General features: G+C 41.5%; 49 protein-coding genes and 1 tRNA gene. 25 read left to right on the top strand and 25 right to left on the bottom strand.

The window, feature by feature from the left end; all coding sequences use genetic code 11:
• Nucleotides 1-52 precede the first annotated feature (52 nt).
• The 3 genes from ybfE to CXF86_RS15660 all read right to left on the bottom strand — a co-directional run bounded on the left by ybfE (nt 53) and on the right by CXF86_RS15660 (nt 1,412).
• Nucleotides 53-325: a LexA regulated protein gene (ybfE, locus tag CXF86_RS15670; protein ID WP_101091638.1), complete on the bottom strand. Its 273-nt coding sequence runs from the start codon at nt 323-325 to the stop codon at nt 53-55.
• Nucleotides 326-335: 10 nt separating this feature from the next.
• Nucleotides 336-557: a DUF2788 domain-containing protein gene (locus CXF86_RS15665; protein ID WP_101091639.1), complete on the bottom strand. Its 222-nt coding sequence runs from the start codon at nt 555-557 to the stop codon at nt 336-338.
• Nucleotides 558-653: 96 nt separating this feature from the next.
• The gene (locus CXF86_RS15660; RefSeq protein ID WP_101091640.1) at nt 654-1,412 is read right to left on the bottom strand and encodes an alpha/beta fold hydrolase; all 759 of its coding nucleotides are present in this window, start codon (nt 1,410-1,412) and stop codon (nt 654-656) included.
• 278 nt (nt 1,413-1,690) lie between these two features.
• On the opposite strand from CXF86_RS15660, the gene seqA reads away from it, so the two are divergent.
• Both seqA and pgm read left to right on the top strand, forming a co-directional pair.
• Nucleotides 1,691-2,254: a replication initiation negative regulator SeqA gene (seqA, locus tag CXF86_RS15655; protein WP_101091641.1), complete on the top strand. Its 564-nt coding sequence runs from the start codon at nt 1,691-1,693 to the stop codon at nt 2,252-2,254.
• Nucleotides 2,255-2,286: 32 nt separating this feature from the next.
• Entirely contained in the window at nt 2,287-3,939 is a 1,653-nt protein-coding gene (gene pgm / locus CXF86_RS15650; RefSeq protein WP_102039450.1) for a phosphoglucomutase (alpha-D-glucose-1,6-bisphosphate-dependent), read from the top strand.
• Nucleotides 3,940-4,115: 176 nt separating this feature from the next.
• On the opposite strand, the gene msrA is transcribed toward pgm, so the two are convergent.
• Entirely contained in the window at nt 4,116-4,595 is a 480-nt protein-coding gene (gene msrA, locus CXF86_RS15645; protein ID WP_101091643.1) for a peptide-methionine (S)-S-oxide reductase MsrA, read from the bottom strand.
• A gap of 247 nt (nt 4,596-4,842) precedes the next feature.
• On the opposite strand from msrA, the gene astE reads away from it, so the two are divergent.
• The 7 genes from astE to CXF86_RS15605 all read left to right on the top strand — a co-directional run bounded on the left by astE (nt 4,843) and on the right by CXF86_RS15605 (nt 13,463).
• Nucleotides 4,843-5,880 carry a succinylglutamate desuccinylase gene (astE, locus tag CXF86_RS15640; RefSeq protein ID WP_101091644.1) on the top strand — a complete coding sequence of 346 codons (1,038 nt, stop codon included), beginning with the start codon at nt 4,843-4,845 and terminating at the stop codon, nt 5,878-5,880.
• Nucleotides 5,881-6,062: 182 nt separating this feature from the next.
• Nucleotides 6,063-7,241, top strand: a complete 1,179-nt coding sequence (locus CXF86_RS15635; protein ID WP_101091645.1) for a thiamine pyrophosphate-dependent dehydrogenase E1 component subunit alpha — start codon at nt 6,063-6,065, stop codon at nt 7,239-7,241.
• Nucleotides 7,242-7,244: 3 nt separating this feature from the next.
• Entirely contained in the window at nt 7,245-8,222 is a 978-nt protein-coding gene (locus CXF86_RS15630; protein ID WP_101091646.1) for an alpha-ketoacid dehydrogenase subunit beta, read from the top strand.
• Between the two features lie 9 nt (nt 8,223-8,231).
• The gene (locus CXF86_RS15625; RefSeq protein ID WP_102039449.1) at nt 8,232-9,809 is read left to right on the top strand and encodes a dihydrolipoyllysine-residue acetyltransferase; all 1,578 of its coding nucleotides are present in this window, start codon (nt 8,232-8,234) and stop codon (nt 9,807-9,809) included.
• Nucleotides 9,810-9,946: 137 nt separating this feature from the next.
• Nucleotides 9,947-11,011: a quinolinate synthase NadA gene (gene nadA / locus CXF86_RS15620; protein WP_101091648.1), complete on the top strand. Its 1,065-nt coding sequence runs from the start codon at nt 9,947-9,949 to the stop codon at nt 11,009-11,011.
• Between the two features lie 187 nt (nt 11,012-11,198).
• Entirely contained in the window at nt 11,199-13,193 is a 1,995-nt protein-coding gene (locus CXF86_RS15615) for a methyl-accepting chemotaxis protein (RefSeq protein WP_102039448.1), read from the top strand.
• A gap of 180 nt (nt 13,194-13,373) precedes the next feature.
• Nucleotides 13,374-13,463, top strand: a tRNA-Ser gene (locus tag CXF86_RS15605).
• Nucleotides 13,464-13,537: 74 nt separating this feature from the next.
• Here CXF86_RS15605 and CXF86_RS15600 read toward each other — a convergent pair.
• Nucleotides 13,538-14,170 (bottom strand): sulfotransferase, encoded by a 633-nt coding sequence (locus CXF86_RS15600; protein WP_102039446.1) that lies wholly within the window; start codon nt 14,168-14,170, stop codon nt 13,538-13,540.
• Nucleotides 14,171-14,230: 60 nt separating this feature from the next.
• Nucleotides 14,231-15,688 (bottom strand): cardiolipin synthase, encoded by a 1,458-nt coding sequence (gene cls / locus CXF86_RS15595; protein WP_101091652.1) that lies wholly within the window; start codon nt 15,686-15,688, stop codon nt 14,231-14,233.
• 164 nt (nt 15,689-15,852) lie between these two features.
• Between cls and CXF86_RS15590 the strand changes: the two genes are divergently transcribed.
• The 4 genes from CXF86_RS15590 to CXF86_RS15575 all read left to right on the top strand — a co-directional run bounded on the left by CXF86_RS15590 (nt 15,853) and on the right by CXF86_RS15575 (nt 21,469).
• A complete protein-coding gene (locus tag CXF86_RS15590) occupies nt 15,853-16,710 on the top strand; it encodes an endonuclease/exonuclease/phosphatase family protein (RefSeq protein WP_102039445.1) in 858 nt (285 codons plus the stop codon).
• Between the two features lie 40 nt (nt 16,711-16,750).
• Entirely contained in the window at nt 16,751-18,679 is a 1,929-nt protein-coding gene (locus tag CXF86_RS15585; protein ID WP_102039444.1) for a RecQ family ATP-dependent DNA helicase, read from the top strand.
• A gap of 171 nt (nt 18,680-18,850) precedes the next feature.
• Nucleotides 18,851-20,623, top strand: coding sequence for a DUF885 domain-containing protein (locus CXF86_RS15580; RefSeq protein ID WP_102039443.1), 1,773 nt, complete (start codon nt 18,851-18,853; stop codon nt 20,621-20,623).
• A 165-nt stretch (nt 20,624-20,788) separates the two neighbouring features.
• On the top strand, nt 20,789-21,469 hold the full coding sequence (locus CXF86_RS15575) for a response regulator transcription factor (protein ID WP_102039442.1): 681 nt from the start codon (nt 20,789-20,791) through the stop codon (nt 21,467-21,469).
• A gap of 66 nt (nt 21,470-21,535) precedes the next feature.
• Here CXF86_RS15575 and ald read toward each other — a convergent pair whose 3' ends face one another.
• The gene (gene ald / locus CXF86_RS15570; RefSeq protein ID WP_101091657.1) at nt 21,536-22,651 is read right to left on the bottom strand and encodes an alanine dehydrogenase; all 1,116 of its coding nucleotides are present in this window, start codon (nt 22,649-22,651) and stop codon (nt 21,536-21,538) included.
• A gap of 180 nt (nt 22,652-22,831) precedes the next feature.
• Between ald and lrp the strand changes: the two genes are divergently transcribed.
• From lrp to CXF86_RS15535, 7 genes are all read left to right on the top strand, one after another.
• On the top strand, nt 22,832-23,335 hold the full coding sequence (gene lrp, locus CXF86_RS15565) for a leucine-responsive transcriptional regulator Lrp (protein ID WP_101091658.1): 504 nt from the start codon (nt 22,832-22,834) through the stop codon (nt 23,333-23,335).
• A 193-nt stretch (nt 23,336-23,528) separates the two neighbouring features.
• Nucleotides 23,529-26,039, top strand: coding sequence for a DNA translocase FtsK (locus CXF86_RS15560; protein WP_101091659.1), 2,511 nt, complete (start codon nt 23,529-23,531; stop codon nt 26,037-26,039).
• 92 nt (nt 26,040-26,131) lie between these two features.
• A complete protein-coding gene (lolA, locus tag CXF86_RS15555) occupies nt 26,132-26,758 on the top strand; it encodes an outer membrane lipoprotein periplasmic chaperone LolA (RefSeq protein ID WP_101091660.1) in 627 nt (208 codons plus the stop codon).
• A 9-nt stretch (nt 26,759-26,767) separates the two neighbouring features.
• Nucleotides 26,768-28,099, top strand: coding sequence for a replication-associated recombination protein A (locus CXF86_RS15550; RefSeq protein WP_101091661.1), 1,332 nt, complete (start codon nt 26,768-26,770; stop codon nt 28,097-28,099).
• Entirely contained in the window at nt 28,092-28,466 is a 375-nt protein-coding gene (gene crcB, locus CXF86_RS15545) for a fluoride efflux transporter CrcB (RefSeq protein WP_101091662.1), read from the top strand. Before CXF86_RS15550 ends, crcB begins: the two co-directional genes overlap by 8 nt.
• 18 nt (nt 28,467-28,484) lie before the next feature.
• Nucleotides 28,485-29,771, top strand: a complete 1,287-nt coding sequence (gene serS / locus CXF86_RS15540) for a serine--tRNA ligase (protein WP_101091663.1) — start codon at nt 28,485-28,487, stop codon at nt 29,769-29,771.
• Nucleotides 29,772-30,029: 258 nt separating this feature from the next.
• Nucleotides 30,030-31,223 (top strand): amino acid aminotransferase, encoded by a 1,194-nt coding sequence (locus tag CXF86_RS15535; RefSeq protein ID WP_101091664.1) that lies wholly within the window; start codon nt 30,030-30,032, stop codon nt 31,221-31,223.
• A 54-nt stretch (nt 31,224-31,277) separates the two neighbouring features.
• Here the strand turns inward: CXF86_RS15535 and yvcK are convergent, their stop codons facing one another.
• On the bottom strand, nt 31,278-32,183 hold the full coding sequence (gene yvcK, locus CXF86_RS15530) for a uridine diphosphate-N-acetylglucosamine-binding protein YvcK (protein ID WP_102039441.1): 906 nt from the start codon (nt 32,181-32,183) through the stop codon (nt 31,278-31,280).
• A gap of 158 nt (nt 32,184-32,341) precedes the next feature.
• On the opposite strand from yvcK, the gene CXF86_RS15525 reads away from it, so the two are divergent.
• On the top strand, nt 32,342-33,169 hold the full coding sequence (locus CXF86_RS15525; protein ID WP_101091666.1) for a glucosaminidase domain-containing protein: 828 nt from the start codon (nt 32,342-32,344) through the stop codon (nt 33,167-33,169).
• Nucleotides 33,147-33,767 carry a DUF2987 domain-containing protein gene (locus CXF86_RS15520; RefSeq protein ID WP_101091667.1) on the top strand — a complete coding sequence of 207 codons (621 nt, stop codon included), beginning with the start codon at nt 33,147-33,149 and terminating at the stop codon, nt 33,765-33,767. Before CXF86_RS15525 ends, CXF86_RS15520 begins: the two co-directional genes overlap by 23 nt.
• Nucleotides 33,768-33,830: 63 nt before the next feature.
• Here the strand turns inward: CXF86_RS15520 and ttcA are convergent, their stop codons facing one another.
• From ttcA to ccoN, 11 genes are all read right to left on the bottom strand, one after another.
• On the bottom strand, nt 33,831-34,769 hold the full coding sequence (gene ttcA, locus CXF86_RS15515; protein ID WP_101091668.1) for a tRNA 2-thiocytidine(32) synthetase TtcA: 939 nt from the start codon (nt 34,767-34,769) through the stop codon (nt 33,831-33,833).
• 79 nt (nt 34,770-34,848) lie between these two features.
• Nucleotides 34,849-35,781 (bottom strand): universal stress protein UspE, encoded by a 933-nt coding sequence (uspE, locus tag CXF86_RS15510; RefSeq protein WP_101091691.1) that lies wholly within the window; start codon nt 35,779-35,781, stop codon nt 34,849-34,851.
• Nucleotides 35,782-35,870: 89 nt separating this feature from the next.
• Entirely contained in the window at nt 35,871-36,626 is a 756-nt protein-coding gene (etrA, locus tag CXF86_RS15505) for an electron transport transcriptional regulator EtrA (protein ID WP_101091669.1), read from the bottom strand.
• Between the two features lie 55 nt (nt 36,627-36,681).
• Nucleotides 36,682-37,374: a sulfite exporter TauE/SafE family protein gene (locus CXF86_RS15500; RefSeq protein WP_101091670.1), complete on the bottom strand. Its 693-nt coding sequence runs from the start codon at nt 37,372-37,374 to the stop codon at nt 36,682-36,684.
• On the bottom strand, nt 37,367-37,594 hold the full coding sequence (ccoS, locus tag CXF86_RS15495; RefSeq protein ID WP_101091671.1) for a cbb3-type cytochrome oxidase assembly protein CcoS: 228 nt from the start codon (nt 37,592-37,594) through the stop codon (nt 37,367-37,369). Before ccoS ends, CXF86_RS15500 begins: the two co-directional genes overlap by 8 nt.
• The gene (locus tag CXF86_RS15490; protein WP_102039440.1) at nt 37,591-39,987 is read right to left on the bottom strand and encodes a heavy metal translocating P-type ATPase; all 2,397 of its coding nucleotides are present in this window, start codon (nt 39,985-39,987) and stop codon (nt 37,591-37,593) included. Before CXF86_RS15490 ends, ccoS begins: the two co-directional genes overlap by 4 nt.
• Nucleotides 39,988-40,031: 44 nt before the next feature.
• Nucleotides 40,032-40,511 carry a FixH family protein gene (locus tag CXF86_RS15485; protein WP_101091673.1) on the bottom strand — a complete coding sequence of 160 codons (480 nt, stop codon included), beginning with the start codon at nt 40,509-40,511 and terminating at the stop codon, nt 40,032-40,034.
• Nucleotides 40,512-40,648: 137 nt separating this feature from the next.
• Nucleotides 40,649-41,605, bottom strand: a complete 957-nt coding sequence (ccoP, locus tag CXF86_RS15480) for a cytochrome-c oxidase, cbb3-type subunit III (RefSeq protein WP_101091674.1) — start codon at nt 41,603-41,605, stop codon at nt 40,649-40,651.
• Nucleotides 41,605-41,781: a cbb3-type cytochrome oxidase subunit 3 gene (locus tag CXF86_RS15475; RefSeq protein WP_102039439.1), complete on the bottom strand. Its 177-nt coding sequence runs from the start codon at nt 41,779-41,781 to the stop codon at nt 41,605-41,607. The genes ccoP and CXF86_RS15475 overlap by 1 nt, the downstream gene beginning before the upstream one ends.
• 11 nt (nt 41,782-41,792) lie before the next feature.
• Nucleotides 41,793-42,407 (bottom strand): cytochrome-c oxidase, cbb3-type subunit II, encoded by a 615-nt coding sequence (gene ccoO, locus CXF86_RS15470; RefSeq protein WP_101091676.1) that lies wholly within the window; start codon nt 42,405-42,407, stop codon nt 41,793-41,795.
• A 12-nt stretch (nt 42,408-42,419) separates the two neighbouring features.
• Nucleotides 42,420-43,856 carry a cytochrome-c oxidase, cbb3-type subunit I gene (gene ccoN, locus CXF86_RS15465; RefSeq protein ID WP_101091677.1) on the bottom strand — a complete coding sequence of 479 codons (1,437 nt, stop codon included), beginning with the start codon at nt 43,854-43,856 and terminating at the stop codon, nt 42,420-42,422.
• A 263-nt stretch (nt 43,857-44,119) separates the two neighbouring features.
• On the opposite strand from ccoN, the gene CXF86_RS15460 reads away from it, so the two are divergent.
• From CXF86_RS15460 to CXF86_RS15450, 3 genes are all read left to right on the top strand, one after another.
• Nucleotides 44,120-44,590, top strand: a complete 471-nt coding sequence (locus CXF86_RS15460; protein WP_232775103.1) for a hypothetical protein — start codon at nt 44,120-44,122, stop codon at nt 44,588-44,590.
• Nucleotides 44,591-44,792: 202 nt separating this feature from the next.
• Nucleotides 44,793-45,026 carry a hypothetical protein gene (locus CXF86_RS23090; RefSeq protein WP_101091679.1) on the top strand — a complete coding sequence of 78 codons (234 nt, stop codon included), beginning with the start codon at nt 44,793-44,795 and terminating at the stop codon, nt 45,024-45,026.
• Nucleotides 45,027-45,124: 98 nt separating this feature from the next.
• Nucleotides 45,125-46,417 (top strand): tyrosine-type recombinase/integrase, encoded by a 1,293-nt coding sequence (locus CXF86_RS15450; protein WP_102039438.1) that lies wholly within the window; start codon nt 45,125-45,127, stop codon nt 46,415-46,417.
• Nucleotides 46,418-48,728: 2,311 nt separating this feature from the next.
• On the opposite strand, the gene CXF86_RS15445 is transcribed toward CXF86_RS15450, so the two are convergent.
• The 6 genes from CXF86_RS15445 to CXF86_RS22785 form a co-directional block, all read right to left on the bottom strand.
• Complete coding sequence (locus CXF86_RS15445; protein ID WP_180961085.1) at nt 48,729-50,147, bottom strand: UvrD-helicase domain-containing protein; 1,419 nt, start codon at nt 50,145-50,147, stop codon at nt 48,729-48,731.
• Nucleotides 50,128-51,843: an ATP-dependent nuclease gene (locus CXF86_RS15440; protein WP_102039436.1), complete on the bottom strand. Its 1,716-nt coding sequence runs from the start codon at nt 51,841-51,843 to the stop codon at nt 50,128-50,130. Before CXF86_RS15440 ends, CXF86_RS15445 begins: the two co-directional genes overlap by 20 nt.
• A 521-nt stretch (nt 51,844-52,364) precedes the next feature.
• Nucleotides 52,365-54,620 carry a DUF2971 domain-containing protein gene (locus tag CXF86_RS15435; RefSeq protein WP_102039435.1) on the bottom strand — a complete coding sequence of 752 codons (2,256 nt, stop codon included), beginning with the start codon at nt 54,618-54,620 and terminating at the stop codon, nt 52,365-52,367.
• 533 nt (nt 54,621-55,153) lie between these two features.
• Nucleotides 55,154-56,053, bottom strand: coding sequence for a hypothetical protein (locus CXF86_RS15430; protein ID WP_180961084.1), 900 nt, complete (start codon nt 56,051-56,053; stop codon nt 55,154-55,156).
• 370 nt (nt 56,054-56,423) lie between these two features.
• On the bottom strand, nt 56,424-57,038 hold the full coding sequence (locus CXF86_RS15425; protein ID WP_180961083.1) for a poly-gamma-glutamate hydrolase family protein: 615 nt from the start codon (nt 57,036-57,038) through the stop codon (nt 56,424-56,426).
• A 111-nt stretch (nt 57,039-57,149) separates the two neighbouring features.
• The coding region (locus CXF86_RS22785; protein WP_219622740.1) for a hypothetical protein at nt 57,150-57,671 on the bottom strand (522 nt) is incomplete at its 5' end.

The raw sequence follows: 57,671 nt of genomic DNA, 5'->3' as shown, positions 1-57,671 counted from the left end.
TGTTGTTCCTTTATGTCTAGTTCACTTTAAAGTATGCGTGCTGTAAAAGCGCTCAATTACTGACTTGCTTTTGCAGTATTAATTCAATTAACTGACTGCGGCTAATATTACTGGCCATTGCCTGTTCATTCAAGGCGTCATACAAATCTTGTGACACCTTTAGCTCTATTCGCTTTAAACCGTTAGCTCGGTCACGTTGGATTTGGTTTCTTTTATTAATTTTTAGCTGCTGGTCCCGCGGCAATGGATTGCTACGAGGACGACCACGTCGTTGTTCTGTTGCGAACAGATCAATGGTGGTTCTGTCTGATGTTTCTTTTGCCATTGAGTCCAATTTAACCGATGCCTGAACCTTCCCAGGTCATCTGTATAATCCCTTTTGCGATAAACCCGGCACAGCCGAGAAATAAAACTAACCAAACGATACGTCGACCAAACAGAGGCACTTTACCCTGTTTAAGTACATCGTGAATGGCCATACCAATAAAGAAGAAAATGGCTGCAAAAAACAAGTTTAGGCCTAACGCCTCAATTTGCTCCATATGTTGCATTAACATCTACCATTCCTTCTGGCCAAAAAAAAGTGGCGGGAATATACCATATAAGTGGTAAAGCGGCTAGACGATTTACATCTTATTGGCAGTAAATTTTTATCAATTACTCACGAGGAAATCTTTTACTATACGGTTAAAAATGCTAGTTTTTTGAGCATGTAGCCAATGCCCCGTACCCTCAATTGTTTTTGCTTTTATGGTAGGGAATTGCTCAATTATAGCGCTTCTATGAGCGGATGTGACGTAGTCTGAGTCGCCGCCGCGTATTAATAGGCATGGACCGGTATACTGAGTTGTGAACGTTGGCCAGCCAATGATGTCGTTATAGCTTTGTTTTAACCCTGCTAAATTCATCTTCCATTCAAAGCCATGGTCACTGCGTTTAAGTGACTTAAGTAAAAACTGCGCAGTGCCTTCATCGATATCAAGGCTACGCATATGGGTTAGTGCATCACGCCTATCGTTGATCTCGGTTAATGGCATGGTTTCAAGTGCATTAAAAACCTTATCATGACGACTGTTGTAGGCAACGGGGGCAATATCAGCCACAACAAGCTTGGTCACACATTCTGGATAGAGAAGGGCAGTTGCCATCGCTATTTTACCGCCCATAGAGTGTCCGACTAATATTGCTTCGTTTATGTTGAGCGTGCTGAGTAGCTGTTTCACATCGTCAGCTAACGTTTGATAGGTCATTGAGGAGACATGTTCACTATTGCCATGGTTGACGACATCGACTCGAACGACGGTAAAGCTATCTTCTAACGTTTTCCCGAGTGCTTTTAGATTATCAAGATCGCCAAATAGCCCATGAATGAGAATAACAGCAGGTCCGCTGCCATTGGTCGTATAGTGCATTTTATGCCCGCCTAAAAGATCGAATTGTGCAAGATTGTGCCTGTATCCTATTTAGAATCCAAGTCAGGTCATAAAATTGTCACCTCTTTGACGCATTATTAACCGCTTAGTCGGCTAACAAGCCGCTCTTTCTTATTTGGATCGCAGTTTTCAATTATTGGTGCTTTATCAAGGCTCTAAACCTCGTTACACTGAGGGGATAATTTGGGGCCGTAATGCGCTCATGATCAGTACAAATAACACCGATCCCAGTTTTCTACGTAAGGAAGATAACCGTTATGAAATATATCGAGGTTGATGAAGAGCTTTACCGCCACATTGCCAGCAAAACTGAACATATTGGTGAAAGCGCTTCTGATATTTTACGACGAATATTAGGGCTGCGTGTTGATGCAGTGACTCCAGCTCAACCTCAACCTGAAACGATTAGCCACCCAAGTTTAGAACGTGACGACAAGGTTGTAGAAGTCATCAATAAACCCATCATAGTTGAAAGTAACCTTATTGGTGACTTTATTGGTTTAATCGATGCAGAGCTATTAGCGGCGCAAAAAGGCGCTGTTGGACGGTTCTTGTTTATTTTGGACACTGTGTATCAGACATCAAAAAGCCAGTTTGAACAAGTTCTGTTGATCCAAGGGCGTGACAGGTTGTACTTTGCAACGTCAAAGGACGCGTTATTAAAAGCCAGCAAGTCAGCTAATCCGAAAGAGATTGGCAACAGTGGCTTTTGGGTGACAACCAATAATAACACGGCTAAGAAACGCACTATTTTGTCTGAAGTGCTGACACAGTTTGGAACAGATGATGCGCAAGTTGTCGCTATCATCGATAAAGTATAATAGACATCTACGTTAACTAAAGGAGCTAGTTTTTGGCCATACATGAAAGAGCGGGACAGATTGCTGAACAAAAGGATTTGGTCAATATATCTAAACTGATAAGTTTGTATTATCGGTTAAGCCCTAGTGCCAAAGAGGTGACGCAACAGGTTACTTTTGGCACTTCAGGCCATCGTGGCAGTGCCATTAAGCGTAGTTTTAATGAAGCCCATCTATTAGCGATTTCTCAAGCAGTGGTTGATTACCGTATCGAGGCGGGGATCACGGGCAAGCTTATATTGGGTATTGATACGCATGCGCTATCACAACCTGCTGCCATTTCTGTTATTGAAGTTTTAGTCGCAAATAAAGTGACTGTCGCTATTCACGAAAATGACGGTTTCACGCCTACGCCGGTGGTATCGCACGCTATTGTTTGCGCCAATAGCCAGCAAGATAATAGTGTTGCTCATCTGGTCGATGGTCTTATCGTCACGCCTTCACATAATCCACCTCAAGACGGTGGAATAAAATACAATCCACCGCATGGTGGTCCAGCAGAAGGCGAGATCACCGATTGGATCCAAAATAGATCAAATCAGTATTTAGCGAATGACTTAGTTGGCGTTAAGCGGATTGATTATGCCCAAGCGTTGCTAACGGAGTATGTCAGTGCTGAAGACTTCATTACGCCGTATGTAAACGATCTTGCCAATGTCATCAATATGTCGGCGATTGCGGATGCTAAACTGCATTTAGGCATAGATCCTCTTGGCGGTTCAGGGATCCATTACTGGCAGCCAATAGCAGATAAATATGGCTTAGACATTACGATTGTAAACAACAAGGTCGATCCAAGCTTTAGTTTCATGCCATTGGATAAAGATGGCAAGATCAGAATGGACTGTTCATCTCCATTTGCGATGGCCGGTTTACTTCAACATAAAGACCAATATGATCTTTGTTTTGGTAATGATCCCGACTTTGATCGACACGGCATTGTATGTCCTGGCAGCGGTTTGATGAACCCGAATCATTTTCTTGCAGTGGCAATTGATTACCTTGTGACTCATCGTCCTAATTGGACTGACAAGATGGTGATTGGTAAAACATTAGTCTCAAGCGCTATGATTGATAAAGTCTGTGCCATGCATGATAAACAGATGTCTGAAGTTCCCGTCGGCTTTAAATGGTTTGTTGAAGGTCTTGCCAACAGTTCGTTTGCCTTTGGTGGGGAAGAAAGCGCTGGAGCTGCATTTTTACGACTAGATGGCAGCACTTGGTGTACCGACAAAGATGGCTTTATCTTGTGTTTATTGGCGGCTGAGATATTAGCTGTTACGGGCAAAACACCGCAGCAACGTTATCTCGAATTAGAACGCGAGTTTGGCCAGAGCTTTTACCAACGCATTGATAGCCCCATTAGCTTGGATAACAAAGCTAGATTCGCCAAAATTACTGTCGCTTCAATCTCAGCGACAACGCTAGCTAACGATACTATTACCCAAAAGCTGACACATGCTCCAGGTAATGGGGCCTCGATAGGGGGCATTAAAGTGGTCACCGACAATGGCTGGTTTGCGGCTCGTCCATCGGGTACTGAAGCATTATTTAAGCTTTACGGTGAGAGTTTTGTCAGCCAAGAGCATTTACAACAATTGCTTAAAGATGCTGCCATTATTGTTGAGCAAGCATTAGCGAGCTAAATGTATACGGGTAATAATAAAGAGGGCGCTGTTATGGCGTCTTTTTTATATCTGCGGCTTCAATACTCTGGTTTCTGCGACTGAGGTTATAGAAGAAGCATTAGTGTTAAACTTGCCACTTCCCTTTTAATTCCTAATGAATGACCGATACCCAATGTTATGGGTATAACTTGCATCTAGAAGCTAATGTGACAACTGGGTAGGTCGTTCTTAGCTAAGTAATCTTGATGGTAAGTTTCAGCTTCATGGAACTGTTGCGTAGGGACAATTTCAGTCACTATTTGTTTATCTCCCCACTTGCTACTTTTTATCAGTGCAAGCTTTGCCTTTTCTGCTTGGCTTCTTTGCTGGGTATTATGGAAAAATACGCAGCTTCTATACTGGTTGCCTTTGTCTTCGCCCTGTTGATTTAGCGTGGTCGGATTATGATTTTGCCAAAATATATCTAACAATGTTTCATAACCCACTTTGCTAGGGTCAAACTCAATCTGGACAACTTCAGCATGACCGGTATTACCTGCTTTAACGTCACTATAAGAGGAATACAGGTCATTGCCACCCATGTAGCCACACGTACAGTCGGTTACGCCGTCAACTTGCTTGAAAAAATACTCAACGCCCCAAAAACAACCCGCACCGAATGTAGCATAAGCCATGATGACTCCTTAATATTGTATTGGCCGTTTGGATGGCTAGATGTCCTCATTGTGTTTTATCTTTTCAACCAATGCAAGCATAATTTTATCCAGCTGATTACTTGTTGCACTAAGCCTGTAAATTCGTTGCCTTATTAGTCTCTGATTCATGCTAATATTCCATGCAATATCAGCAAAGGGGATAGGTTTGGTAAGGCATACGAGCTATCACTGAGCGAACTGACAAGTATTAAATAAGGAGTTGTTTGTGTTTCACGAATTGAAGCAGTCCAAGGATTTTCTCGCGTTAACCTTAGCGCATCCACAATATCTTCCAGAGAGTTTTGAATTTGACTTAGGTGAGCACACTCACGTACAAGTTTGGGATACTGGCGTTATTGTGTTTGAACCGATACAAACTAAACACAGTAAGGATATTGTGTTGTCCTGTGCAGTTCACGGCAATGAAACGGCGCCCATTGAGCTTTGTAATGGACTCATTACGCAAATTCTGGCTGAAGAAATAAAGCTGAAACAGCGGGTGATGTTTTTAATCGGTAATCCTGCAGCAATCCACAATGGCACACGCTTTATCGATGAAAATCTAAACCGTCTGTTTAATGGGGCGCATTCACGTGGCGATGGCCTTTGTAATCCAGAGCGGGTCAGAGCGCACAAACTAGAACAATATGTTGATAGATTCTACGCCTCTCAATCAGGTCAAAGACAACGTATTCATTACGATCTACATACAGCTATTCGTGGGTCAAAACACGAAAAGTTTGCCATCTATCCCTACCGTCCTGGCCGTAAGTACAGTCGAGAACAGATTATGTTCCTCGAGTCTTGCGGTATTAACACCATTTTATTCCATCATGAACCGACTACAACCTTCAGTTACTTTTCGTCTGAGAACTATCGAGCCGATGCCTTTACCATTGAATTAGGCAAAGTATTCCCGATGGGGCAAAATGACATGACTCGATTTATCGCCATGAAGGAGATGTTGACACTATTGATGACGGGACGAGATTTACAACTGCCAGCATTCGATCTTAAGCGGTTAAACCTTTATCAAGTGTGTCGTTCTGTTAATAAACACTTTGACGATTTTGAATTTAACTTCACTAACGATGTTGAAAACTTTACAGCATTTCCAAGAGGTTACACCTTAGCCAAAGAAGGTGGTCAGGCGGTTAAAATAGAACATGAGTTTGAATCGATTGTTTTTCCGAATGCAAAAGTGCCGGTCGGCCAACGGACCGTATTGATGTTAAAGACGGCAGATGATAGTAATTTGGACTAAATTCATACTGAATAACTGTGCATGTAAACCAATATATACATGCACAGAGGCGCTTAGTTGTCTTTTGAGTGATGGGAAGTATTGAGAGTTAGTTTACGTTAACGTAATGTTCTTCCCGCGTATTAGAATAGATAGATGCTTCTTTCGTCATTTGGAAGCATCATAAATAACAAGAGCACATTATGAGCAACGCAACAACAAATGCTGAGACAGTCCATCGCGTAAGTTTTTTAGATAAAAACTCCATCGCGATCCCCATCCTTAAAGTATTACAAGCCGATGGCACAGCCTATGAAGGCGCGGTATTACCCGTTATAGACGAAGCCTTGGCTAAAAAAGTCCACGATACATGTGTGTTCACCCGAGTATTAGACGAGCGTATGCTGGGAGCACAGCGTCAAGGGCGTATCAGTTTTTACATGACTTGCACCGGTGAAGAGGCTTCTATCATCGGTAGTACCGCTGCACTCGATGACGGCGATGTTATTTTAGCCCAGTACCGTGAACATGCTGCTTTACGCTACCGTGGATTTACCACTGAACAATTTATGAACCAAATGTTCAGCAACGAGAAAGATTTAGGTAAAGGCCGTCAGATGCCAATCCATTATGGTAGCCAAGCATTAAACTACCAGACCATATCATCGCCACTGGCGACCCAAATTCCACAAGCTACAGGCGTTGCTTATAGCTTGAAAATGCAAAAGAAGCGTAACATTGCTATTTGTTACTTCGGAGAAGGCGCTGCATCAGAAGGTGACTTTCATGCTGGCCTCAACATGGCCGCAGTGCTTAGTTCGCCAGTGATCTTCTTCTGCCGTAATAATGGTTATGCTATTTCGACGCCAACGGAAGAACAGTTTGCAGGTAATGGTATTGCCAGCCGAGGACCTGGGTATGGCATGCATACTATCCGTGTCGATGGTAATGACATGTTGGCAGTATTAGCCGCGACGCAGCAAGCTCGCGCTTACGCACTAGACAATAATGCTCCAGTGTTAATAGAAGCGATGACATATCGTCTCGGTGCTCACTCGTCATCAGATGACCCATCAGGTTATCGCTCAAAAGATGAAGAAGCCAAATGGCAGCAACATGATCCAGTGAAACGATTTAAGTTATGGATGATTAACAAAGGCTGGCTCAACGAAAAACAAGATGCCGATCTTTATGTTAAATATCGTGAAGAAGTGCTAGCTGAACTTAAAGTTGCAGAGAAGATCCCGTTACCGCATTTGGATGACCTTATCCAAGATGTGTATGACAAGCCAACGCCAATATTAGAAAAACAATTGGCCGAGTTAAAGACACATATCAAGAAGTATCCAGAAGCCTATCCAAAAAGCGCAGGGAGAATATAAGCTGTGGCAGAGATGAATATGTTGCAAGCCATTAACGAAGCCCTGAGCTCGGAAATGGAAGCTGATCAAAAAATGATGGTATTTGGTGAAGACGTTGGTCATTTTGGCGGCGTTTTTCGAGCGACTTCGGGCCTGCAAGAAAAATTTGGCCGTGACCGCTGTTTTAATACACCGCTAACAGAGCAAGGTATCGCTGGCTTTGCCAATGGACTCGCCTCTAATGGCATGACGGCCGTAGCTGAAATCCAATTCGCCGATTATATCTTTCCAGCGATAGATCAGATCGTCAACGAAAGCGCTAAATTCCGTTACCGCAGTGGTAATGAGTTTGACGTGGGCGGTCTAACGTTTAGAACGCCTTATGGCGGCGGTATTGCGGGGGGTCACTATCACTCACAGTCACCCGAAGCCTATTTTACTCAAACACCGGGTCTTAAAGTGGTTATCCCGCGTAATCCAGAACAAGCTAAAGGCTTGTTGATTGCGTCAATCCGAGACAAAAATCCGGTCATCTTCTTTGAGCCAAAACGTCTTTACCGTGCATCAGTAGGCGAAGTGAGAGATGGTGACTTTGTTATTGAGTTGGGTAAAGCTGAAGTGATCCGCCAAGGGACTGACATTACATTGTTAGGCTGGGGCGCTCAGATGGAAATTCTTGAAAATGCTGCCGACATGGCAGCAAAGAAAGGCATTTCATGTGAAGTTATCGATCTGCGGACCTTATCTCCTTGGGATGTCGATACTGTTGCTGCATCAGTAAAGAAAACTGGCAGATTACTGATCAACCACGAAGCGCCATTAACGGGTGGTTTTGCCGGTGAAATAGCAGCAACGATACAAGAAGAGTGCTTCTTATACCTAGAATCACCGATTACGCGTGTTTGTGGTTTGGATACACCTTATCCATTAATCCATGAAAAAGAATATATGCCTGATGCATTGAAAACATTTGAAGCCATTAAAGCGTCAGTCAAATTTTAGGAGCCCGCCATGATTAAAGAGTTTATCCTGCCGGATATCGGTGAAGGCGTTGTTGAATGCGAGCTAGTTGAATGGTTAGTGCAAGAGGGCGATGTTGTCACTGAAGATCAGCCAATAGCCGATGTGATGACGGACAAAGCATTAGTGCAAATTCCCGCACCGTACGCTGGCACTATTGCTAAATTGTATTATGCCAAAGGCGAAATTGCCAAAGTACATGCGCCTTTATATGCTGTTGATATTGCAGAGGAAGGCGGATCTCAAGCTGCGCCACTTGCAGCGACCAACATTGAAGCTGTCAGCAATACAGAGAGTCAAAGTGACATCGGTACAGCGAATGTGACTATTGAAGAATTTTTGCTGCCAGATATTGGTGAAGGTATTGTTGAGTGTGAACTGGTTGAATGGCTGGTTAGTGAAGGCGATATCGTGGTTGAAGATCAACCCATTGCTGATGTAATGACAGACAAAGCCTTGGTTCAAATTCCGGCGATGAAAAACGGTAAAATAACAAAGTTACATTACCGAAAAGGGCAACTGGCTCGGGTACATGCCCCGTTATTTGCTATTGAAGTTGCCTCTGAAACGCCAACGGTAGCAACAGCTGTCAATACCGCAGTAGAGCAAGCAACTAACACTGTAGTGGCCGAAAGTGTCGAACCTGCCCCACAAGGTAAAGCATTAGCTAGCCCAGCGGTACGCCGTATGGCTCGCACATTAGACATTGATATCTCCAAAGTGAAGGGCACGGGTAAAAATGGCCGTGTGTTTAAGGAAGATATTGAGCGCCATCAATCTCCTATAGTGTCGCCAAGCAACCAAGTAAACACGGTGACAACGTCGACTACTGCCAGCCCTAATGTAAGTCAAAGTGTGGCTGCTGGTGATCGCATCGAACCTATTAAAGGTGTTCGTGCGGTGATGGCGAGAATGATGACAGAATCCGTGTCGACCATTCCTCACTTTACCTATTGTGAAGAATTCGACCTCACCGCATTAGTTGCACTGCGCGAAAGCATGAAGAAGAAATATTCCACTGATGAGCTTAAGCTCACCATGATGCCTTTCTTCATGAAGTCGATGTCTTTAGCACTGGCGCAGTTCCCTGATATGAACAGCCGCGTCAATGCCGATTGCACCGAGCAAACATTGTTATCGAGCCATAACATAGGGATGGCGGTTGATTCTAAAGTGGGTTTGCTGGTTCCAAATGTTAAAGATGTGCAAGATAAGACTATTTTGGAAATTGCTGCTGACATCACCCGTTTAACGACGGCTTCACGCAGTGGTCGAGTGTCTCCCGCCGATCTTAAAGGTGGCAGTATCACTATCTCAAATATTGGTGCATTGGGCGGGACTGTTGCAACGCCTATCATCAATAAACCTGAAGTGGCGATTGTGGCACTGGGTAAATTACAAGTATTACCAAGATTCAATGCTGCGGGCGAAGTCGAGGCGCGTAAGATAATGCAGGTGAGCTGGTCTGGTGATCACAGAGTCATCGACGGTGGTACGATTGCACGTTTTTGTAACCTGTGGAAACTCTATCTTGAGCAACCACAAGAGATGTTACTCGCAATGCAGTAAACATTTCGTTGATAGCTCAATAGATAAAAAGGTGCTTAATAAAGCACCTTTTTTTATTCCCTTTACGGTAAAGAGTTTTAAATGGGTAAAAAATTCCGTATAATTCCGCGAATCAGTTACTGTCCTTTGGTTGTAGTATGAGCGCGTTCACCCCCAGTATCAAAAGTATTGAGTATCCATTCCCCGCGAAGCCTGTACCTTTATCTGACATAGAAAAGGAACAATCTAAAGAGCGCATTAAACAGCTACTTAAAGAGCGTAACGCCGTTCTTGTTGCTCACTATTATACTGACCCAGAAATTCAAGCATTGGCCGAAGAAACCGGCGGATGTGTTTCAGACTCACTAGAGATGGCACGATTTGGTCGTGATCACCCGGCAAAAACACTGATTGTTGCTGGGGTAAAGTTTATGGGGGAAACCTCTAAAATCCTTAGTCCCGAAAAAACGGTACTAATGCCTACGTTGGAAGCTACATGTTCACTTGATATCGGTTGTCCGATTGAAACATTCAGTGAATTTTGCGATGCACACCCAGACCATACCGTCGTTGTTTATGCCAATACATCTGCAGCGGTCAAAGCGCGTGCTGATTGGGTTGTCACTTCAAGCATTGCATTAGAAATTGTCGAACATTTAGACAGTCAAGATAAGAAAATCATTTGGGGACCGGATCGTCATCTAGGCAGTTACATTGCTAAAGAGACTGGAGCCGAGATGCTGATGTGGCAAGGCGAGTGCATTGTTCACGATGAGTTTAAAGCAAACGCGTTAATAGAATTAAAGAAACTACATCCAAATGCTGCAGTATTGGTTCACCCTGAATCGCCTGCTAGTGTGGTTGAACTTGCTGATGTCGTAGGCTCAACAAGCCAACTGATTAAAGCAGCTCATACAATGGATAACGATATGTTTATTGTTGCCACTGACAGAGGTATTTTTTATAAGATGCAGCAAGCTGCACCGAATAAAATATTAGTGGAAGCCCCTACCGGTGGTAATGGAGGTACGTGTAAAAGTTGTGCCCATTGTCCTTGGATGGCAATGAATGGTTTAAAGGCCATTGAAAACGCACTTGAGAGTGCAGGGCTGCAGCATGAGATTTTCGTTGATGAGACTTTGAGACTCGATGCACTAAAACCTCTCAATAGAATGTTAGATTTTGCTAAAACCTTGAATATGACAGTGAAAGGTAATGCTTAATAAAACGTTGATAACCATCTCATAAATGCTCGAATAATTGATTTGGATCACGTTTTTATCCGCAATGCCGAAAAAGTCTGCAATCGCAGGCTTTTTTTATAACATTTTGTGTAAACGACTGTTTACCTTGAACTAGTTTCGTTTATCCTAAGCCATAAATTGATTTAATTATTAATAAGGCTTACGAATGAAATGGAATTGGATCGGCAACCTTACATTAAAACAAAAATTTGTGATTGTTATCGCGCCTTCTTTACTCGCCTCTATCCTATTTGGCGGGCTGTATGCGAATGATCAGTACAAGTTAACCAAAGAACTCGACCAAGTACTTATTTTGAGTCAACTTGCTGTTGCTAATAGTAGCTTGGTCCACGAAATACAAAAAGAGCGCGGCATGAGCGCCGGCTTCATTGGCTCTAACGGCTCGGCGTTTCAAAGTAAGTTACCGCTACAGCAAAGAGATACCGATAAGCTTATTCACACTTTCCAGTCATTTCTGAGTGATCATCCATTGCCTTCGGCTTTTACAACCGAGATCCGCAATACTAAAAATTTAATCAGTGAGATCCCAGAGATTCGAAAAAAGGTAAAAGGTCTATCGATTAATGTTGCGGATGAGGTGGCATTCTATACTGCTTTAAATAAAGAGCTACTGAGCATCGTGGACTTAACAGCGAAGAAAGGTGCTAACCAACAAATTGCCATTAAGGCCGCTGCATTTGCTGCATATTTGCAAATGAAAGAGCGGGCAGGCATTGAACGCGCGGTACTGAGTTCAACCTTTGGTAATGACACTTTTAAAGCCGGTGCTTATCGTCGTTTCGTGACACTTGTATCGGAGCAGGGCGCGTATCAAGAAAGATTCTTGGCGTTAACTGACCCGCAAACATATTCTGCTTTTCAGCAGTTAAAGAACAATCAAGCCTTTAAAGAGGTTGAAGCGTATCGAGCTATTGGTTTTGTGCAAAATGCTGCAAAATTAGAACAACAGCTGCCGGAGCTCTGGTTTCAAACTGCAACTAACCGGATTGAGCTGTTAAGCCAATTTGAGCACCAGTTATCAAATGAATTAATCACCGTCACTGAAGCAAGGTTAGCCATTGCGACTAAATACCTTTATGTAACATTAGCGATATTGTTATTGGCAGCAAGTATGGTGTTGCTGGTTTCTATTTCTGTCATGCGTTTTATCCATGAAAGTGTTTCTAACCTGCAGCGTTCAGTGACGCTGGCGCGAGAAGATTTCGATCTCAGTGTCAGAATTGTTCAGAACAGCGATGATGAATTTGGCCAATTAGCCAAGGCATTTAACGGCATGATGACAGATTTTGAAAATGTCATTGCTCACGTTACCACTAATTCAACAGTTTTATTTCAAGCAGTAGAAAAATTGGAACAACACTCTACACAGCTAAAAAGCGATGTTGAGCTGGGCCACCGTGAAGTGGAGCAGGTCGCGTCAGCCATGACCGAAATGAGTGCTACCGTCGCAGAGATAGCCATTAATGCTGAAAATGCCTCTGAAGCATCAGCGGAAGCTAACATTGAGGCGCAAGACGGTAATGAAGAGGTCGGGCGTTCAAGCGCTGCTATTACTTTACTTGCCAGCGACATTAATGAGTCTGCAGCAGCGTTGCAAGCACTTGAACTTGATATACAAGGCATTGTAGCTGTGTCTGATGTTATAAGCGGTATTGCAGAGCAAACTAACTTGCTGGCACTCAATGCCGCTATCGAAGCCGCAAGAGCTGGGGAAATGGGCCGTGGTTTTGCTGTTGTAGCTGATGAAGTACGTAACCTTGCGCAGCGAGCACAAAGTGCAACAGGAGATATAAAAGCCATGACAGAGCGACTAAGCTCCGGGGCTAGTATCGCAGTGCTTTCAATGGAACGCGGTACAAAGCAAGCAAGTCAAAGTGTTGAAGAGGCAGAAAAGGTCAGCGTAGAGCTTAAAAAGATAGTCAATCATGTCGGGGTAATAGACAGCATGAATGAACAGATCGCGGCATCGACGCATGAGCAAAGTGCAGTGGCGGAAGAGGTGAATCAAAATGCGTTAAAAATTAGTGAGCTCTATAGCAATACTCACACTATCGCTAATGAACTCCAATCTCTCACCAACGAGCTGGTTAAAGGGTCAAGCAATGTTGCTATAGAAGTCAGTAAATTTAAACTGAGTTGACTGATAGTGGGTTAAAATTACGGCTAATAGCGCTAATTTGGCTAGCAAATATGCAAACGCTGCTGCTGGCCACAAATACGCTTGACGCAATTGCCCCTTTTGCGTAAAGTGTCGCTCCGTTAGCAGCGTAAGCTATGTTGTTGACTATTGTGATGATTAACCACATAAAAAGAATCAATTGGTGAGCTGGCTGAGTGGCTGAAGGCGCACGCCTGGAAAGTGTGTTTAGGTTTATCCCTAACGAGAGTTCGAATCTCTCGCTCACCGCCATATATAGAAAAGCCCGTTATCGAAAGATAACGGGCTTTTTGCTGTGTTATTTTTGCTTGTTACCGCCCAAATATTTAGTGCGAGTAATCAAAGAACTTACGCTGCTCTAGGCCTGCGGCATTTGAATTAACTTTATTGGGGTGCTTATGCTCTTTCCAGCAAGCGACTTTTCTGCCTACATTTAGATGAGGGAAGTCCAAGTTTTCCTCTGTACTTATCCCTATAAATGTCAGTAACTCGCTTAAGCTACTTGGTTTGCTAACGTCGAGACAGATAAGATCATCTCTGTTTTCAAAATATGCGAGTACTCCCTGTTTATGTTGCTGATAACACTTTGCCAGGTGCTCTTTATTGTCTGGGACTCGTGTAGATGAAAATTCAAAAACAGCATTGAAAGTACGTTTTAATACGGGGTTGAATATACCGCTTTTAAGGTCTAAGTTAGCCAACATTTTATTAATGAGCATCTGCATAGAAGGCACCCAAAGCGTTAAGTCTCTTTCTAAATAGACAAATTTGGAACCTGGGAAAAGCTTATCAAGTTGTGCGTAATCACAAAAGCATGGAGAGTCAGAAATTACATCGGCTAATTCAAATGCCCTTTTTGTGTAGGCGGTGTGAGCGACATTGAATCCATAGTCTAGTAAGGCAACGCTGATACTCGTTGTACCTGTTCTGGGTAATCCAATAATAAAAAGTTTGTTCATGTGCTTATAAAACCAATATAAAGAAATAAGTGTTAGAGGTTGCTGTTGCTTGCAATCTACCTACAGCAAAGGGCTAAACAGGTAAAAAATACGTTCAGTGATACGGTTGGCTAAAGAGCGTTTTGCCCATAGCTCAGGAGATACCATTACAGAGTCAGCTAAATAACTTTGTTGGACCCGTTCAAGCTCCTGCGTAAACGGAAGGTTGTCTACCGCTAAGGTAACCTCAAAGTTGAGCCATAAGCTTCGCATATCAAGATTTACCGTGCCTATTAGGCAATGATTTCCGTCGATGACAACTGACTTGGTGTGTAATAAGCCGCCTTTAAAACGATGAATATTCACACCAGCATCGAGGAGTTCCGAGAAAAAGGCTCGGCTAGCCCATTCAACCATCAGCGAGTCATTTTTATCCGGTACGATGATATCAACTTGCACATCGCGCTGAGCAGCAATAATGAGTGCCAGTTGCAAATTTTCACTGGGTACAAAATAGGGAGTGGTAATAACAATACTTTTTTGCGCTTGATAGATGCTTTGCAGTAAGACCTGATGAATAATCTCATCTCGCATTCCTGGCCCTGACGGAATAACCTGCACTAAATCTGTGATGTCATTGTCATCATGTGGTAAACATTTCGGCAGTTCGGGTAACACGCGCTCATTGGTTTCAACTTCCCAGTCCCACGCATGGATGCTGTTTAGTACAGGCACCGTAGTGCCCGTGATCCTGACCATCACGTCAATCCATTCTCCAACGCCTGCCTCTTGATTGAAATACTTTGGATCAACAAGGTTCATGGAGCCTGTATAAGCAATCTGATTATCTAAGACCACAATTTTCCGATGTAATCTTAAATCGAGCCGTCTAAAGAACATCCTCAATGGTGAGACTTCGAGTGCATTGACAACGCTGATCCCTGCTTTTTTAAATGTAGTAGGCCAATGACTTTTAAAAAAGCTCCGGCTGCCAGCGGCATCGAGCAGCAACTTTACGCAAACGCCGCGATTAGCCGATCCCACTAGAGCTTGCGCGACATCATCGGCTTTACCACCAGGTTGCCAGATGTAGAACTCAAGGTGGATTGATTCAGTCGCTTGGTCAATATCCTTGATTAACATTTCAAGGATCTCATGGGTTTGGTTCAGCAGTGTTAATTGATTATCGGCAAGTGCAGGAATACCAATCTGTTTTTCGCATATGGCACTAATTGATTGCCCGTAAAGGCTGGAGACATGAGGCTTATATTGGCGGACGTTATAGAGATTTGAAAACCATTGCTCATAGGGCGAGTACATCTGCTGTGCGCGTTCTGCACGTTTTTTCCCTAAGTTGAGCTCGCCAAACAAGAGGTAGGCAAATGCTCCCCCTAACGGCACGATATAGATTATCATCAACCACGCCAATGAGACGCCAATTGCCCGCCTTTTAACAACGACTCGCACGCTGATACCAGCAATCACTAACCAGTAAATAAATACGCCAGCGAGGGTGAGTAGTTGATAAAAGTGGTACATGTTTTCTTTGATAATATAAGCCTTAGGAGATCGAGAAGAGCACTGGAACAGTCATTAAAGGTGCGCTAGTGAGTTAAGCGACTAATGTTTATGCCACACATGAGTAAAAGCTATTATAATGAAAACATTACCGTAAATCTAAGTAAGAAGCAGAATAACTCACCATGTTTAGAATTCTTCGTAAGCTCATTTTATTTTCACTGTTGTTAGTGACATTGATTGGCCTCTATATTTACCAAAGTACAGTAATTCCGCTTAAAGATACATTGTTAGCAAATGACACTGATGGTGTTAATGCAGTGCAATGTGTCACACATAGCCCGAATGTACCGCTTGATAGACATGGCTATCTAGATATTGCAATCTGGAATATCTATAAGCAGCAGAATGAGGGCTGGCAAAATGTACTAAAACAGCTGGCAGACCGGACTGACTTGCTATTGCTGCAAGAGGCAACGCTAACAGATGATCTAAAGGCACTAATTAACGAGCAAAAACAGGGTTGGGTGTTGGCAAAGGCATTTATATTCGGTGGTGAGCCTGTGGGGGTGATGAATTTGTCGCAAGACTATCCCTTAAGTACCTGCGCCTTTAGATACTCAGAACCATTAATCCAATATCCGAAATCTTTATTGGTATCCTATTATCTGTTGTCAGATAACAGCCAGTTGTTGGTCGCTAATATACACAGTATCAATTTTACGTTAGGACTTGAAGAGTACCGTGCTCAACTCAACGTCGTTGCTGCGGCGATAAGCGAACACAAAGGCCCTGTTATTTTGGCGGGTGATCTCAACACCTGGAGTAGCGAGCGTGGAGAATACATAGCAACAATGGCGAGAAATGCAGCATTAACGGAAGCTGTGCCTAATGATGACTCGCGAACGACCATTTTTGGTCAATCGCTTGACCATATATTTTATCGAGATCTGCAATTGGTAAAAACTGAATCAATTGTCACAGATAGTTCAGATCATCATCCGCTTAAAGCATATTTTAGATTAATCAAAAAAATCCCTTAGTAAGTCAACTACTCGTGAAGAGTCACCGATAGGACAAAGTATGGATGACGCGCACGCGTTACTTAAACAGTATTTCGGTTTTAGTGCTTTTAGAACCGGCCAGCAAGAAGTCGTTAGCAAGATATTAAATGGTCAAAGCGCAGCTGCCATTTTCCCAACAGGGTCAGGCAAGTCGCTATGCTATCAATTACCTGCAGTTACATTGCCAAACCTTACATTAGTTGTATCGCCGTTATTGGCGCTGATGCAAGATCAGTTAGCTTATTTAGACGCTCGAGGTATTTCTGCTGCATCTATTGATTCCACTCAAACCCCTGAGCAGGCCGCGGCAGTATTAGACGGTGTGACTGATGGCAGTATAAAAGTGCTGATGATCTCAGTTGAGCGTTTGAATAACGAAAGATTCAGGCGTTTTATCAGTGGTATTGCAATCTCTTTACTGGTGATAGATGAAGCCCATTGTATCTCGGAGTGGGGTCATAACTTTCGGCCCGATTACTTAAAACTACCAAGTTATCAACGGATGTTGAATATTCCGCAAGTGCTGCTGTTAACCGCGACAGCAACTTCAAAAGTGATTGCCGATATGGGCAGTAAATTTGCAATAGCGCCTGAAAACATTACATTAACCGGCTTTTATAGATCTAACTTACATCTCAATGCTGTTGGGATAAAAGAAGCCGATAAATCCCGATTTTTAGTTAATTGGTTAAATGAACGACAACGCACGAGTGGAATTGTTTATGTGACCTTGCAAAAAAGTGCTGAAATAGTCGCCAAGTATTTACAAGCCAACGGCTATAACGTATTGGCTTATCATGCTGGAATGGACAGTGATGAACGCAAGTCAATTCAGACTCGCTTTATGTCAGGTGAAGTCCCCATCATTGTTGCCACTATTGCTTTTGGAATGGGTATAGATAAAAGCGATATACGTTTTGTGGTGCATTATGATCTGCCTAAATCGATAGAAAACTACGCGCAAGAAATTGGACGTGCTGGGCGAGACGGTAAAGATTCCGAATGTATGGTGCTGGCAAATAAAGATAATCTTAATGTATTAGAAAACTTTGTATTTGGCGATACACCTGAGCTTAACGCTATTACCCGTGTTATTGATGAGATTAAGTCAGTGGCTCAACAGAATAATATTTGGGAGTTGATGCTCAATCAGCTTTCTACATCCTCAAATATTCGACCTCTGAGTTTGAAAACCTTGTTAGTTTATCTTGAGATGCAAGGCGTTATTAAACCTAAATACAGCTATTTTGCCGAATACAAATATAAGTTGCAGACCTCTTTAGAGGCGATGTTGAGTCGCTTTGATCCCGAGCGCCAGCATTTTGTTAAAGCGATTGTCGATACCTCTGTAAAAGCTAAAATTTGGCACAGTGCTGATCTTAATCAACTTGAGACCATTTACCCTAATAGTCGTGGTCGAGCAATAAAAGCTTTAGATTACTTAGATCAAAAACAGCTAATAGAACTGCAAAGTAAACAGTTAACACAGGTTTATGACGTGTATGCCGCAGAATTAAACGTTGATGGACTAGCAGAGCGGCTTTATCAGCAATTTAGCATTAAGGAGAGCAGTGAAATTGAGCGAATTAATTTTCTCGTGTCATTTTTTGGTAGTGACCGTTGCTTAAGTTTGCAGCTCGCGCAGTATTTCTCAGATCCAAATGCCATCACAGCGTGTGGTCATTGTTCTGTCTGCCTTAATCACATCGCGGTATTACCCGAACCCGTGTACTTGAAACCTTTGATTGAATATGATTTTCAGCAGATCTGCGCTGAAGCCGTTTCAAAGTTAAAATCGCATACATCAGCGGTGTTGTTAACACGCTTTTTATGCGGCTTAACAACGCCCTTGTTTACCAAACTGAAAATGAGACAAGTGCAAGGCTTTGCACAATTTGAACGCTACCGCTTTAAAGAGGTGCTAGCGTGGGTAGAGCAGCAGCTTTAAAGTAGTAACACCTTTATTAGTAGTATGCATAATACGCGTTGTTTTATGCATACTATGTAACAAAGATTTTCCAACTCGACTTTATTAATGTAAAAAAACAAAGAACATGTTTAACTGACTGCAAATTTATCGCTACATAGATTGCGAATAATGATAACTAAGGGATTTCACATGAAAAAAGCCGCGCTAACGCTTGCCATCGCATTATCACTGACTGGGCTCACAGCCTGTCAAACTCAAACGTCTATAGAGCAAAGCACTATTGAAATGACAGATCAAAATTTGGCATTTCAACAGTTTAGTCAGAGTTTTATCGATGATTTGTGGCTCGAATCGCCAACTTGGGCTTTGTATAGTGGTTTTCATCAGTATGACGGTGTGCTTAAAGTCCCCAATGAGCAGGCTCGCCAAGCTAGCTTAGATTTTGTATCGAAGCAATCAGCATTGTTGACTCATTTTGACAAAGACAGTCTAACTCCCGGTTTGTTAACGGATTATCGCTTAATTGAAAACTTGATTGGTCAGATGCGTTGGGACATAGAAACCTTTAAGTCTTGGCAGTGGGATCCAACTAACTACAATGTCTCAGGCGGCTTTGCGCAGATCATCAATGAAAATTTCGCGCCTTTAGATCAACGTTTAGCTTCAGTACTGTCGAGAATGGAAAACGTCCCAGCTTATTACGCTGCAGCTCGAGAAAATATAAGTCACCCTACGCTAGAGCATACACAGCTGGCGATTATGCAAAATGAAGGTGCTTTTTCTGTCTTTAACAATGACCTTCTAGATCAGGTTATCGCTTCAGAGCTAACTAATGAGCAAAAGGTACTGTTTGTAACACGCTTCAATAAAGCCACCATAGCCATAAACGAACATATCGACTGGTTAAAGGCACTTGAAGCCAAATTAGACAAAGAGGGCGCACGTAGTTTCAGAATTGGCGAAACGCTGTATGAACAGAAATTTGCCTACGACATTCAAGCGGGGATGAGCGGTAAGGCCTTGTATGAAAAAGCGATAGAAGATAAGAATCGCGTACAAGCAGAGATGACAAAGATCACCGAAAAGCTATGGCCTACCAATTTCGATACGCCAATGCCGAAAGACAATAAAGTGGCCATAAAACAGCTTATCGATAAGTTATCGGTTAAGCATGTTAAGCGTGACGACTTTGTGGATGAAGTTAGGGCGCAGATCCCAGAGCTAATTGCCTTCGTTAATGAAAAGGACTTAGTCACGCTTGATCCCAATAAACCTCTCATCGTACGTGAAACCCCAGCTTATATGCGTGGTTATGCTGGAGCATCGATTAGTGCTCCGGGACCATATGAAAAGTCGGGTAACACCTATTACAACGTCACTCCATTGGACGGCATGAATGATGAGTCCGCAGAAAGTTATCTAAGAGAATATAATCATTGGATTCTGCAGGTGTTAAATATCCATGAAGCGATCCCCGGTCACTACACACAATTGGTTTACTCGAATGAATCGCCAAGCTTAATTAAGAGTTTGTTTGGTAATGGCGCTATGGTGGAAGGTTGGGCGGTTTATACCGAGCGAATGATGTTAGAAGAGGGCTATGGTAATTTTGAGCCTGAAATGTGGTTAATGTATTACAAATGGAACCTACGTGTTATCTGTAACACAATACTCGACTATGGTATCCAGGTTAAAGGAATGACAGAAGCAGAGGCTCTTGATCTTATGATCAATGAAGCTTTCCAGCAACAAGCCGAGGCGCAAGGGAAGTGGCGTAGAGCAACGCTGAGTCAGGTGCAGCTGACTAGCTACTATTCAGGATATCGTGAAATATATGACTTTAGAGAAGAGTATAAAGCACTGAAAGGTGATGACTTTGACCTTAAGGCATTCCACGAAGAGTTCTTAAGTTATGGTAGTGCTCCAGTCAAATATATTAGAGAGCTAATGCTGCATAAATAGCATATTCAAATATCATTAAACCAGCAGTTAACATAATTGCTGGTTTTTTGTTTGTTTAGTCCTTTGATTTAACAGAAATGTGATCTATCCCATCATTCTCTACTAGCTTATTTAACGCTCTTAATGTAATCTCAATGGTAATCGTTCGCATTTAGATTACGTGAAATGAAAAACATACTGCTCGTTGATGATGATCTTGTACTACAAAGTCTATTAAAGAGCCATTTAGAGGCTGAACACTTTATTGTTACTCTTGCGTCAGATGGCCAAGAGGCACTTGAAAAACTGCAGCATATTAACCCTGATCTTATTATTCTTGATATTAACATGCCAAAGTTAAATGGTATTGAGATGTTAAAATTACGCAATGATAAAACCCCGGTAATGGTTATCTCTTCACTGGATACAGAACGTGAACGCGTTAGTGTATTTGAGCTAGGCGCAGACGATTTTCTGAGTAAACCTTTCAGTCAACGTGAGTTAATCGTAAGGATCAGAGCCATTCAACGTCGAATAGAATTAGTCAGAAATGAATCTGAAATAAACGACGATTTAGCAACCGATGTGTTGTTTGATGATAGTAGCTATAGCGTGTCTATTTCTTCAAAAGAAGTTTCCTTTACTCAAACAGAATTTAAGTTGTTCAAATACCTATTTGAACGCAAGGGTAGGGTTATTGCAAAGCAAGAGTTACAGCTAAGAGTACTGCAAAAAGAACTAGGCCAGTTTGATAGAAACTTAGATATGCATATCAGTAACACGCGAAGAAAATTAGCAGCGATACAGCTGCCTAAATCCTTAATCAATACGGTTAGAGGTAAAGGGTATAGTTTTGCAGAGATGTAACTAATTAAACACAATAAAAAAAGGGAGCTTAAAGCTCCCTTTTTTTAATCGTAATCAATTAAGCTATTATTTTAATAGGATAGTTGGATTAACATATTCAAGGTTCAACGCTTCAGCTACTTCCGCACAAGTGATCTTACCGTGCATAACATTAAGACCATTTAATAGGTGCTTGTCTTGAAGCAAAGCTTCACGGTAACCAAGTTGAGCCAACTTAATAATGTATGGCAATGTGGCATTGTTAAGTGCAAAAGTCGAGGTACGAGCAACAGCACCAGGCATATTCGCGACACAATAATGAACAACATCATCAACAATATACGTAGGGTCTTGGTGTGTTGTTGCATGTGAAGTCTCAATACAACCACCTTGGTCGATTGCAACATCTACAATTGCAGAACCTGGCTTCATTGCGGCAATATGCGCTCGAGTGACAAGCTTCGGCGCTGCAGCACCTGGAACAAGTACACCACCAATGACAAGGTCAGCTTCTAAAACATGCTTTTCAATAGCATCAGCTGTTGAATAGATTGCTTTAACTTTATTATCAAACTGTGCATTTAGACGACGTAATGCATCAATGCTACGATCAAGAATAACAACATCAGCGCCTAGGCCTACTGCCATTTGCGCAGCGTTTGTTCCCACCATGCCGCCACCGATAATAACGACTTTAGCAGGTTCAACACCTGGTACACCGCCAAGCAGCATACCACGTCCGCCCATCGACTTTTCAAGTGCCATTGCGCCAGCTTGAATCGACATACGGCCAGCAACTTCAGACATTGGCGCAAGTAAGGGGAGTGCACCACGGTCATCTGTTACCGTTTCATAAGCTATACAAACAGAGCCACTTTTAATAAGGTCTTCTGTTTGTGGTAAATCAGGCGCTAAATGTAAGTAGGTAAATAGAAGTTGGTCTTCTCTTAACATTGCACGTTCTACTGCTTGTGGTTCTTTTACCTTAACAATCATTTCTGATTGGGCAAAAACCTCAGCTGCAGTTGCTAGGATTTTAGCGCCTACATTAACGTAATCTTCATCGGTAAAACCAATGCCAGAGCCAGCACTTGTTTCAATAAAAACCTCATGACCACGTAGAGTCAATTCACGAACGCTAGAAGGTACCATGCCTACACGATATTCGTGGTTTTTGATTTCTTTTGGAACACCTATAATCATCTTAGAGCCTCAATTTCGCATAAAAACCCATTTTCTATGGGTGTAATTGTTATTTTGTTATGCCTGAACGTGAATGTTTCAGGGAAATCTAGTATAGTATTCCTTCGGCAGTTTATGCTGCTGAAGTTTATCTAAACACAGTGTTTTATTTTGTTATAGATGCAATTCAAGGTTGTAAATATGGTTAATAATAAAAAGAGTCCTATAAAAGACTTAGATCGAATCGATAGAAATATACTTAATGAGTTACAACTTGATGGGCGCATTTCCAATGTAGAACTATCAAAACGTGTTGGGCTGAGTCCCACTCCTTGTCTAGAGCGAGTTAAAAGGCTTGAAAAACAAGGATATATCAAAGGATATACAGCATTAGTCAATCCCCACTTTTTGGGTGCATCTTTACTGGTGTTTGTTGAGATCACGTTAAATCGTGATACAGCGGAAGTATTTGATAAGTTTAACGATGCCGTGCAACTACTTGATGATATTCAAGAATGTCATTTAGTTTCAGGTGATTTCGATTATTTATTGAAGACTCGAGTATCCGATATGTCCGCTTATCGTCGTTTATTAGGGGAAACCTTACTTAAACTACCTTCAGTCTCTGATACACGCACTTATGTGGTGATGGAAGAGGTTAAGCAGACGAATCGTGTGGCTATCAATACGACTTCTGAAATGTAATTTTGTTGTTTTCTTGTGCAAGAAGGGCGTCAATCGACTCCCTTCTTTTATACAAAATACAATTGATACAAAATGATGCAAAGATTCCACATGAATAATTATTCACTTTATTGTGTCCAACTCAAACGCTGCAAAATAAACTCATTTCTGGTATCTTACTGACATTATCGTCTTTTTTATTGTAGGCTTGCGATTGTCCAAGGCAACTAGTGTAAAAACCCTTTCCGGCGTACAACGACTATTAGAAGGTAGTCTGATCATCTGTTGCATGATTGCAACTTATATCCTTATTGCGCTAAGCAGTTTTAATGCATCCGATCCCGGCTGGAGCCAATCCCATTTTGATGGAGATATTCAAAACCTCACCGGCGCTGTTGGTGCTTGGTTAGCCGACGTATTACTTTATATTTTCGGTTATACCGCTTATATCATCCCAGTCATTATCGCTTTAACGGGTTGGTCGCTGTTTAAACGCACCCATAGATTGCTAGAAATTGACTACTTTTCTGTAGGCTTGAGATTAATAGGCTTTCTTCTTATTGTGTTTAGCCTTGCAGCATTAGGCAGTATGAACGCAAATGGACTTTACGAATTTTCAGCCGGTGGTGTCACGGGGGATGTAATAGGCCAAGCGATGCTGCCCTACTTTAATCAGTTAGGGACAACACTACTGCTATTATGTTTTGTGGGTGCCGGTTTTACGCTGCTTACTGGTATTAGTTGGCTAACTATTATTGATTTAACTGGCTTCGCGACGTTATGGTGCTTTAAGTCATTACGACAATTACCCGCAAAACTTGTCCCTAATAAAGAAGAAACTGAAGATACTCGCGGTTTCTTATCCGTGGTTGAGCGTTTTCGTGAAAAACGCAGTAAAGAACGGGATGAACAAGAAACGTGTGATGCTAATCTTTATGAGCAGGATGATTCAGTTAACCCAGAAACAGCAAAGAGTGCTAATACTCGGTTAGAACCTAAAATAGAACCTTTATTAACACAGCCATCGCAAGCCATAGAACCAACAATTCAAGCGCCTTGGATTGCAGACGTTCAACCTGAAGTTGAGACGATTGATTTTGACGCAAAAAAATCAACTGGCGCGGTAAACGCAAGCAAACGCATAAATGATGGCAAAGCCAAGATCGTCGATGGCATCGTTATTTTACCTGGCCAAGAGGAAGGTCCGGTGAGCAAAGCTGCGATGGAGCCGCTACCAAGTATTTCATTACTCGATGTACCCAATCGAAAAAGTAACCCCATAAGCCAAGAAGAGTTAGACCAAGTCGGTAGATTAGTCGAAGTTAAACTTGCTGATTTCAACATTACGGCAAAAGTCGTTGGCGTATATCCAGGTCCTGTTATTACTCGTTTTGAGCTCGAACTAGCGCCTGGCGTTAAAGCTTCAAAGATCACTAGTTTATCCAAAGATTTAGCGCGTTCGCTGCTGGCAGAGAGTGTCCGAGTGGTTGAAGTTATACCAGGTAAAGCATTTGTAGGTCTCGAGTTACCTAACAAGTTTAGAGAAACGGTCTTTATGCGTGACGTATTAGATTGCGATGAATTCAGAGATAGTCCATCTCATTTAAGTATGGTACTTGGGGCTGATATCGGCGGTAAGCCCGTCATTGTTGACCTAGGTAAAATGCCACACCTGTTAGTGGCAGGTACCACTGGCTCAGGTAAGTCAGTCGGCGTAAACGTGATGATCACTAGTTTACTGTATAAATCGGGGCCAGATGATGTTCGCTTCATTATGATCGACCCGAAGATGTTAGAACTTTCAGTTTATGAAGGGATCCCACATCTGTTGTGTGAGGTTGTTACTGATATGAAAGAAGCGGCTAACTCACTTCGCTGGTGTGTCGGTGAAATGGAGCGTCGCTATAAGCTCATGTCAGCTCTTGGGGTACGTAACCTTAAAGGTTATAACCTTAAAATTAAAAATGCTAAAGAGGCTGGCGAACCCATTGTCGATCCTCTATGGAAATCATCCGACAGCATGGAACCCGAAGCGCCAGAGCTCGATAAGCTCCCTTCAATCGTTGTTGTCGTTGATGAATTTGCCGACATGATGATGATTGTGGGTAAAAAGGTTGAAGAGCTTATTGCACGTATCGCGCAAAAAGCACGTGCGGCAGGCATACATTTAATATTAGCGACGCAGAGACCATCGGTTGATGTTATTACAGGTTTGATTAAAGCAAACATTCCAACTCGTATGGCTTTCCAAGTGTCTTCACGAATCGATTCAAGAACGATTTTGGATCAACAAGGCGCAGAAACCTTATTAGGTATGGGTGACATGCTTTATTTGCCACCGGGCACGAGTGTTCCTAGTCGCGTCCATGGCGCCTTTATTGACGATCATGAAGTACACAAGGTTGTTGCTGATTGGCATGCTCGCGGAAAACCACAATACATTACAGATATTTTACAAGGCTCAGCAGAAGGAGAGCAGGTGTTGCTTCCTGGTGAGGCCAGCGAATCTGACGAAGATACTGATGTGTTATACGATGAAGCAGTGGCATTTGTTACCCAAACGCGTCGCGGATCAATCTCTAGTGTGCAACGAAAATTCAAAATTGGTTATAACCGCGCGGCACGGATTATTGAACAAATGGAACTTCAAGGTGTAGTTAGTGCCCAAGGCCACAATGGGAACCGTGAAGTATTAGCACCGCCTCCACCTAAAGACTTTGATTAATTTCAATAAGTTTAGCGGATGAATTTGTGGTTATGAATAATGAAGACACTCAATATCAGTGTTGTGCCTAGGGCGCAACCGGGAGAACCAACATGAATAGACTTATCGCTATGGCGATGGCAGGGTTACCTTTATTAGCGCATTTTTCAGTTCAAGCGGATGCTTCTGAGGAGCTAAAAGTAAAGCTTGCCGAAATCAATAACCTTAAAGCCAATTTTAGTCAGACCGTCACCGATATTAATGACAAAGTGATTCAGACGGGTGAAGGTATTTTTGCACTGGCGCAGCCAAATCAATTTTACTGGCACTTAACCGCGCCGGATGAATCATTGATTGTCGCCGACGGTACTGATGTATGGATCTACAATCCTTTTGCAGAAGAGGTGTCGGTTATGGATGTTAACCAAGCAATAAGTGCATCTCCTATCGCCTTACTTGTCCATTCTGATCCGCAAACATGGTCACAATACCAGGTTGAAAATAATGGCCAATGTTTTGAAATAAGCCCAATAGATAAAGAGGCTGGCGTGTCGGAAGTTGAGGTCTGCTTTAACGAGCTAACATTGACTAAAATGGTGCTAAAAGATCAGCAAGGCAATACCAGTAACTTTACTCTTACAGATCAAACCCATGTAACCGAGAGTGAAGGTAATTTATTTGAATTTATCGTGCCTGAAAATGTTGATATTGATGATCAACGTTTGAAGTCTAGTCATTAAGAGTGTTCCGTGAGTAGTTTAAGTTTAGATTTCGCACCCGATTTTAGGCCTCTAGCGGCTAGAATGCGCCCGGAAACATTAGCGCAATATGTTGGACAACAACATTTATTGGGCGAAGGGCAACCGTTAAGGCAAGCACTTGAAGCTGGAAGAGCTCACTCCATGATGTTTTGGGGGCCACCAGGAACAGGTAAAACCACACTGGCAGAGCTTGTAGCCAGTCATGTTAATGCCCATGTTGAACGTATTTCTGCCGTCACCTCAGGTGTTAAAGAGATTAGAAGTGCAATAGAACATGCAAAAAATGTTGCTCAATCTCGTGGGCAACGTACTTTACTTTTTGTTGATGAAGTTCATCGTTTTAATAAAAGCCAACAAGATGCCTTTTTACCGTTTATAGAAGATGGAACGGTGATTTTTGTTGGTGCAACAACTGAAAATCCTTCTTTTGAGATAAATAACGCACTCTTATCGCGTGCACGTGTGTATCTGATTAAGGCGCTGACTACCGAGGAGATCTGTCTGATCACCCAGCAGGCTTTGGCTGATGAAGAACGTGGACTCGGTAAGCGTAAGTTGATTTTACCGCCAGATGTGGCGTTAAAATTAGCACAAGTATGCGACGGCGATGCACGTAAAGCATTAAACCTTATCGAATTGATTAGCGATATGCTTAAAGACGGTGAAGTTTTCACCGAAGCGATGATCATTCAGGTGGCAGGCCAGCAACTCGCGGGGTTTGATAAGAATGGCGACCAATACTACGACCTAATTTCAGCGGTACATAAATCTATTCGTGGCTCAAACCCCGACGCTGCGCTTTATTGGTATTGCCGAATGCTCGAAGGTGGCTGCGATCCTCTCTATATTGGCAGACGGTTACTTGCCATCGCGTCAGAAGATATCGGCAATGCAGATCCTAATGCGATGTCTGTTGCGGTCAATGCTTGGGAGTGTTTTCATCGAGTGGGCCCCTCTGAAGGGGAAAGAGCGATAGCACAAGCTGTTTTGTACCTAGCAAGTGCGCCCAAAAGTAATGCTGTCTACACCGCTTTTAAAGCCGCAAGACAGCTTGCACGAGAAACGGGCAATGAAAGTGTACCGGAGCATTTAAGAAATGCACCGACTAAACTGATGCAAGACATCGGTTACGGTGAAGGATATCGATACGCTCATGATGAACCCAATGCTTATGCTGAAGGGGAGGTTTACCTGCCTAAATCGATTGCCGATAGCCGTTTTTATTATCCAACAGAGCGCGGATTTGAGAAACGAATAAAAGAAAAGCTTGAGCACTTAGCGATTCTTAATCAGCAAAGTAAGGTAAAAAGATATGAGTAATATACTTTTTGTTGCGTTAGGTGGGTCTGTTGGTGCAGTTTTACGTTATCTTATCTCAATTTTAATGCTTCAGGTGTTTGGTAGTGGATTTCCTTTTGGTACACTTGTAGTCAATATACTGGGATCATTTTTAATGGGTGTTGTATACGCCTTTGGTCAAGTCAGTGAAGTGAGCCCAGAAATTAAAGCATTTATTGGTGTGGGAATGTTAGGCGCCCTCACTACGTTTTCTACTTTTTCCAATGAGTCTTTATTGCTGATGCAAGAAGGTTATTTGGTTAAAGCGATTTTGAATGTTGTTGTCAATGTAGGCGTGTGTATATTCGTCGTTTTTCTAGGACAGCAATTGGTGTTTTCTCGTTATTAACTATTAAGACAATAAGACATGTTAGATCCAAAATTTTTACGAAATGAATTAGAAGTAACCGCTGAGCGTTTAGCAACTCGTGGTTTCATTTTAGATGTCGACCGTTTAGGTAAATTAGAAGAAAAGCGCAAGTCGCTGCAGGTCGCTACTGAAGAGTTACAAGCTTCACGCAATGCGATCTCAAAATCGATTGGCCAAGCAAAAGCAAAGGGTGAAGATGTTGCCCCTATTATGGCTAAAGTCGGCACTCTTGGTGCAGAACTTGATGCTAAGAAATTAGAATTATCTGCATTGCTTGAAGAGCTTAATGCTATTGCGATGAGCGTGCCTAACTTACCGGACGAATCAGCACCGATTGGCAGTGATGAGTCTGGTAATGTTGAAGTACGTCGCTGGGGTACACCAAGAGAATTTAGCTTCGACGTCAAAGATCATGTTGAACTCGGTGAAACACTTGGCGGGCTCGATTTTAAGAGTGCTGTTAAAATTACCGGTACGCGCTTTATTATAATGAAAGGCCAAATAGCTCGCATGCATCGTGCGTTAGCACAGTTTATGCTTGACCTTCATACGACTGAACACGGCTACACAGAGGCTTACGTTCCGCTGCTGGTCAATGAAGATAGCTTGTTGGGCACAGGACAGTTACCCAAGTTTGGTGAAGACCTGTTTCATACCAAACCCGCAACAGAAGAGGGGCAGGGCCTAAGCCTTATCCCAACCGCTGAAGTGCCACTGACCAACATGGCTCGTGATACTATTATCGATGAAGATGAGTTGCCGGTAATGTTGACGGCTCATACACCTTGTTTCAGAAGTGAAGCGGGTTCATATGGCCGTGATACTCGTGGATTAATCCGTCAGCATCAATTTGATAAGGTAGAGCTAGTACAGCTAGTAAAACCAGAAACTTCAATGCAAGCGCTTGAAGAGCTGACGATTCATGCTGAAACAGTGCTACAGAAACTTGAACTTCCGTACCGCACTATGGTGCTATGTACCGGTGATATGGGCTTTGGATCAAGCAAGACGTTTGATATCGAAGTCTGGTTACCGGCTCAAAACACTTTTAGAGAGATTTCATCGTGCAGTAACATGCAGGATTTCCAGTCTCGTCGTATGCAAGCCCGTTTTAAAGCTAAAACAGCTAAGAAACCAAGCCTATTACATACGCTTAATGGTTCAGGCCTTGCAGTAGGTCGTACCTTAGTGGCTGTCCTTGAAAACTACCAGAATGAAGACGGTTCAATTACGATACCTGAAGTGTTACGTGGTTACATGGGCGGTTTAGAAAAAATCGGCTAAACCAAACTCATTAAAAAGGCCTCTACAGTGTAGGGGCTTTTTTATGTGTGTTTTTTGATCGCAAATTACTCATTTAGATAATATCAATTAATTGACTTAATTAATGCTGTTTATTGATCATACTAGGGCTATAAATGACAAATATTGATAATATGGGTAATTTTATTTTTTAGTCGCTAAAACTCACTTTCTACGGCGTGACTTCAATGGTATAACTACAGCAGAACCCCCTACACACCTCTATTTAGGAAAGCAGTTATGATATTTTCCCAGGTTGAACTTGCCCCAGCCGATCCAATCCTAGGCCTTACCGATGCCTTCAAAGCAGATCCCCGAGAGGATAAAGTCAATTTAGGCGTTGGGATCTATAAAGATGAATCTGGAAAAACCCCTATTCTTAAAGCCGTTAAATTAGCAGAAGAAAAGTTACTGGCAACAGAGAAGACTAAAAGCTATTTAGGGATGGAAGGCGTACAGGCGTATAACGGTGCAGTACAAACGCTATTGTTTGGCAATGATCATACCGTTGTTAATAACGGCCGAGCGTTAACCGCACAAGCTCCTGGCGGTACTGGCTCACTTCGAGTCGCAGCGGAGTTTTTAGTTCGACATACGAAAGCTGACACCATTTGGGTCAGTAATCCTACCTGGGCAAACCATCAAAATATTTTTCAATCTGCAGGCTTGAAGACGCAATCTTACGGCTATTATAAAGCAGAGACGCACAGTCTAGATTTTGATGCCATGTTAGCTGATTTGAGTGGCGCAAAAGAGGGCGATCTTGTTTTACTCCATGGTTGTTGTCATAACCCGACAGGAATCGATTTAAATGAGGCCCAATGGCTCGCGGTAGCACAGCTATGCGTGAGTAAGTCATTAGTGCCGTTATTTGATTTCGCTTATCAAGGTTTTGGCACTGGCGTTGAAGAGGATGCTACAGGACTACGTATTGTTGCTGACACTGTCCCCGAGCTTATTATTGCCAACTCTTTCTCGAAGAACTTTGGTCTGTATAACGAACGTATTGGCGCTGTAACAGTCGTAGCCGCAAACGATACCGAAGTGGTAAATGCTTTTAGCCAGATAAAGAGCACCATTCGTGCTTCATACTCTAACCCTCCAGCGCATGGCGCATTGATCGTTAGTACTATTTTAGAAGATGAGTCGTTAAAGCAACTTTGGCATGATGAACTACAAGGTATGCGAGAGCGCATCGCCGAAATGCGGACTTTATTCGTCGCATCATTGAAAGAAAGTGGTGTGACTCAAGACTTTGAATTTATCTCTAGCCAAAATGGCATGTTTAGTTTTTCAGGCTTGGATAAAGCGCAGGTAAAGCGTCTAAAAGATGAGTTTGGCGTTTATATTGTAGGTTCTGGACGTATCAGCGTTGCCGGCATGACTAAAACGAATATGCCGATTATATGTAAGGCGATTGCCGCGGTTCTATAAACGGATATTACACTTAAAAAGGACCTTCTTAGGTCCTTTTTTTGTTGCTAATGTTTAAACAACATTGAGTTTATCTGGCAACATTTCTGCGAGCGCATTTGCCAACGCACGCTTATCATGTAGCCCAATATGATGTGAACTTCTTAAGGGATAGTAGCTGGTGTTACCCTCTCGATAAGCGGTTTCAGCATGGCTAAGTACCTTATCAATGATTTTAAGGCCAAGCACTTGATGACACCAATCTAGCTTTTGCGTGAGTCCACAATTTGCTATCGGTGACGGTTCATCGGTTAGATTATCAATTAAAATCACTTCCGCCGAAGATTCGGCTAGCGCTTTTGCTATTTTAGGCAACAGCAGCGGAGGCATGATACTGGTTAAAAAACTGCCTGGGCCGAGTATGATTAAATCTGCATCACGTATTGCATCGCAGGCTTCACACGTTGCTTGTACTAACGGGTCAAGTGACAATGCTATGGGAGTATCGGTCATTTTGTCGACGTTCATTTCACCAAAAACACTTCTGCCGCTCGCTTCGATGGCGACAAGGTGTGTTGGTTCTTCAGACATCGGGATTAGACGAGTTGTGATATTTAAAAATTGACGCACTAAATTAATCGCTTCCAACGGCCTAACGCATAGCTCATCTAATGCGGTGAGCATTAAATTACCTAAATTGTGGCCATTGAGTTCACTTTCACCCTTAAAGCGGTACTCAAACATGAGTGAACCAATTGAAGGTTTTTTAGATAGCTGTGTAAGGCAATTACGTAGATCGCCCCAAGCAATACAGTCTTTTTCGGCTCTTAGACGACCGGTAGAACCACCATTATCAGTTGTGGCTACGATCCCTGTCAGTTTAGGGCCAAGAAATGACAATGCTGAGAGTACGCGTCCTAGGCCATGTCCGCCACCAATGGCGACGACTTGCTGATATTGATTAAGTGCATTGTTTTCCATGGGGGGTCTCCTTCCTGAATACCCAGATGTTTTATTGGTCGCAATAAGTATAACGATTTAATCGGAATCTTTCGCGATGTAATCTTGATCTAGCTGGCATATAATACAAAAATCACAGGTTAAGCAAAGACATATTTTGTATATTATAAGGATGTGCAGTGAAGACAGGTAAAGTTGGTTTGTTTACCATCGCTTTTGGTGTCGTTATTGGTGGTTTCTTACTTATTAGGCTAACACTAATCCCTTCGCTTACTCATGAAGGGCAACCATTAGGTAAAGCCATAAGAAATAATGAACTGGTTAGCAAAGTCCCTAGATTTAGCGACATTAAAGATGTAAAAGCAAAGAAACGTGCATTTTTTGATTTTCTGCGCCCATCTGTTAAACATCAGAATGCCATTATTGAAGATGAGCGTCAGTTTTTGATTGGTATTAATACCCAGCTTGAAAATGACAAACAACTCACTGATGCAGATGAGTTCCGTTTGCAACAGATTGCAGAAAAATACCAGTATACTTCGAGACGAATTAATACTAACACCATCAACAAACTGCTCGTCAGAGTCGATGTTGTCCCTGTACATATGGTGTTGATACAAGCCGCCAATGAGACCGGTTGGGGCAGTTCTCGTTTCGCGAGAGAAGGGCTTAACTTTTTCGGCCAATGGTGCTTTAGAAAGGGCTGTGGATTAGTACCACAATCTCGCACTAATGGGCTATCACATGAAGTCGCTGTTTTTAAAACAGTTGAGGACTCTATAGCCTCCTATATGCGCAATCTTAACTCCAATGCTGCTTATGCCTTGTTTAGGTCAATTAGAGCAGATATGAGAGCGGAGAACCAAGAGCCCAGTGCTGATAAACTTGTTTATGGCCTGGTGAATTATTCAGAAAGACAAGAAGCTTATATCGATGAGTTACTTGAAATGTTACGTCAAAATCAACCCTATTTAGTGGAAAAAAATGAAAAAATCCCTGCTGTTTAGCTTAGTTATGTTTAGTTGCGCAACGGTAAATGCTGAACCTATATCGTTAGAGTACCAAAGTTTTTATCAGCGACTTAAGCAAGTCAATAAAGGTAATTATCAACTGGTTGAAGTGGCTTTTTCAGTATCAAAAGCCAATGGTTGCAAGCTTATTGATGGAACAATTTCGACTGAAAAAGAGTCATTTCCATTAACGTTCACCAAAGACCAAAGAATATTTTTGCCTTATGACGCACAGTTAAAATCAGACAGAGCACTGATTAACCTTAATGTTGATGGCGATGCGAAGTCTTGCGCAATTGCGATGCAGGTGAGATCAAAGAATACAAAACAAGCATATGACGGTGCAGAGTTACTGCAGATCCAAACAGAAATGAATACCCTGTTAAGTATGATGCAAGGGTTTCCTATGCGTTATTTTGCATCTGAAATAGCCGGACTTAATTTAGAGTTTGATGCCGATGTTGTGATAACGCTCGATGGGAAGAAAATACCTGTTAGTGGAACTTACCGTTTGGATAAAGAAGTGATTGAAAGCCTTAACTCAATCGAGTTTAGTCAGGCGCCTAAAGTCATTAGCCCATGGACAGCCAAATAGCCTCTAAGCTGATCGAATAAAGCCCTCTAAAGAGGGCTTTATTAATATCGATTAACGCTTAACTTAGCTATTCGGACTATAAGTGCTAACGACATCAATACGCGCCGCTTTATCTAAATCAATATGGCCATTATTGGTGATATCAACAAAATCAAAGGCAGGTAGGTCAGATTCAGCAACATCGCCCTTCAAAGGCGCATCTGCATTACGCTCTAGCGCTAGAAAATCAAATTTAGCTCTGTCGACACCTTGAGAAGGCGCTGTATTTTGCATCGCAGTGAATATGGTTTCTATACGTCCAGGGAAATCTCTGTCCCATTGAACTAGCATATCTTTAACTGCTGCACGTTTTAGATTCTCTTGCGAGCCACAAAGGTTACAGGGGATGATGGGAAACTTTTTCAGCTCAGCATATTCAGCTATGTCTTTTTCTTTGCTATAAGCCAGTGGACGAATAACCATATTGGCACCGTCATCAGATAAAAGCTTGGGTGGCATCGCTTTCATTCTGCCCGCAAAAAACATGTTTAGGAACATGGTTTCAATAATGTCATCTCGATGATGACCTAGTGCAATTTTAGTCGCACCAATCTTTTGCGCAAAACCATAAAGCGTGCCACGGCGCAAACGTGAGCATAATGAGCAAGTGGTTTTACCTTCTGGAATTTTATCCATGACGATAGAGTAGGTGTCTTTTTCTAAGATATGATATGCCACACCAAGCGTGTCTAGGTAGGTGGGTAAGATCTCTTCAGGGAAACCAGGCTGCTTTTGGTCAAGGTTGACCGCCACTATTTCAAACTTGATCGGCGCTCGTTGCTGAAGGTTAAGCAGAATATCTAACATAGCATAGCTATCTTTGCCCCCAGATAAACAGCACATAACACGATCGCCTTCTTCAATCATGTTGTAGTCGCCAATGGCTTTGCCAACTTCAGAGCGCAAGCGTTTCTGTAGTTTGCTGCGACGAGAGATCTGTTCTGGTGATAATTCTTCGGACATAAAAAAACGCGCCTAGTACACAAATGTTCAGGGCGCGTATTATTCCAGCTAAAGCACTTCGGGTAAAGCCCGTTAAGCGTTAAGCTTCTTCAAGAGGTGATTTATATCCGTCAGGCTTCACCGCAAGTAAATCACAGTTAATACTGTCGATGACATGTTCTGCGGTATTACCAATGAGCGCAGCCGAAAGTCCGGTTCTGCCTATGGTGCCCAGAATGACTAATTCTGCATCAAGCTTTTGCGCGAGATCTGGGATCACATCTTCCGGTAAACCTTCTCTTACATGACAAAAATCAGGCGAAATATCATAGGCTTCGGCAAGATAGGTAATACGTTCTTCATGTTGTCTGCGAATGGTTTCACTGTAGGAGTGAGAGTCAAAGTCTGGTAACTCAATCGCCAGATTAACCGGTGTGCCTGGATAGCCGTTTACGAGGTGGATCTGGGCATCAAACTGCTTTGCGAGCTTTTGTGCATGTTCGATTATTTTAACATTTAATGACTGGTTGGTTTCGTCTTCAGAACTCACGTTAATGGCGCAGAGGATTTTACCGGCAACAGGCCAATCATGTTCTTTGACTAATAAAACAGGGACAGGAGCTTTTCTTAACAGATGCCAATCAGTTGGGGTAAAGATAACTGACTTTAGCTTATCGTGCTCATGAGTACCTTTAACGATGACATCATATTGGCCCTGAATAACGTGGTTAATGATGCTTTCGAAAGGACGGTTGTGCCAAACGACTTTAGATTCAATGCTGATATTTCCAGTCTTAAACTGACCAACTATATCATCTAACCACGCCTTACGTTGTGCCACTACGCCTTCGCGCATCGCTTCTCGTTCTTGGCCTGACAAAATAGATGTCATCTCATAAGAGAAATCGAAGATAGATAAAAAGACGGTAATACTGGCATTATTAGCCGATGCTAGTTCAATGGCTCTGGCTAATGCGGCTTGTTTATCGGTGGTTGGATCAACCACTACAAGGAGTTTTTGATAATCCATCATAACTTTATCCTTATCTAATATCGTATTACCATCTTGCACCATAAAGATGGCTTTGTATTGTTATAGATCAACAGAATAGTCGATAACGTTTAACGGGCAATATTACTGTTGCCTGATAGCTCACTTAACGCATCAATATCGAGAATGGTAATGTATTTACCTTTTACTTCAATAAGATCAGCTTTCTGAAAACGCCCCAAAAGTCGGCTAATCGTTTCTACGGTCAAGCCCAAATAATTACCGATATCACCACGAGTCATGGTTAAACGAAACTCTCTTGGTGAAAAACCACGGCTACCAAAACGTTTAGCAAGATTACTGATAAATGCGGCTAATCTTTCTTCGGCATTTTTCTTACTCAGTAGCAGAATCATCTCTTGATCGGTTTGGATCTCATTACTCATTAGACGCATAACTTGCTGTCTGAGTTTAGGCATTTTGCCGATGAGCTCATCCAATGTTGTATAAGGGATCTCACACACCATTGAGGTTTCAAGTGCTTGTGCAAAGCTTTGATGGAATTGAGAATGAATTCCGTCAAATCCTATCACGTCACCCGCGAGATGAAACCCCGTGATCTGTTCATCACCTTGCTCAGTAATGGTGTAACTTTTTATGGTGCCAGAACGAATGGCAAAAAGAGACTTAAGAGGGTCACCAGACTTAAAAATAGCTTCACCTTTTTGGATAGGCTTTTTACGCTCGATGATTTCGTCTAATTGATCTAATTCGGTAGTATTTAGAGTAAACGGAATACACAGAGTACCCATGCTGCAGTCATGACAATGAATCGCACAGCCTGATGCCATTTGACGACGATGTTTATTATTATTATCTACGCTCATTATCTATCTCAGTTTTGTGTTCACACACTATGTTAAACTAATTTAATAAATGGGGCTAGTTTAGCTGCCCAATTGCAATATATAGCGTCTGTATTCCGAAGGCGATTAACACTAAGCCACTGACTTTGCGGACTGACGCTTTTTGCACCCAACGACTAAAAGTACTCGCTGCAACCCCCGCACTTAATAAAGCGGGAAGGGTGCCTAAACCGAAAGCGGCCATCACCATAGCGCCATCAACAGCATTCCCAGCCGCTACAGCCCAAGTCAGCATGCTATAGACTAAACCACAAGGTAACCAACCCCATAACCCGCCAGCGATAAAGGCTTGTCGTTTATTTTTAATCGGGATAAAGCGATTTGCGATGGGCGATATTAACTTCCAAAGCCATTTACCAGCACGCTCTAGTTGTACAATACCCGACCATATTTGCGCAATGTAAAGGCCTGTGATCACCATCATAAGGCCCGCTAAAATCCGCAGCACTAATAAGTATAGGTCAACGTCAAACAATAACCCTAACGCATTAGTGCTGGCCCCCACGAGCGCTCCAGCCATGGTATAACTGATGATCCGTCCGCTGTTATAGCTAAACAGGTAACCCAGTTGATTGACTAATCGGTTACTGCCATCGTTTTGAGGTAAATTCGCGGATAAAGCACCGACCAAACCACCGCACATCCCAATACAGTGTCCGGCGCCCATTATGCCGACGAGAAAGGCACCGAATACGCTGTAATCATTCACCGTCTTTATTTTTCCCTGTGGCGTTCGGCTCAACCGTTGATGTGGCGGTATCTATCTCTGTCTTAGCTTTTTGTTCATGACTGTCGTCTTCAAACAAAATAGATATACTTTGTTTATCAAGATCATCGAATTGATCCGATTTAACCGCCCAAAAAAAGACACCTACAGCGACAAGAACAAATAACATAGCGATGGGGATCAGGACATAAATAATGCTCATACACGTACCTTGAGTAGTCTTAAGCTATTGCTAACGACTATAAGTGAACTGGCGGACATGCCAATAGCTGCAATATAGGGCGCAACATGGCCGCTAACAGCTAAAGGGATTATAAACAGGTTGTAACCCAGCGCCCAGAACAAATTCTGTTTGATGACCCGTCCGGTAAATTTAGCGACTTTTACGGCGTCAGAGAAACGCGATAGGTTATCGCCCAACAAAATAATATCTGCACTGTTTTTACTGATGGCGGCGCCGCTGCCCATCGCTACCGAAAGGTTAGCTCCTGCAAGCACTGGGGCGTCATTAATGCCATCGCCAAACATAGCGACTTGGGAGTGTTGTTGTAGTTCTCTGACTAACGTTAATTTGTCTTCAGGAGATAAACCTTTGTGAACATCTTCAATACCAAGTCGTTTGGCTAGGTTTTCAACTTCACCAGAGTTATCACCACTGGCAATACTGATGTTACACCCCAATTTCTTCAACAACTGCACCGCATTGGCTGTATCGGGCCTAATTTCATCTGCTAAAGTGAATTTAGCCCGCACAACGCCCTCGAGACTCAGCCAAACAATGATGTCAGACTCAAGGTGATGAGTGCCGTTAACAAATGATTGGCTACCAATTTTCACCTTTTGGCCGTTGATATCACCTTGAAGGCCATTGCCGACAAAGTTTTGCTTGTTGGCTACGCTGATTGCTGGGTTAAAGTGGCCTTGAAATGCATGGGCAATAGGGTGAAGCGAGCTTGCCTCAAGTGCTGCCGCATACTCAAGAACATGCTCTTTCGTCATAGCATTAGTGGCACTTTCCACCAGTTCTATATCTGTAATAGACAATGAGCCTAGTGTCAGCGTGCCTGTTTTATCGAAAACAATATGGTTAAGCTTAGGCAGCTTTTCAAATACACCCGCTTTACGAGTAATTATCCCCAGCTTTGTGAGTATTGCTGTGCCACATGTGACCGCTGTAGGCGTTGCCAGCGCTAACGCACAAGGGCAGGTAGCAACCAACACTGATAAAGTCACCCAAAATGCATCTTCTGGTGAATAAAACGACCAAAAGAGATATGTCCCAGTCGCAATTAACAAAACGGCTGCAGTAAAATAATTTGAAAACCTATCGGCATACAGCGCAATTTTAGGTTTACTGTTTGAAGCAATTTCTTGCAACCTGATGATTTCTGCAACTAGCTGATCTTGTCCTAATGCCGTCACTCTTACCGTTATGGGTTGCTCAATGTTAATGGTGCCGGCAAAGACTTGAGCATCGACAGATTTAGTCAATGGCATCTGCTCACCGGTTAACATGGCTTCATTAACCGACGAACTGCCCTCAATAATAATACCGTCAGCGGCAATAACATCGCCAGGCTTAATTAAAATCAAATTTCCAATAACAAGACGCTTAGCGGGGACTTCTTCAATCGTATTGTCTGATTTAAGAAAAGCAGTCAGCGGCACCAGTTTATGTAGATTACTGGAGCTCACGGACGCCTTTTGGCGAGCATTTTGCTCAAAATAACGTCCAAGCAGTAAGAAGAAGGTAAACATAGAGACGGACTCAAAATACACTTCTCCAGTCCCGTTAATAGTCTCTATGCAACTGGCTATGTAGGCACCACAAATTGCGATACTGACAGAGACGTCCATATTTAACCGGCCCATTAAAATGGAACGAATGGCACTAAAATAGAAAGGTTGAGCAGAATAGAAAACAACAGGGGCAGCAAAGAGCATGCTCACCCAACGGAAGTAATCTCTAAACTCTATATCGAGTTCGGTAAAGTAACCAGAATACAGGGCCAGGGCGAACATCATCACCTGCATGGTCGCAAAACCCGCAAGACCTAAGCGCAATAAAAATTTGCGACTTTCTTTCTTGCTTTTGGTTTCTTGCTCGTCAATCTGAAACGGCGCGGCTTGGTAACCTATAGCACCGATTTTATTGAGGATTTCGCTAAGTTTTACCTGCTCGGCATGCCAAGATATCAATGCGCGTTGCGTTGTTGAGTTAACTTGAATGCTCGCTATACCGTTGAGTTTTTTGACTTGGTGTTCAATGAGCCAAGCACATGCAGCGCAGGTTATTCCGTCAATGGTTAACGATATCTCATTTAGATCATCGCGTTGATGAATAAAATCTTGCTGTACTTCTGGCAGGTCATAGGCACTGACGCTGTTAAGTTCTTCTGGCACCAAAGCCGTTTGTTTGTTACCTGGCTCGGTTCTAAACTTATAGTAATTCGATAAACCCGCATCGATAATCGCTTGCGATACAGCCTGGCAGCCAGGGCAGCACATCGCTTTATCTTCATTTTGTATACGTGTAGTGAACTGGCTACCGGTTAATACTGGTTCACTACAATGGTAACAACTGATTTGACTCATAGATTTGGGTTCATACGTTTATGTTGCGATCAAAAAGGTTCAAATTAGTTTAGCCAGTACTGCTTATCATCAACTAGCGTGACGCGCTGCTGGATCCGCCATGTTTGATCAAATCCTTCAATGCGAACTTCCCAAGGTCCTGACATCGCTTGATGGATTTCAATGCGATATACGCCATTCGCGTCTGCAGTGACTATCTGATTAAAATCACGCTCTGCCATTGTAGGATGGAAAAAGCCAACACTAAGAGCAGCTTGGTATTGCTCTCCACCTTGCTGAGAAAGCTCGACATACTTATCATCAAACTCGAGCAGATAATTCATGCCCAACTGTTTTGCATGTTTGATTTTTCGAAGGTCCATATTAATGGCTTTACCTTCTTTATAATAATCCTCAGAAACAAGGGAGTCTTTATTATCAATTGCTAGATATAATAAGTTGAAACTTGCAACGACGGCACAAAGCGGAAGTACGATAAGAAACCAGGGCCAGAACTGTTTATACCAAGGCTGAGGAGTAGACATTTTTTAACACCTATTATTTGCTGAGACGACGTTTTTAAGAACCGCCATTTTACCGTTAAAAGTGTGATTTAGCACTTAAAAAAAAGGCCTCGTTTGTGACGAGGCCTAATATTACGTTTAATGTTACTTAAGTGTAACTACTTGTTTGACAAGCTATAAACGTATGCTGAGATTACGTGAACTTTTTCTTCACCTAATACATCTTTCCATGCTGGCATGACGCCGCTACGACCATTCTTAACTGACTGTTGAATAGCACCACGGCTTCCGCCGTACAGCCACGCATTATCCGTTAGGTTAGGTGCGCCCATGAATTTGTTACCTGTGCCGTCCATACCATGGCAGGCAAAACAGCCTTTCATGAAAGAACCTTGACCTTGAGCAGCAAGTGCTGCGTCATGTTCACGGCCAGACAACTTAACAACATATTCAGCAAGACCAGGTAACTCACTATCTTCGATTGGTAAACCACCTTTAGGCGGCATCATACCGTGACGACCATTCATAATGGTTGTCTTAATCGTTGCTAGCTCACCGCCATATAACCAAGCACCATCGGTGAGGTTAGGGAAGCCTTTGCTACCACGAGCGTCACTACCATGGCACATTGAACAGTTTTGCAAGAACAAACGACCGCCAACTTTTAGCGCTTCCTTATTCTTAACTAACTCTTCTAATGGCGTGTCAGCATAGGCCTTAAAGATAGGGCCAAACTTTTCATCAGCATGCTTTACTTCTTGGTCATACTGTACCCAACGTCCTTCCTCTTGAGCATCGATAACCGCCTGCTTAGATTCTGCGAGAGTACGTACACTTTGGTTAGAACTCGTCCAGCCTAAAAGGCCTTTGAAGCTACCAAGACCAGGGTAAAGTGCAAGATAGATAACACTAAACACGATAGTAATGTAGAACATATAACTCCACCATTTTGGCAGTGGGTTATTGAGTTCTTCGATACCGTCGAAGCTATGGCCCATTGATTCGCCTTCTTTTACGCCAGTGTTGTTCTTAGAACAAGCGCGTAGTAGAACGATACAACCAATGATGACCACAGACGAGAGTACAATGATCCATATACTCCAGAAATCAGTCATTACTTTTTCTCTCCTGAGTCCTTTGAAACCTCGGTTTTCTCTTCATCAGAGAAAACTAGGTTAGCTGCATCGTCAAATTGATCTTTACGACGAGAGCTATATGCCCAAGCAAATATACCGATAAAGGTAACCATCACAACTATGGTTATAATTCCTCGTAATGTACCGTAATCCATATCTTGCCTCCTTATTTAAGCGCGTGACCAAGTGATTGTAGATAAGCGATCAATGCATCCATTTCCGTCTTATCTTTCACTGCGTCTTTAGCAGCAGCAATTTCTTCATCTGTATACAGCTCATGTGTCGGATGAAGGTTGCGTAGGATATCCATTTTCTTGCCAGTCAACTCGCCGCTAAGCTTGTTTTCTGCCAACCAAGGGAAACCAGGCATATTCGACTGAGGTACAACAGCACGAGGATCAATTAAATGAACTTCATGCCACTGGTCACTGTAACGACCGCCAACACGGGCTAGATCTGGACCTGTACGCTTAGAACCCCACTGGAATGGGTGATCCCAAACAGATTCACCAGCCACCGAGTAATGCCCATAACGTTCTGTTTCTGCTCGTAGTGGACGGATCATCTGACTGTGACAGTTATAACAACCCTCACGTACGTAGATGTCACGACCCTCTATCTGCAAAGCAGTATATGGGATCTGGCCTTCTAGCGGCTCAGTCGTGTCTTTTTGGAAAAGTAGGGGAGTGATCTCAACCAAGCTACCGAAGCTGATTGCGATTACAGTCAAGATCCCTAATAGACCGATGTTTTTCTCAACTAACTCATGATTAAATTTCATCGAATCTACTCCTTAAGCTGCTTTTGCATCAGCAATCGCTGGCAAAGAATCTTTAGGGGCCTTAACAGTACGGATCACGTTGTATGCCATGATGAACATACCTGTCAGGAAGAAAACACCACCTATGAAACGAACAAAGTAGAATGGGTAAGATGCTTCTAAGCTTTCTACAAAGCTGTAAGTCAATGTACCGTCAGAGTTAACTGCGCGCCACATAAGACCCTGCATTACACCAGAGATCCACATTGAAACGATATAAAGAACAGTACCGATTGTTGCCAACCAGAAATGAACGTTAATAAGGTTTGTGCTGTACATACGGCCTTGGTTATACAGTACCGGTATCAAGTGATACAAAGAACCGATAGAAACCATTGCAACCCAACCCAAAGCACCAGAATGAACATGTCCAATTGTCCAGTCAGTGTAATGAGACAATGCGTTAACTGTTTTAATCGCCATCATTGGGCCTTCGAAGGTAGACATACCATAGAAAGACAATGAAACAACAAGGAAACGAAGAATAGGGTCCGTACGAAGTTTGTGCCAAGCACCCGATAGCGTCATGATACCGTTAATCATACCACCCCAAGAAGGAGCGAATAGGATAAGCGACATCACCATACCAAGTGATTGAGTCCAATCGGGTAGAGCAGTGTAATGCAGGTGGTGAGGACCAGCCCAAATGTACAAAGCAATCAGTGCCCAGAAGTGAACAATTGATAAACGGTACGAATAAACAGGACGACCAGCTTGTTTAGGGACGAAGTAATACATCATACCTAAGAAGCCTGCTGTCAGTAGGAAACCAACCGCGTTGTGTCCATACCACCACTGAACCATTGCATCGACAGCGCCACTATAAAGTGAGTACGACTTGGTTAGTGATAACGGCACAGCCATAGAGTTAACTATGTGCAACACTGCTACGGTGATAATAAAGGCACCAAAGAACCAGTTCGCCACATAAATGTGGGACGTTGTTCGTTTAACGATGGTACCGAAGAACACCACTGCGTATGCAATCCAAACGATGGTAATTGCGATATCAATAGGCCATTCAAGCTCAGCATATTCTTTTCCCTGGGTGAAACCCATAGGTAAGCTAATTGCTGCTGATATTATGATGGCTTGCCAACCCCAGAACGTAAATGCAGCTAACCTAGGTGCAAATAGTCGAGTTTGACAGGTGCGTTGAACGATATAATAGGATGTAGCGAAAAGGGCTGAAGTACCAAACGCGAAAATCACGGCATTCGTATGTAGAGGTCTAAGACGACTATACGTTAACCATGGAGTATCGAAGTTTAGCTGCGGCCAGATTAGCTGGGCTGCGATTAATACACCTACTGACATTCCAACAATTCCCCAAAACACGGTCGTTAAGGAAAATTGACGAACAATAGTGTAGTTGTAATCAGCGCCTTGAGGCTGGGAATGGTTCATCATTTTGCTTCCACTGCTTATTACTTATACTTATTATTAAGTAGAGCGAGACTCTACCCGGTAAAATGACACAAAAAAGCGGATTACCTATCGGAAATTAGCTACCTGTGTCAATGTGTAACCTTGCGTTTTATGAAGTAAAAGCAAGGCAATGCAATGATACTTGAGCTATGTCAAAAAAGATAGGAATTAGGCCTGCTGAAAAGTTGATCTAGATCAAGCTACTCAATAGAATGTTAATAGATTTGATTAAAAGGTTAATTATTGTGCAAATTACTCATAATTCAGTAGTATTGCGAGTTTTATATACGTTTTTTATAGCGATTAACATCAGTGGATGTGAACCTGATAACAGTAAAAATAACAAATCATTTGAGCAAGATACAGGACTGTGCAACTTCCAAGAAAAGGCGTGTACCAACACCGTTGATGACATTGAACTTAGTTTACGCATTACCCCATGGGATACCCCAAGTGAAAAGCCACTTTCCTTAAGTTTGAATAGCTCAGAACCACTCGAAAATGTAAAAATGCGTATTGAAGGGCGAGACATGTTTATGGGCATTATCCCTGTGAACTTGTCTAAAGACAGCGAAACGACCTATAGCGCACCGCTGATCTATGGATCTTGCAGTAGTGGCTACATGGTGTGGCAAGCCATTGTAAGTTACCAGCAAGACGGTATCGAAAAGTTCACCATCTTTGAGTTTCTTGCTGACAGCGAAAAGACCCGCTAATGCGATTAAAGCAATATGATCAAGCTCATGATTTTCAAAGTAGTGTGTTTAATGCGGTAACATCATCTGAAATATGACTACATAAACAGCTGTTTCTTGTTTTAGGTGTGGTTTAAATCTCAATATTTCAATATCGCTATTGATAATCATTCTCATTAAGTTATATTAGGCGTATAAATAAGATAACGTATAAGAGAATGTTATGGGATCTGTAAGTCAAAACCTCAATATCAATATATCGCAACAAAAGATGGCCCAACTAATACAGCAAGGGCACTTATGTGCAGCAGATTTTAAATGCTTAGACGCCGAGTCAAAGCAGACTGTTTGGCAGTTGTGCCTTTGGTGTTGCGAAAAGCGGATTCATTGTGAAAAAGCCTGTTTAAGCGACTGTATTAGTCATTGCGGCAGTAAAATAAGTATAACAACAGCTTAATTATGCGTAATAACTAACCTCTGAGCAATATAAGGCTACTTTGATGCAGCGTAACTGATTAATATGCAGTTATAGTCAGTGATCTTAGTAGTAATAAAATGCAGCTACCCAATGTTATGCCACTGTTTGACTCTATCCAATTCATTCAAAGCGGCAATCCCATCATAAATCAACATATTACTCAGCTAGCACTCTGTGGAATTGAAGACGCGAGTTTGGTATTTGAGCATGCCACAGACTGGCTGTGTGAACAGAAATTCAGTGAAAACAACTATAAGGCCTATCGGAGCGAGTTAACCACTTTTTTACATTGGTGTTTCGATGTTGCTCAAATAGAAGTCTCAGCAGCAGGGCGAAAAGAGATAAGCCAATACGTTGAATATTGCCAGGCACCGCCACTCACGCTAATAGGTTTTTACAATGTCGCTCAGTTTAAAGAGCAAAAGGGCAGTGAACTCAGAAGCCCCAATCCACAATGGTTACCTTTTAGAGGTAAGAAGGTGGAAGGTGTTGTACAGCCATACAGCTTAAGTGAAAGCGCGCTCAAAACCAAAATGGCGATTCTGTCCTCTTTCTATGCTTATCTTATGAGTGAAGATTTTGTTGAAAAGAATCCAGCTCAAATGTGGCTCAATAAAAGTAGGTTCTCGTCCAATAAAAAGTATCGCATCAATAATGACGGTGAGAATCAACTCGCCTTCACTGAATTACAGTGGTCTTATGTGATGTCGACTGTCACTAAGCTTGCTGCAGAGCAGCCCGAACTTCATCAACGTAGTTTGTTTCTCATTAAGCTGATCTACGCCTGTTATCTAAGAGTGTCAGAAGTATCAGCAAGGGCAGGTTACTCGCCTATTATGGATCAATTTAAGCGTAATCCTCAAACAGGAATATGGAGTTTTCATATTCCTTCAAGTAAAGGCGGCAAGCGCCGAACTGTATCCATGTCCGATGCTTTACTTGCCGCTTTAGTGGAGTATCGTCATTACCTTAATCTATCCGATTATCCAAAAACCAATGAAGGTCACCCGCTCATTATTAGGCAAAAAGCAGCAGGGAGAGGTAGGGAAGTCGGTTTAATCAATGCGAACCTTGGAATACGTCAAATAAGGGAAGAGGTAGATAAGATCATCGTACTTGCTGCCATATGTGCTGAAAATGATGGCTTTGTTGAAGATGGGGCACAGATGCGGCAGCTAAGTATCCATAACATTCGCCATACCGGCATTACCCATGACATCAATATTCATGGCCGGCCATTGTCACATGTGCAAGCTGATGCAGGGCATGAGAGCATCGATACAACGTCGCAATACTTGCACACAACACAAATTGAGCGCCATCAAAGTGGGCAAAATAGACCCTTAGATAACCTGCAAGGTATAGGTTAAAGGCTTAACTAGAGAATAAATTAGCCAAAGCCTGGTTTTTTTCTTATCCGTTAATCACAATACCAAAGCTTTAAAGTCATAGACAATATTTGAACTATCATAAAATCCAGAACAGTTAATGCCGATAAGTGACATTATCGGCATCTCATTAAAAAGTCTAAACCCAAGCCTAATCTCACGTCTTTTAGTTACTATTCTATAATAGCTACAATGACTTCAAGACTTACATTACCATCAACATTGCAACAGCAATGACTAAGCAGTGCTGCTGTATACATTGACGAACTAATTTATCGAATGATTAAATCGCACAGTCGGCGCTAAAATAGTTAACGCCAGTGTTGATTAAGGATCTACAGTTTTATCGAACTGTGCTTGTCATTACGGTATCTAGCAGATGCTGTGTTTATCGAGCACTAAGTATCAAAAGCCATCTATAGATGGTTATCTAACAATACGTCTTGTGAACATGATTAAACTAAGCTGCAATGCAGGTTAAAATTAGGTTTTGTATGAGCGCGTGAGCGAGTTCTTTTGTGGGGCTTTGAGCTGGAACTTGGGTTAGCCAAATCAATCAGCATCATTTCTACGAACTTGTGCAGCGGGCTATTTCAACAGAACGCGACCGTCAAACCAATATGCATGGTCGGAGCCAATGTTTGTTATTGAGTTAACGAGCATAGTTAGCATTGAAAGTTTGCAGTGAACGTTAGCTTTCTGCGTATGTTATCTAAGTTAGTTTTAGACTCAAGTTACTTTAACGAGACTAGAGCTTCACACATTCATAGAACAATTCACTCAGTGCATTAAAGATATCAAGCAAACGCTATGAGCAAAGCTCAAATCATGATCATGCTAAGATTAATTCTTGTATAGATGATTACTAACATGAGTTCAATATCAGCTAGCATCTAGAGATACAGCTACAGAGATATTGAGTTGGCAAATCAGTTGATAGTCAAAACCAAGCTTTAATCAGAAACTCTTATCTATAGCATAATAAAAGTGGCGTGCGGTGTGTGGCTGCTTTTAGAGATTGATAGGCTTAGTACTGCAGAATCAACACAGTAGCGCTGTACATATTCATCATAATGGTAATTAAACATTGTGTTAGCTATGTAAGCTGCAAATACCTTAATGAGTAAAACTCATTCGATAACATCCTTTTCTAGTCCATTATCAATTACACACCGTCATGCGCACAATGTATATTATGTTAAATAGGGTTTATGAGGAAATGAACTGGCATGATTTTTTTTGTTAATAACAAATTAACTCTGGATCGATCCAGTCTATTGTGTCAAAAAAAATTAGTTAGATTTTAGCTGGTTAAGCCATGCAGTAGACTTATCTAATGATTGGTTTAGCATTTAAGCGCTGGATCCTGCTTTCTATGACTTCACAAAATAAATATACCAGTTAGAGCTGAGATTTCCGTCCGCCAATTGGGAGTCTCAGTAATGCTGTCTATACCAACATACAAATCTTCAGTGATACTTCATGATATGTAGCGTCACTTTAAACGGTTGCTTCCAGAATTTAGTATTCCCGTTATTAGAAAACTGAAAACCTTCAGCAGTATGCTTAAGTACAAAGCAAATTGTTAACCCTGGCTATTGTACGATCCAACCGGAATTCATTATTTTTCTTGATATAGCTCTTAAAGATTTAGAATTACAATTTTAAAGCGTGCGCTACGTGAAATCTGACCTAGGACTACCCACAAATGTTGTAAGCAAGCACGTAGCAACACGTTGAATTTGTGTGCTTATTTAAATATTGGTCACTGTCACGCTTACCGAAATAATCTGATTGACTCAATCCCTCATAGATATATTTAAAATAGTTCAGTCGTTTTTACACTACCAGGATTGCTAGTGTCGCACGAGTGCTGTCATGGGGGTTTGGATTAAGAGGATTGTGACTGAACGAGCTTATCTGTTCATAGTCGATGTTCGAATCATCAAACTATACGTTAAAGCCATTATTAGACCTGTCACTGAATGCACTTTTTTAAGATATTTTCTAATTAACAAATATCCATATTGTACGAGGTGTCTCATTTGGGAAAATATTTTCCCGATGAATTCAAAATCAAACTGCCCTAACCCACTTCTGGAAAAAAGAGTGTTAGTGCTAATACTCAAAATTGTCTAGTTCACATTATGATAAGTATGGCGAAGCTCGGTAACATCGTAGCGATTGTTGAAGTAAGCTTCTTAATAGGTGGCCAAACTAGCTATGCCACAACACCCTAAAGGCATGCTTTGGGGTGGGTTTATTGTTTCTCACAAGGGGATAGGCTTTTGGGCTACGGGTGAATGACGCAAAGAGTCTTTGAGCCTCTAGTGAGTGCAACATATAACTCTTTACTGGTCATTTCTTTTGGGTTTATAACTATGCAATGATCATATTCCAGTCCTTTTACTAAAAGTGTTGTACCTATCTGCTTATTAAACTTTAAAGGTCTTCCAGCATGTCTAAATGCTTGTCTATATAATTCAAGAGAATCTGTTAATTCTGCACCCTCGCCGCAATTATGCAGTTTTAGAACGCCTTTGAACCTATTTAACAAATCTCTACGGTAAGTTTGTACTTGAGCTTGAGATTCAAATTCACTTACAATTTGTAGCATACTGTCACTAGTAGAGTGAGCAAGGAAAGAATTTGATAGTTCTGTAAGTTTTTTATTTTTTGTTCTACTAGATATTTTCGCTACTTCACCTCTTTTTGTAGGTGCGGTTAACTCTCCAGCAATACCTGTCATGCATTTCTTCAAAAATTCAAAGAACTTAATAAGCTTATTTGCTGAACTCTTTGCCTTTTCTATGCTCTCCACTGCACTAGCGAGCACCTTCCCTTCAACCTCCTCTATTGATGTAAAGCGCCCACTAAGAGATTGAGCTAATTTATGACTTTTGTTCTTTGACCTTTGGTTACCTGAGAAGATAACAATTGATGAGCCCACTTGTGAAGCCGACTTATAGAAACTAGCAAAACGCTTACGAGGTTCAACTGTGAAATCATGTATATCAATTTTAAGCAACTCCAAACCTTTGGGCAATTGAGCTGGTAATTGAGGAGCTTGCTCATTCTCTATATCCGCCCTTATATTTACTAGCCAATCACCTAACTCATTAGCTCCAGAGTTCCTCCATCTCCATGGAATAGTCAACTCCCCAAACTTCAAGAAATTTGGGTATATGTCGCGTTCCCAGCAAACGGGTTTATCCGCGAAATCAAAAATTGATTGCAAAGGATCACCTACTATTCTACATGGAAGGAAATCAACTAAGCCTAATATCAAATCATGCTGCATTTCCGAACAATCTTGATACTCGTCAATATAAATACCAGTATACGAGGTTTTAATTACTCTTATGGCAAAATCGGAGTTCAATAATTTCCTGCATGCCTTGTACACATCATTCCAATCACTGGATTGAGGGAATTCTTTTCTCCACCCTGAGTTACTAGGATATGACAAGCACATTTTCAGAGCCCAACTTGCAATAGTATCAACCTGAAACAAACTCGACTCTACGTTAATATTCCTAAGTTTTTTCTTTAAAGAATCAACTCCAGCATACGTATGTGTAAGAATTAATTGCCGAGAAGATGCTAGCTTAATAGAACTCGCAATTAAATGAGTTTTACCAAATCCTGCGGGCGCTATGATATAACCACTCGTAGTGGTTTTAGCAAGTATTTCAGGTAGAGACGGGGGCATATACCACGAACTCCCATACTTCATTTAACTTATTAACAAGGTCTGAAGTGTTAAATTGGGGGTCGCCAAAACATGGCGAAACTACTGCACACCATTCTTCACCATTAGCAATATTTTTATACCAACTTCGTTTCTTAGCAGCGAGTCCAATAGACATTCTGAATTTTTCATTATCAACCCACTCGCTATGTTCTTTTGGAATTGAACCTTGGTAAGTATTTGTCACATGACTCCAAACGTCTAAATTTAACTTATCTCGCGCAAAATCCAATGACAGCAATACATACTCCCAAGAAATATCACGAATAACCCTTTGCTCAATTGCTAAATTTTCAGCCCATGTCACCACTTTTATCCCAGACTCGTTTAACCTAGCCTCATCTTGTTCAGAAAAGTTATCAGGTGAATCAGAATCTGCAAAAACAGCTACTTGATAATTTAGTGCTTTAAATGCATTTGCAATCGAAACAATATTTTTAGCACCGCGGGCATCAACTAGCTGCACCCCATGATATGACATTGGCTCAAAGCCATTATCTAGTTTGTAGTCATCAAAGCCTCTTAGAAATCCGACTTCTGTAGCTCCTTCGCAAATAATGACTTTTCGAGCTAAAAATGCTTCTGAGAGGTCTCTAATTTTCCCTTGAATCCCGAGTTCATCCAAAGTTTGATTAGATGCATTCTCTATTTGCAATATACCTACATCATTATGAACCACGTTAAGATTGCTACATTTTAGTTCTTTTAACACTGTGGTGCTGTGGGTCGTAATAAAATACTGACCACTTAAATCCTTACTTAGGTGCTTCAGCAACCTCGTAATTCTATGAGGCTCTAAACCTGATTCAATTTCATCAATAAGAGTTATATGGTTTGGCAAAAGACATTTAGCTTGTATTCCACATAGAAGCATCCTCCTAGAGCCTAAACCTAATTGCTTTACAGGAACATCTCCGTCATGAAGCGCAAGCCCTCCAGTATGAATGTTAATTGAATTCGAATCTAAATGAGCTTTATAAGCTCCAGACGTTGTAATCCCAAGAGATAAGGCTACTTCATGTGTTAGAACTGCTGCATTATCGAAACACTCTAAACTACTTCTATTTGTGTCTAGAGATTGACGTGCTGATCGAGAGGCTTGAACCAGTGAGCCATTCAAATTTGTATCAGAGGTCAAATTAGTTAACGGTGAGCCATTTGCCCAAGATAGCTGTCTTGATGTGTATGCGCCTATCATCGACACGCTAACTTTTTGTCTATCCGAAGTTCTAAACTCCACCCCTTCTGGGATTCTTGCGTTTATAACTCGCCATTTTGGTTCTAAATCACTAGATACATTCAAAGAAACTGTTAATACATTTTCTATCTCATCTCTAGGCTCATCTTCTAGAATCAGAGTCTCACTATTCCATCCCCGAAGATGTTGGCCATACTTTGTTATTTGAAAGAACTCATCAGGTAAGTCACCTATGGTAACTTCAATAACGATGTCATTTTCAATGTTTCCTTGGTAAAAATCAGAGTCAGACAGCGACAAATTCCAGTGAGGGTGAAAGGCTAATTGAATAGCATCAAGTATTGTTGTTTTTGATGAGTCTCCCTTGCCAATAAGACATACAATATTTTCTGTTGGGACATTCCACTCTAATGTCTTTATACCTCTGAAATTTGAAACGCGAACTTGCCTGACTTTCATTTTTAGCTTCCTTGATATTACTTTATGTTTTCTTAAAGTTTGCAAATCCTATGAACACTTGAGGTACTTACCCCAATGTTCGTTGCGATTTTAGATTTTGTCATACCTGTTTTTAAAACTCTTTGAACTTCATCTGTTTTCCCCATAGCGATTGGCTTTCTCCCCTTGTACTTCCCCTTCGCTTTAGCCAATGCTTCCGCCTATCGTTCTGGAGATAGCTCACGCACGGCACCAATCAAGGTTACCATCAAGCGCCCAGTCGGTGATGACGTATCAGTATAAAGAGGGCAGGTTTTGTATTTTGACGATCCATTCAAGAATGTATGGTAAACATTATTATAAATAGGCTACTCAGCCTAATGTCCTACCACGGAAAGGCATAAACGTGTCAGCAGCATTTCACTGACACGTACCTGGATAGAAATGATCCAGTGACTATGCTCTCACTCGTCAAGTTCGAGTTAAGAAATCAGCCTTCTTACAAAGAAGGCACAGTGCAAGGCTTCCCACCTTATGTTCACTTATAAGATATCGATATTTCGATATTTTAATGCAAAGCGGTTGTCATCAGAAATGTAGGCTTCACTTAGAGTAACTTGAGGCTCATGATTCTTCCTGCTGCTATTTATCAATGTTACTATGTTAGCGATAAGCTGTTTTTTATGATCTGGGAACTTATATCCTAAAGTGATACTGCAAACTCGGGCGTTTATTTTACTCCGGTCGTTATTAGGGTAATCAAATATCTCGAAACTTACTTTCTCACTTCGATTAGAAAACAGCCTGACTTCATCTTCATATGACCACTCTTTATTTTTAGTTAGAACGTATTGATTGAATGCGTATGAATCCTTTTCTTTATTCCTTTTAAATTCATCGGTATAACTAACTTTTTCCACTCCAATCCCATCAGGAATTTCCCCACCAAACCAATATTCAACCATGATACCTTGGTGCTCCTGAGCATAATGAGACCACATCAGCATAGAGTCATTGTTGTTGGAAAATGAGCAAATTCGATAGTTTGAGTCAATAAGGTGAGCTGAGCCAACTTTGTTCAATGTTGGTAATTCAATGGGGTCATTTAGTTGTTCTTTCGACGCTAAATAGAAGTATTGATTTGTGAGGGAGTCGATGGCGTTAATGTTGAAGGGCGAATACTTGAATAACCTATTCCAGCGTCCTGCGGTAAATGTATGCCATTTGAACTGATTAACTAAATTGGCGTTATATAAGTCGCGTAACTCATCAAATTCGTCTTGCGGTATGTCTATGTTGGGCAATCTTTCTGCGCTACTAATATAGTTACCGATGATGACGTGACTGTAGTCTTTCGACGATCGCATCAAACTCAAAGCTAGCTTGTAGTGCACAAAGGCATTGCTGTGATCTTCTTTTCGCTCATAGCAGACGCCAATACAATTGTAAGATGACATTGTAGGAGGATTGTCATTGTGAAATTCAGTAACACTATCTATCACGTAATCATATTCACTGCATTCTATTCCAAGGTTGTATAAACGCAGGAAGTCATCATTGTCCATATCACCACTGGAGAGTTTACCCTTCATCTCAGTTAACTGTCTGCTATGGTGCGAATTTTTCCACTTAGCTTTTAATGATTTTAGTTCTGTGTCTAACTGCTCGTAGAGGAAATGTTTGAATAGGTCTGGGTTATCAAGAATCTTAACTGCCTCTTGGTAAATATCCATGAAATCGACTTCAATATCGAAGTTACTTCCTTCAGCGAAAAGTTTTTCTAACTTTTCAATTTTTTGTTTAAAATTATAAGCTTGATTTAGAGCGCTAGATTTACCCTCTAAAGATGCAGTCTTTTCACTAACGTAATCTAAGACTTTTTTGTTTGGTTTTTGGTTAAGATATGACTGGGCCAGCAGATAATATAGGCGAGAATCCAAATTATGTAAGAGAAGAACATCATCTAATGGAGCCTCATCATAATTGGTTATTACGTCTTGAAATGCTTCAGCTCGAAAAGCTCTCTCTATAAGCACTGCTCGGGTCGGATTTGGGTTACCTTTTTTGAATTCTTTCACGCACTCTTGGTAGATGCTTTTGTGGTCACCATCAAGAAAGTTGCTTACTTGCCAGTCATAAAGCTTTGATAATAGCTCGTCCTTACTGATTAAGCCTTGGTCAAAATATGGTCTAACAATTTCTACATTAACTTTATCTATAGCATCAATCAGGACAATTCCTTCATCAAACTCAGAAAGGTAAAAATGTGCTGAGATAAGCATATTTTGACTACAGCAAACCCGAACGTCCAAAAGTATTTTTTTGATTAATAGCCAATCTTCACGTGAAAGCCCCAACATTGCATTGGGGTTAGGGTATATGTTATTGATGTTATTTGTTAGTTTATTGAAATGTCCATTTTCATAGTCGAGCTTTAATGATTTTAAGCAAGATACCATGTCTCTACTTGTATAATACAATCCCCAATGCGCATCAGAGTTTTCTTCATCCAATTCTATAGATTTTCTGAAAAAGCTTGCGGAAATATGGTGAGAATCAAACATTTTCTCAGCTGTATTCCCCAAATAACAATAGGCAGCAGATTTACCGTCAAATCGTGAAACGATTGCACTAAAAGTATCTTGCTTGTTCTCTTGTTTAAAGTCTTGCATGAAATAATAGAAACCCAGATACCATTCATTTTCTGAAGATAACCAACAATCTTCTAAAAAAGCGAGCATTGAATAGTTTTTGTTGTTAATCCACTCAATTATCTTTTTGTCACTAATCTGGCTCATCTCATTTACCCTATTCAAACAATATAACTTGTGAAAGTTCACACCAAGAGGATGACTTTGCTTTGGAGCATAATCTGTAATGATAAAGCTTAACGCTACCACCTTTAATAGTACCTTTTAATTCCTATAATTCATATGCTTACATTGCATTCTTAGACGACTCATTGACGAATTACTATGCTTTGGAACTATGAATTAAATACTGGGAAGTCGGGAGTGCACGCACGACTGACAAGCTTTCTTAGGCAAAATAAACGACACCTAACGCCACTGTTTAAGCGGAAGGATAAAAAAGTTAACACTTAAGATGCGGAATAAGAAAAGTATAAGGAGGTGCTAAGGCATTGATATTTTGACGTAAATAAATTAGCTGGCGATGCTAATGGATCGCTATGGCTAACGAAAACTCTATTGCTCACCTCACACCAAAAAAGCGTAAGATCTTACGCTGATATTTACACTATAAAGGTATCACTCGGGCTTGTTCAACAATCGGGATAAGGACGCGGCTACGCACGGCCTATCCTTATTCGTTAGGCGAAAACTTCACGTTTAGCTTTTTCAATCAAATCTTTCGCATTTAACTTATCGTAAACTTCATTAAAATCAATATAAAATCGCTCATACAACGTACCATCAAGATCCGTCATAAGAAACTTATCTCTCAAATCATTAAAACCATTCTCTAAAATTGAGTAGTTAAAAATATATTTGAAATAATAATCTTTATACTGAGAATGAGTCATCAGGGTTGATTCGGCAGTATTGAGGTAAGTTTCATATGTTTCTTCAAATCTAGCTAATAGTAATTCTGTCGAGAGTTGATGTGTAAAATAGTTAGTAAAAGCTCCTATTAATAGATCACCAGCCTCTAAGAACGTTAAATTTATATCATGTATATTTAAATGAGAATTGGCACTTTGTACAATTTCAACTAGTGATTCCTTTGCAAAAAATCCTTTTACTAACTCTTTATTCATATTAAGCAATCGATTTTCATAGATAGAGTTATCAACTCCAAACATAACATAATAAGGGCTGCGCCCTAAAATAGATGTTTGTCGATAAAAATGAACACCATAACAACAGGAAAAGACCACGGCTAAACCCATTAGTGATTTTGTATTTATAAGCTGAAGATGCTTCGTTAAAACATCCCAAGAAACAAATTCTCCACCAAGCTCTATTCCTTCTTTAGAACCATGAACTTCAATAAATAATAAAATCCCTTCATTAGGTTTAATTTCATCATAAATATCACTCAAACCTTGCAAAAAAATATCTTTATCAATGTAATTGCAATAAGTTACATTCAATTTTGGTTCTGAGTTTTCTATGTTGTTTTTTATTTCTAAACCAGTACTCATGTCTCCATCACGGAGGGACTCAATCACGAATACTCTATCAATAAATTGCTCACCTACTTCCATCATTCACCTTTTCGTCTAACGCCACGCTAAGCAACAAACAACGGTTTTCTTGTCCGTTATTGACAGCCAAGTTAGGTTTACTTATAACCAACAAGCACAACCTTTTCACTTTTATCTAACTCGATAGTACATTGATTAGTGTCATAATAGAGCCTAATACTAAACATAATAATTGAATCGTTTTCATTAATAGTGTGTTTTTAGCTGGACAGGTTAGCTGCTTCCAGTTTCTTAATTATCTTGATTTCGTTACATCAGCCTAAAAATTACCGCAATGATAAAAGGCTTAATCTTTCACTTTCACCCTAATGCAGCCAGATATTTCTGTAAACCTAACGCCTCGTATCAGTAACGCTGGCTCAGCATACATTTGTTAGAGCGAATTAACACGATTCATTCCATCTCGCACAGCGGTAGTAAATTTTTCTAGTTCTTCTGTGATCTGTTTACGTCCATTAGGTGTTAAGTTCTTGAAGAACGTCTTTCGTAACCCCTTACCTAGTTCTAGTTGCACTCCCGATGCTGAAGCGCAGCGATTACAAATATTTTCTTTTGAGGTCCCTTGAAGGCGGGAGTTAGTATGTTTGTCTACTTTGAACCCAGCTTTTTTCAAAGAGGCACTTATTTGACTTTGAAGGGCTTTATTCCTGCCTCCAAGATATACGATTTCGTTATCGCTAGCTTCTCCGTGAATGGCTATTGTGAAATCACTGCTTGCAGCTATCTTCAATGCTTGGGGTTCATCGAAGTTTGTACTAGTAATATGCAGCTTGCCGTTACCCGCCTCCTTTACTCCTTCAAAAAGATAATATGAAGTGTCATCTCTAGCTATTGCCAGAGTGATCTCACTTGTCCCAGGTTCAATCGCACCGGCATGAGGCGCAATTACTAATGTTTTTGATTCCCGACAGGCTAATTTAATTACAAAGTCCCGTCCCGCTATTTCGGAATTAGCTAAATCTTCAAAATTTGAGTATTTGTCTACCATAATATTGCGCTCTATTTCTATGCTAAGCGGACTTAAATTATTAATTATAATGTGGAGCGAAGCAGAGCCTAACCAACTGTTTGAGTTCCGCATAAACGCCTTTCTAGCAATTTAAAACTTTTCGCCTTTACTGCCATTTTTCAGGTAGTACAGATTACCATCGATAATACTATTTAAAGTAGCCTTTACTGAGATTGTTTGTTGTGATGAATCTACGCTTTTAGCTAGTTCTCTGAGGGCATCTAAGTCTATCGAATCAGCAAAACCACTAGCAGTTATTTCCACATAAGGACCATTAGTTGAGTCACTACCTGTATTGGCTATTACTTCTGCAACTCTAATGATGCCGTTATCGGCATTCATGGTATTTGTTAAAAATTCTTTAGCCTTTTCCTTCGATGACTGCCTTAAACCAAAGAATATATGTGTTTCCAAATGATAACCTAAGAATATTTTTTGTTTTAGAGCTTCAATCGAAGCACTCTGAAATTTAGATTCAAGTTCAGCCAATTGATCATCTGAAACCCATGGTCCATCAGAGTACTTATCTTTAATTTGATCCCGAGTTTTGACTAAAATATCAGCCGAGAGTGGTGCATTTTCTATTCTATTAATCAAACGTTCTATAAGCTT

It is taken from the genome of Shewanella sp. GutCb (assembly GCF_002836135.1).
Lineage (GTDB): Bacteria > Pseudomonadota > Gammaproteobacteria > Enterobacterales > Shewanellaceae > Shewanella.
Note: the sequence above shows the minus strand (reverse complement) of the source record. Positions and strands in the feature narration are given on the sequence as shown.

Excerpts from the sequence above, each read along its gene's own strand:
- CXF86_RS15425 (WP_180961083.1), bottom strand. The coding sequence starts at position 57,038 with ATGGTAGACAAATACTCAAATTTTGAAGATTTAGCTAATTCCGAAATA.
- CXF86_RS23090 (WP_101091679.1), top strand. The coding sequence starts at position 44,793 with ATGGGATCTGTAAGTCAAAACCTCAATATCAATATATCGCAACAAAAG.
- CXF86_RS15430 (WP_180961084.1), bottom strand. The coding sequence starts at position 56,053 with ATGATGGAAGTAGGTGAGCAATTTATTGATAGAGTATTCGTGATTGAG.
- ybfE (WP_101091638.1), bottom strand. The coding sequence starts at position 325 with ATGGCAAAAGAAACATCAGACAGAACCACCATTGATCTGTTCGCAACA.
- cls (WP_101091652.1), bottom strand. The coding sequence starts at position 15,688 with ATGTACCACTTTTATCAACTACTCACCCTCGCTGGCGTATTTATTTAC.
- serS (WP_101091663.1), top strand. The coding sequence starts at position 28,485 with ATGTTAGATCCAAAATTTTTACGAAATGAATTAGAAGTAACCGCTGAG.
- lrp (WP_101091658.1), top strand. The coding sequence starts at position 22,832 with ATGGTTAATAATAAAAAGAGTCCTATAAAAGACTTAGATCGAATCGAT.
- ccoN (WP_101091677.1), bottom strand. The coding sequence starts at position 43,856 with ATGATGAACCATTCCCAGCCTCAAGGCGCTGATTACAACTACACTATT.
- CXF86_RS15445 (WP_180961085.1), bottom strand. The coding sequence starts at position 50,147 with ATGCCCCCGTCTCTACCTGAAATACTTGCTAAAACCACTACGAGTGGT.
- CXF86_RS15450 (WP_102039438.1), top strand. The coding sequence starts at position 45,125 with ATGCAGCTACCCAATGTTATGCCACTGTTTGACTCTATCCAATTCATT.
- uspE (WP_101091691.1), bottom strand. The coding sequence starts at position 35,781 with ATGATGGATTATCAAAAACTCCTTGTAGTGGTTGATCCAACCACCGAT.
- CXF86_RS15485 (WP_101091673.1), bottom strand. The coding sequence starts at position 40,511 with ATGTCTACTCCTCAGCCTTGGTATAAACAGTTCTGGCCCTGGTTTCTT.
- CXF86_RS15490 (WP_102039440.1), bottom strand. The coding sequence starts at position 39,987 with ATGAGTCAAATCAGTTGTTACCATTGTAGTGAACCAGTATTAACCGGT.
- CXF86_RS15575 (WP_102039442.1), top strand. The coding sequence starts at position 20,789 with ATGAAAAACATACTGCTCGTTGATGATGATCTTGTACTACAAAGTCTA.
- CXF86_RS15590 (WP_102039445.1), top strand. The coding sequence starts at position 15,853 with ATGTTTAGAATTCTTCGTAAGCTCATTTTATTTTCACTGTTGTTAGTG.
- ccoO (WP_101091676.1), bottom strand. The coding sequence starts at position 42,407 with ATGAAATTTAATCATGAGTTAGTTGAGAAAAACATCGGTCTATTAGGG.
- CXF86_RS15585 (WP_102039444.1), top strand. The coding sequence starts at position 16,751 with ATGGATGACGCGCACGCGTTACTTAAACAGTATTTCGGTTTTAGTGCT.
- CXF86_RS15660 (WP_101091640.1), bottom strand. The coding sequence starts at position 1,412 with ATGCACTATACGACCAATGGCAGCGGACCTGCTGTTATTCTCATTCAT.
- ttcA (WP_101091668.1), bottom strand. The coding sequence starts at position 34,769 with ATGTCCGAAGAATTATCACCAGAACAGATCTCTCGTCGCAGCAAACTA.
- CXF86_RS15615 (WP_102039448.1), top strand. The coding sequence starts at position 11,199 with ATGAAATGGAATTGGATCGGCAACCTTACATTAAAACAAAAATTTGTG.
- crcB (WP_101091662.1), top strand. The coding sequence starts at position 28,092 with ATGAGTAATATACTTTTTGTTGCGTTAGGTGGGTCTGTTGGTGCAGTT.
- yvcK (WP_102039441.1), bottom strand. The coding sequence starts at position 32,183 with ATGGAAAACAATGCACTTAATCAATATCAGCAAGTCGTCGCCATTGGT.
- etrA (WP_101091669.1), bottom strand. The coding sequence starts at position 36,626 with ATGAGCGTAGATAATAATAATAAACATCGTCGTCAAATGGCATCAGGC.
- msrA (WP_101091643.1), bottom strand. The coding sequence starts at position 4,595 with ATGGCTTATGCTACATTCGGTGCGGGTTGTTTTTGGGGCGTTGAGTAT.
- CXF86_RS15580 (WP_102039443.1), top strand. The coding sequence starts at position 18,851 with ATGAAAAAAGCCGCGCTAACGCTTGCCATCGCATTATCACTGACTGGG.
- lolA (WP_101091660.1), top strand. The coding sequence starts at position 26,132 with ATGAATAGACTTATCGCTATGGCGATGGCAGGGTTACCTTTATTAGCG.
- seqA (WP_101091641.1), top strand. The coding sequence starts at position 1,691 with ATGAAATATATCGAGGTTGATGAAGAGCTTTACCGCCACATTGCCAGC.
- CXF86_RS15440 (WP_102039436.1), bottom strand. The coding sequence starts at position 51,843 with ATGAAAGTCAGGCAAGTTCGCGTTTCAAATTTCAGAGGTATAAAGACA.
- CXF86_RS15635 (WP_101091645.1), top strand. The coding sequence starts at position 6,063 with ATGAGCAACGCAACAACAAATGCTGAGACAGTCCATCGCGTAAGTTTT.
- ald (WP_101091657.1), bottom strand. The coding sequence starts at position 22,651 with ATGATTATAGGTGTTCCAAAAGAAATCAAAAACCACGAATATCGTGTA.
- CXF86_RS15600 (WP_102039446.1), bottom strand. The coding sequence starts at position 14,170 with ATGAACAAACTTTTTATTATTGGATTACCCAGAACAGGTACAACGAGT.
- ccoS (WP_101091671.1), bottom strand. The coding sequence starts at position 37,594 with ATGAGCATTATTTATGTCCTGATCCCCATCGCTATGTTATTTGTTCTT.
- CXF86_RS15665 (WP_101091639.1), bottom strand. The coding sequence starts at position 557 with ATGTTAATGCAACATATGGAGCAAATTGAGGCGTTAGGCCTAAACTTG.
- ccoP (WP_101091674.1), bottom strand. The coding sequence starts at position 41,605 with ATGACTGATTTCTGGAGTATATGGATCATTGTACTCTCGTCTGTGGTC.
- CXF86_RS15475 (WP_102039439.1), bottom strand. The coding sequence starts at position 41,781 with ATGGATTACGGTACATTACGAGGAATTATAACCATAGTTGTGATGGTT.
- CXF86_RS15625 (WP_102039449.1), top strand. The coding sequence starts at position 8,232 with ATGATTAAAGAGTTTATCCTGCCGGATATCGGTGAAGGCGTTGTTGAA.
- nadA (WP_101091648.1), top strand. The coding sequence starts at position 9,947 with ATGAGCGCGTTCACCCCCAGTATCAAAAGTATTGAGTATCCATTCCCC.
- CXF86_RS15435 (WP_102039435.1), bottom strand. The coding sequence starts at position 54,620 with ATGAGCCAGATTAGTGACAAAAAGATAATTGAGTGGATTAACAACAAA.
- CXF86_RS15520 (WP_101091667.1), top strand. The coding sequence starts at position 33,147 with ATGAAAAAATCCCTGCTGTTTAGCTTAGTTATGTTTAGTTGCGCAACG.
- CXF86_RS15535 (WP_101091664.1), top strand. The coding sequence starts at position 30,030 with ATGATATTTTCCCAGGTTGAACTTGCCCCAGCCGATCCAATCCTAGGC.